The organism is Alteromonas sp. AWJ4_199, from assembly GCF_056159165.1.
Genome location: NZ_JBSWUR010000003.1, coordinates 1 through 57,671, shown reverse-complemented (window position 1 = coordinate 57,671; position 57,671 = coordinate 1). Strand labels below are relative to the sequence as shown.

Below are 57,671 nucleotides of genomic sequence, written 5' to 3'. Positions count from 1 at the left end.
TACAATTTTGCGTTAAGCGACTGGTCAAACTCTGTGTTGGTCGCCTACAACTGGACAGACACGCAAGTTGAGCGTGTATCTCTGTACCCGGTGTTAAGCGATGGGGAAATAACGCTTCTGCCCAACTTAACTGAGGCTCGAATACGTATGTTAGAAGACAATCTCCCTGCTCATCGAGGGAGCATTACCTTAGAACAGTCAAAAGACGAATGGGCCTTCACTTGGCGTTTAAACTACTACGGTAAATTTTATGAAGATCATCTAGATGCTTCGGCAGGCTTGGATATTTACGGCAGTGCGCTAACCACTTTCGATGCTCAACTCGCTTGGAAGATTTTGCCTGATACTCAACTTACTTTTGGAGCGCAGAACTTATTTGACGCGTTACCAAATGAAAATCCGTTTCAAGGTGAGGTTGGGGCGCTTTATCCACCAACATCCCCTGGCGGTATTAATGGCGCATTTTACTATGCAGGTGTTGAATACAGCTTTAAATAGCTAATAGTATTGACGAAGCTAATTTAGGAAAAGTTGAGGGTGTCAAACCGAGCTTTTAAACATGGATAAAGCTTTAACTTCAATAGATAGGGTAAGCGTGTTCGGAAATAAGCCTGTGTTATTTAGCCTGATAGCCTTGGACTTTTATATTAGCCGACGTCTTTGAAGAGAGATTCGTCAATAATGGTTTGATCGATAATTTGTTGTGCCATATTGATGCACTTACCGCATTGTGAGCCAAGCTCTAAATGTTGACGTAACTCACGCATATTACCCACGCCGTTTTCTTCAACCGCCGCGCGAATGCTTTTATCTGTTACCCCATAGCACATGCAAACAAACATTAAACGTACTCCAAATGAATCTGTAAATGATAATAATTGTTATTCTTTGTTTTGGCAAGTAGGTAATGGCAGATTTAATAAACCGCAATTAGGTAACGACTGGGTAATGTCCGGGACAGTTTTGTTCTATGCTGTTCAGTTATTGGTACGAGCAGTAAAAAAACTCATTGTTTAATATTGTTATTTCCGTATTCGTACCTATTTTCTGGATAGGAAATTTCTCATCAAAGTGATTGCGCAATGTAATCACCTTTATTATTACAATCCAAATATAAATGGAGAGACTCATGAGTGTATTAGTTGGCCGTCCGGCACCTGATTTTACTGCAGCTGCGGTACTTGGTAGTGGTGAAATCGTAGATTCTTTCACGCTAAGTGAAGCTATTAAGGGCAAAAAAGCGGTTGTATTCTTCTACCCACTAGATTTTACCTTTGTATGCCCGTCAGAGCTTATCGCTTTCGACAAGCGTTATGACGAGTTTAAAAAGCGCGGTGTTGAAGTAATTGGTGTTTCAATCGACTCTCAGTTTTCACACAATGCGTGGAGAAATACCCCAGTAAATCAAGGTGGTATTGGTCCAGTTAAATATACTCTTGTTGCTGACGTAAAACACGACATCTGCCAAGCATACGATGTTGAGCACCCAGAAGATGGTGTTGCTTTCCGCGGTTCATTCCTAATTGATGCAGAAGGTATGGTACGTCACCAGGTAGTAAACGATCTTCCACTTGGTCGTAACGTTGACGAAATGCTTCGCATGGTTGATGCACTAGCGTTCCACGAAGAGCATGGCGAAGTTTGCCCAGCAGGTTGGACCGAAGGTAAATCAGGTATGGATGCATCACCTGAAGGTGTAGCTAAATATCTATCTGAAGAAGCAGATAAGCTATAAGCAAACCTGTTAAAAGATAATAGAAAAACAGCGCCTTTTGGCGCTGTTTTTGTTTACGGCGTTTATCGAAAAAACTATTCTTGATTTTCTACTGGCCAGCCACCTAAGGCCTTATAGCGATTTACCATATAGCAAAATAGCTCGGTGGTTTTCTGTGCATCGTAAAGGGCGCTATGCGCTTCATTTTGGTCAAACGATATCCCAGCCGCTCGACATGCTTTTACCAGCACAGTTTGACCAAGGGCAAGGCCCGCTAGGCTGGTGGTATCGAAGGAAACAAATGGGTGAAAGGGCGTGCGCTTTATATTGCAGCGCTCAATCGCAGCATTAACGAAGCTTTGATCAAAAGTTGCGTTATGAGCAACGATAACAGAACGCTGACAGTCTGCATTTTTCTGTGCTTTGCGAATACCTTTACATAAATCCTTCATGGCTTCGCTTTCCTCAATAGCACCTCGTAATGCGCAATTCGGATCAATGCCATTAAATTCTAATGCCGCAGGCTCAAGGTTAGCACCCTCGAAAGGATCTATATGATAGTGAAAGGTTTGGTCAGGATGCAGTACTCCTTCTTCATCCATTTTCACCGTAACCGCTGCTAACTCTAATAAGGCGTCAGTGCCTGCATTAAATCCGGCCGTTTCAACGTCGATGACAACGGGAAAATAACCTCGAAAGCGCTGGGAAAGAAGGGGCGGGTTGGCAGACATAAACACTCTTGTAAGACTAGGTTGCAGAAACTGGTTGGTCGCTTTTTATGCAAACCTACCTGCGAAACTTATTAGCACAGAGAATTATCGCAAGGATATCTTCGAGTTGCCAGTTTCAATTTGAAAACCGAGAAGATGAGAAGCGCTAATAGTACGAAACGCTAATGGTATTAAACGCTAAACTTTTCTACACTTTGGACGATAATCTTATTAACCATGAATTTTTCAAAACGTTCTATTTGCGGCTTAAAGCGAATGGGTACAATTTATGGCTCTTAAAGATTGGTGGGCGTATGAAAGGCCTACATTCATGTTAGTCTGACTTTCGTTATGGTGTCGAAATGGTGTCGAAATTAAAATATATCGCTTTATTGGGGATGGTGGGGTCGCTGTCGTCCCATGCTGCCATGCGGCAATATTCTGCAACCATTGAAAGTTCCAACTGGCGTATTGATACGGACACGCGCCTGCAGTGTACACTTAACCATGAATTGCCTGGTTACGGCGAAGCCATGTTCACTAGTTCTGCGTCGAAGCAGCTCAACATGGAATTTGAATTAGATATGTACATGCTGCCAAACAAGTTTGATGTGGCTGCGGTCTACTCTGTTCCGCCAAAGTGGATGCCGGGTGTGGCGCCAAAGACCATCGCGGATATGTCTATTCGAAAGCAATACAATGGCGACCTGCCGCAGGATGCTGCATGGACTATGCTGTCTGAGTTGGAGAAAGGCTTTTGGCCCACGATTTATTACCAAGATTGGTATAACAAATATGACCAAGTGAGTGTGGCATTAAACGCAAGCAACTTCTCAGGCGTGTATCGCGACTTTGTTAAGTGCGTGTCGAACTTGCTTCCCTTTAGTTTTGATGACATTTCTTACACCGTATTGTCTTATCAGAATAACAGCACCGAACTTACTAAGTATTCGCAAAAGCGTTTAACTATGATTGGCGAATATTTAAAAGAAGACAGTGAATTGGAGCTTGTGCTTCTCGATGGTTATACGGACAGTTACGGTGGACGTTACAACAACGAACAATTGTCTATTCGAAGGGCCAATGAAGTAAAAAGCTATCTCACTACGCTAGGTGTACCTGAAGATAGGATCCAGCTGACAGGCCACGGTGAAAAACGTCATATCGCGCCAAACGATACGCGGGAAAGCCGTGCACAAAACAGACGCGTAGTGGTACGACTATCCAAGTCTTAGGCGCTTGCTAAAGCGCCTTAAACCCGTTTAACTTGCGTTAATTTGTTTTGTCTCGCCAGGTTAATACAGGCACTAAATGGTCGGTGAAAACGCCATCAGCTCGCACTACCTTGTGCAATACATCTAAAATTTGTTCTCCAGACATGCCCGCTGGAAGCGCATCCTGACGATAAGTGTAGGGGTGAATTGTAAGTTCATTATTGTGAGCGTACTGAACCCAGCTTGCTGCTTCTACTTTCCCTTTAGCCATCGCCTCATTATCCATTAAATGGCCTAACCAAGGGCCTATGCCGTTTGCATACTTCGCGACTTGCTTCATGCCATCTTGTGTACGCAGCCAATCGTAGTCGGTGTCGCTCTCGCCCCAATCGTTCTCGCCAATCAGCATAACTACTTTGCCCTTATAGCCAAGGGTTTCACGAATACGCTTGACCTCGTTAAAGTCAAAGCATTGCAGGTAACTATTGCCGTTTTCTCCCGCAAACCCGTAGTTTTTTAATGTGTCGATAACCATCTTACTGGCATCAATACCTTCAGCAATGTGAAAAGCAGGGGACTTTACTTCTGGATATACGCCTACAGACGTGCCGAATTGGCGATTAAGCTCGCTGATTAGCTCAAAGTGTTCACTTAACGTGGCCACTTTAAAATTAGCCTGGGAGCCGCGGTACCTACTTTTAAAAACTTGTTTGCCATCACTGTTGGCACGTTCATGTACCCGCAATGCTCGAAGCTCTTCGAGGGTGAAGTCACGGGCGTAATAGCGTCCGTCCTTTCGGTGACGCGCTGGAAAAATTTCTTCTACATTAGTGACTGTCTCTAAGTGAATGTCGTGCAGTACAACGGGGATGTCATCTTTGGTTATAACAACATCCTGCTCTATAAAGTCAGGACGCAGCGAGAACGCTAGCGTGGCTGCTTCAAGGGTGTGTTCCGGCAAATAGCCAGAAGCGCCGCGATGGGCGATAACGGTAAAATGCGGTCTTTCGCTAGTGGTATGTTCTGCTTCAGCTTGCGAGGTTTTACTATTCGTAGCATCAGCTGCAAACGTACTCTCAGAGGCAAGGGCACCTGTAAATAGCACCACCAAAGCAGGTAGTAACGATGCCAACCTGGTCGTATATCTATTGCGAAACCTAGCATTGCCCTTTAATAGCAACTTAAGCTTGTTCGACGAACCCGCTACAGCCTTGCTTACACGGTTTAAAGAAAATAATAAGCGGTTACCTAGCATGTGACTGCCACTCCATGTGTTTACTTTTATCGCCTTCTTACTTATGCCGTACATTTCACAGAAAGCTTATGTTACAAGCGCTTAAAAGATATTGGCGACGTCGCGCTATAGTGAAATAGACTTATTTTGAATAAGTTCTATGGCATACCCATCTGGATCGCGAACAAAAGCGATGACGGTAGAGCCACCTTTTACTGGGCCAGGTTTACGATACACCTCAGCGCCATTTGCTTCTAAGTTTTCACAAAACTGATAGATGTCGTCTACTTCAATAGCGATGTGGCCGTACGCGTTACCCTTATCATAGGTGTTGTCACCCCAGTTATAGGTAAGCTCTAACACAGTGCTATCGGTCTCTTCTCCGTATCCTACAAAAGCGAGGGTGTACTCATACTCTTTGTTTTCTGATTGTCTGAGAAGGCGCATGCCCATCAATGAGGTGTAAAAGTGAAGTGACGCCTCTAAGTTTTCAACTCGAAGCATGGTGTGAAGGATTCGCATAACTATTTCCTATTTGAACCATCAGAATTACCCGATGGTACACTGCATTGTAAGTGTGCGTTTGCAGTTGCTACATGTACGCAGAACTCGAGCCACACAGAGCCCCATTCATACGGCTCCCTGCAGAGCACTTTCGTTGGTCAACGCAAACGACACACCATGATAATGGGGAAATGTTAACGCTTTAAGACAGTTTTACCATTCCACTTAAACGTATTAAAAACCCCACATGCCGATATTATCAATTTTAAGTCTACGTGGCTGGCTTAACAGGTAGACCACCATTTTGCCTAAGTCTTCGTTTTGAATAAGACCCTTATCTACCTTCTCTGATTCTGTTTTCTGTGACTGAATTAGCGCAGGGTTGAGTGAGTGAACGTGAATGCCATAAGGTCGCACCTCCTCTTGAAGAGCTTTCCCAAGCCCCACCAATGCGAATTTTGACGCGCAGTAAACGCCGGCATTGGCATATCCATTTAGTGCCGCCTGAGAGGCAATATTGATAATGTAACCTTCTCGATTTTCAATCATATGGGGCACTACTTGCTTACACATAAGGAAGGAACCTTTTACATTGGTATCCATCACTTCGTCCCAATCGTCTTCACTGGTTTCCCAGATAAGCGTTTCTTTACCAAACCCACTGTTATTGATAAGAACGTGAAGTTCGCCAAATGTATTTTTAACTTCTTTTACAAAACTTGCTACTTCATCACTTTTTGATACATCACATTTTGTCCCAATGACTTTACCGGGGAATAGCGCATCTAATTGTTCAACTGTCTCGTTTATCGTCTGTTCAGTGCGTCCGCAGATAGCTACTTTCATTCCTGCATCTAATAGAAAGTGGGTTATAGTTTTACCCAGCCCCTTACCACCGCCTGTTACAATGGCGGTTTTATCTAATAATGAGTACATGTCTGTCATAATTAAAACCTAGCGAAAAAAAATAAGATTAACTTAGCTGGTATTGGCGTTATACAAACATACGTATTCATTGTGAGCCAGTAATAAGGTTGCATTGGAATGCTTAAAAAATAATCCCAAAATAATTGGACATCGCGATCAATAACCTGTACTGTCTCGCTCGCTCTAGATATGTTTTATGCTTTACCTAATACTGCGCTGTACCTTTCTTTATACCTTCAAATTGAAGTGCTAGATAGATATACAACTGCTTTACTAGCTTAGTTATGTCTATTGCTATTCGGTGGCTTCCACCATTACATCAATTTTTTAAAAGGTTATTATTATGTCTAATTCTGTAAATGGTACAGTTAAGTGGTTTAACGAAGAAAAAGGTTTCGGTTTCATTACTCCTGAAGCTGGTGGCAAAGACGTATTCGTACACTTCCGTTCAATCACTTCTGACGGCTTCAAGACTCTTGCTGAAGGTCAAGCGGTTAGCTTTGAAGTTGAACAAGGCCAAAAAGGCCCACAAGCTGCTAACGTAACAGTTCTTTAAGACCTGTAAGCAAGCTTAGGGTTATTTCTCTTATTTGAAGTAACCCGCAAAGATGGGCTCTTTTTCACGTAAAATGTGAAAAGAGCCTAATTTTCGTTTTTAGATTTCTTAACCCAACCTGCGAGGAATTCAAAACAAACAATATCAATAAAGAAGTATTTAATATGCAATTTCAAAACTCTATCTCTACCATTAACAGCCTTATTCCAGGTGCGTTAATTTCAAATATCTCCATAAATAAAACAGCTGTTGCCTTCAAACATGCGAATACCTATCGACATGTTCAGTTATCATCAAGACAAGAAGCAAAGCGATTTATTGATCAGCTTATTCAAGAGAGCTAATTAAGTTCTAACTACCCATTCTATGCTTTCGTGCTTAATAACAGGCGCTTAAGAGACTTTATCGCTGTATAGTCAATAATGATGCTAAAAAGCTAAAAGGTTATAGGTCTTGCGTGTTCAGTCGTGCAACTGTGTCGTATGTATTAAACGCTGTAAATAATGGTGCTGTTGCAAGAGAAGCATTGGCTAGTACGGGAGTGTACTAACCAATCTCGTTATAGAAATAACCCCTGACTTTTATTTGGCTTTTAAGTCGACGTCTGAATCTGCTAACAGATATATGCTTGCTGCATAAGCTGCAATGTTTTGCGCCAGTTCATCAGGGTTAATTTTATCCAATGTGTCATCAGGCGTGTGATGAAGATCGAAATAATCTCGTCCGTTCTGGTTCAACCGGATAGTCGGTACGCCTTTCGCTGCTAGCGGTATAATGTCGGGGCCGCCACCAGCAACGTCTGAACCACCGCGAATTATACCTAGCGGGGACAGGATTTTTGCGATTTCATCTACCAGTACTGTTGCTTCAGGGTTCACATTCGACACAAGTTGCCAAATTGTTTGCGCACCAAAATCAGACTCAGTAGCCAGAACGTGGTTAGCAAGGTTCTTTTCATGCTGTTTTGCATAAGCAAACGCGCCTAACAAGCCTACTTCTTCAGCGCCAAACATAACTACACGAATGGTGCGTTTAGGGCGTTCAGGCAGTGATGCAATTAATGCGGCTGCCGCTGTGGTAATAGCAACGCCGGCACCGTCATCTACAGCGCCAGTGCCGAGGTCCCAGCTGTCTAAGTGACCACCAATAAGCACAATCTCTTCAGGCTTTTCACTTCCTACTAAATCTAGTATTACGTTGCCGCTATTTACTTCGCCTTTCCACTTTGACTCAGAATGGAGCGATAACGACAGTGGCTTGCCTAAATTGTGTAGGCGTCGAAGATGATCAGCGTCGGGGTTCGAAATAGCAACAACCGGAATATCGGCCCACTCATCGCCGTCTGAACTCATCATGCCGGAGTGAGGGAAGCGATGGGAGTCTGAGCCTACCGAACGTACAACTAGCGCTTCAGCGCCACCACGTTGCGCATGTTGCCAACCAATGCGTCTACGTTGATTTGCTTGTCCGTAGCCCGCACCGGTTTGGCTTTTTACCATGGCGTCGCCATCGACAAACGCAATTTTGCCTTTCAGCGCGCCGTCTTTAACTGCGGTTAGTGCATGAATATCCCTGAAATATACGATGTCAGCGTTGATCTCGCTCTCTGAAGGAGCAGCTCCACCTAACGCGGTACCGTAAAGGGGCTGCATGTATGGTGCAGTAAGTGAAATATGTAAGTGACCCCTGTCCCAGAAGGGCATGCTAAACTCTTCAATGCTCACTTTATCAAACCCAAGGTTCTTTCCTACCTTAACACCCCAATCTCTGGCGCGCTTTTCTGCTTCTGAACCGCCAAGGCGTGGGCCTATCTCTGTAGTGAGTGATTCTACGATGCTATAGCCTAAGTCACTTTTCAGCGCTTTTTGAATTAGCGTTTCCGCAGTTTTCTTTTGCTCGTCAGTAATGGGGGAAGTTTCAGCAAAAACGCCAAAGCTGCATGCACTTACTAATGCACCAAACGCTAGATTCCTAGCGATATTATTCAATCGGGACATGTGTTCTCCGTGGATTATTTTTATATTTTTGTTTACTTGCGTGAGCAAAACTCTACCCCAAACATCATAGCTAATTTGATTGTCCCTTTCGAGGCAAACTACAAGCGTAACTCGTGTGTTAGTCGCAAAATTGTTTGTGTGAGTAAGTGAGTGGAATTAAAAAGAGGAGCCGAATGGCTCCTCTCTAAAAATGTTCTATTTACGCTTCTTCTTAAGCGCCAACTTTTGCTTTTTCTCTTGTTCTTTCAGCACTTCGTTAATAAAGCTCTTTCTGCCGAACTCACGTGTGATAACACACTTGTTTAAGTCGAAGCCGCGGGCAGGGCAGTATTCTCTGCCGTACAAGATAATCTGCAGATGGAGGTCGTTCCACCTTTCTTTTGGAAACAAGCGTTTTGCGTCACGCTCTGTCTGCTCAACACTCTTTCCGTTCGATAAACCCCAGCGGTACATCAAACGATGAATATGAGTATCTACCGGGAAAGCAGGAATACCAAAGCCTTGAGACATAACCACCGCGGCCGTTTTGTGGCCAACAGCAGGCATGGCCTCCAGCGCTTCAAAATTTGCTGGAACTTCACCATTGTGTTGTTTGATGATCATATCGGACAAATGCCAAATGCCTTTCGACTTCATAGGCGATAATCCACAAGGGCGGATAATGTCTTGTATTTCTTCAATACTCATCAACACCATGTCGTAGGGATTATCCGCGCGAGCGAATAACTTTGGCGTAATTTGATTAACGCGCTCGTCGGTACATTGTGCCGATAATAGAACCGCAATGAGTAACGTATATGGGTCTTTGTGATCTAAGAAGATAGGAATTTCTGGATAAAGGTCATCCAAAATTCGCATTATTTCTTTTACTTTTTCCTGCTTAGAAAGCGGCTTTGCTGGCTTAACTATATTATTCATTTTTAAATACTTTTTTAATACGGTCGCTAAACAAGGTGTAAATTTTTTAAGTTAAAACGTTTGCGCCATCTGCTGAATTTTTCACTTACTCCGTCAAGCCACGCTAACAATTACAGTATGATTTAACTCTCTGCAGTAACACGCACGCGCTCTGCTTTCACTGCAGGCGATGTTTGTTTAGCTGCTAATTTAGCATCTATGCTGTTTTTAATAGCAATAAGAAGTCCCATGCCTAAAAACGCACCCGGCGGTAATATCGCAAGCAAAAATGGGTTTTCTGTGTTGAAAAGTGTAATAGTCCAATTCGCAGCAATGGGTCCAAATAGCCTATCTGCACCCGCTAATAACGTACCCGCACCTAGTATTTCTCGCATGCCGCCTAGTACCACCAACACAGCAGTAAAGCCTAAGCCCATCATGAACCCATCGTATGCGGACGCAAGGGGCCCGTTTTTCGATGCGAAGGCCTCGGCGCGACCTATAATGGCGCAGTTAGTTACAATCAGTGGAATGAAAATACCTAACGCTAAGTAAAGGTCGTAGGTATAGGCATTCATTAGAAGCTGAACAATGGTTACAAATGCTGCAATAATCATAACGAAAACAGGGATGCGAATCTCGTTTCTTACCACATTTCGAACGAGTGAAACGGTAATGTTACTGCCAATTAAAACCAACATGGTAGCAAGGCCAAGCCCTAAACCATTAATGAAGGTAGCGGTAACGGCTAGTAGGGGGCACAATCCTAACAGCTGTACTAGCGCAGGGTTGTTCTTCCAAAGCCCTTGCAAGGACAGGTCGCGAAAGTCAGTCACGTTGTAACTCCTCTACACTATAAGGTTGCGTTTCATCCACGTTAACGGCATCTATCGTTTCAACCGAATCTGTTGTTGCACAGGTGTTGGGAGCGGAGAATAGCGCACTTTGGTTAGCCTGAGCGTAAAGTAAAGCTTCACGTACCGCTGAGACTACCGCTCTTGGCGTTATTGTAGCGCCTGTGAATTGGTCAAATTCGCCGCCATCTTTTTTGACTTGCCATGGAGCTAGGTTATCTGGTGAGAAAGACTTGCCGCTGAAGCTTGTGATCCAATTGCTTACTGCAAGCTCTATTTTATCACCAAGCCCAGGGGTTTCTTTATGTTCGATAACGCGTACGCCAAGTACCGTCATACTTATTCTATTAGTATTGGGCGCAGAAATATCGGGCGCATTCTCGTCTTGCTCTGATGATCTCTGAGGTGTTGAATTAAGCTCGGTCATATCCGAGAGCGCTAACGCGGTGGTATTGAGATTTTCGCTCTCACTGTCGAGCGATTCGGTACTCGAGCTGCTTTGTGTGTTTGCACTAACTGGTGCATCCACTTTTACACCAACAACAATATCTATATTACCGCTATAACCATCTGGAGCGGTGGCTTCCAGCACAAGCGCGCTAGGTTGGCCGCTTAGCGTGGCACGGTATATCTTATGGGCTTTTTTTATGCCCAGTTCAGGGGCATTGACTTCTGTGCAGTTGGCGTACAGAGCATTGTCATGGAATTCGCTAGGTACGACTTCATTCAGTACGCTTAGTAATTTTTGCTGCTTCTGTTGCTCAATTTTGTCTTGTGTACCAAAAAAAGTTAATGCTATCAACGCTGTGGTAACAACGGCAAACGCACCTAACATAAGGCCGTTTTTGGCCAAGCTTTCTTTCATCATTATTGCTTACCTCGGCCTTTGCCCACATTTTTACCGTAAACACGAGGGCGGGTGTAATAGTCAATAAGCGGTACCGCCATATTCATAATGATCACCGCAAACGCCACCGCATCGGGGTAACCACCAAATGTACGTATTATAACTACCCAAAAACCAATGGCAGCTCCAAATATAATTCGGCCTTTTGGGGTTGTTGACGCTGAAACCGGGTCGGTGGCGATAAAGAATGCGCCTACCATTACTGCCCCATTAAACAGGTGGAATAGCGGTGAAGCATAGTAGTCGGCGTGAACTAAATGAAGAAGTGATGCACAAACGAATACGCTCAGCAGCATGCCGCCTGGGATGTGCCAGCTAATAACGCGGGTTTTCCATAGGTAGAGACCACCGAGTAAATAAGCAAGACTTACTATGCCCCATCCTGCACCGGCGGCTTCGAATATACCGCCATCGAAGATAGGTTTAGCTAATGACTCTGAGTAGGTTACGCCTTGCGTTAGGTCGGTTTTCAATGTATCTAACGGTGTTGCCATGGTTACACCATCGGCAATGGTTTTGAGTTGAGTGACATCGTATCCACTGGTAGTAAAACCAGTAAAGATGAGTGAAGCCGAATCTAAAAAGCTTGGCGTGATGCCAGCGTGAGTCGCGGGAGGCAGCCATAGGCTCATGGCTGCCGGGAATGAAATAAGCAGCACCACGTAAGCAATCATGGCTGGGTTGAAAATATTAAAGCCAAGTCCACCGTACACCTGTTTAGCTACCGCAATGGCGAAGAAAACGCCTGTCACCGTCATCCACCATGGCAGAGTAGGTGGAATACTAATCGCGATTAACAAGCCGGTTAAAACCGCACTGTAATCAGTAAGAGTGCGTTCGATAGGGCGTTTTCTTAGATATAAAATAACCCCTTCAATAACTAGTGCACTTGCTACCGCAATAACCGCTTGAATAAGCATGCCCCAACCAAAAAAAATAGATTGGGCTATCATGCCTGGGAGCATGGCGTAAATGACCATGCGCATGACCTGTCCGGTATCGCGTTTAACCCGTTGGTGTGGTGAACTCGATAGACTTAACTTCATTCTGATTCTTTCTCTTGTTCAGCCGCCGCTTTTTTCGCTTTTGCTTTTGCAATGGCTGCCGCTATACGTGCTTTCTTTTCATCTTGAGCAGTGTGTTGAGAAGTTGTTTGCGCACTTGTTGTTTGTTCTACATTATTAGGCGTCTCGCTCTGCTCTGTATCTTTGTCGCTTTGTTGTTCAGCAGTATCTTGTGAGAACGCTAAATCTTCATTCCCGCTTTGAGCAAGTTTCTTTGCTTTGGCCTTTGCCACTGCGGCAGCTATACGCGCTTTTTTCCCGTCGGCGTCACCTTTAGATGGAGCGTCGTTAGTATTCTCATTAGGCGTGCTGGTTTCATCTTGCGCTTTTTGCGTTGAAGCAGCCTCCATGCTGAGATCACTATCGCTAGCATCTTCGTGCTCGCCTTCTATATTGTCCTCTAGATTCCCTTCCTGTTTGGCCGCTTTTTTGGCTTTTGCTTTCGCCACGGCGGCAGCAATGCGGGCCTTTTTCTGTTCCGCTTCGCTCAAGTTGCTAGATGAATTTAAAGCCTTGTTATCCTGAGCACCATTATCTTGGCCGTTGACGCTTTGAGGATCCGCTTCTGTTTGCAAGCTAACGTCTTGGCTGTCTGTGTCAGCTTCACTAACAGGGCTAGATGCTTGTGCTTTTTGCGACGCAGCCTTTTTGGCTTTCGCTTTAGCAACGGCAGCAGCTATCCTAGCCTTCTTTTCATCCTTAGCATCCATTCCACCTAGCGCTTCTTCAGACTGATTGTCTTGCTGCTCGTCTAATTGAGTGGGCGTAGCCTGCTCAGATTGGCCACTCGCGTTATTTTTAGCTGCTTTTTGCGCTTTTGCTCTAGCAACGGCCGCAGCAATTCGCGCTTTTTTCTGTTCCTCAACTGATAGGTCTGCGTTAGTTTCAGTATTTGAAGGCTCAGAATTTGATGTCTCAGAATTTGAAAGAACAGCATTTTTTTCGTCTTGAGAACCCGCTTGGTTTTCTGTTGACGCATCTGAATGCTGGCCAGCTTGAGCTGCTTTCTTCGCTTTCGCTCTGGCGATAGCTGCGGCAACTTTGGCCTTTTTGTCATCTTCTGGCGAAGGTGCCTGAGCCGCTGACTCAGTGGCGTTTTCAGCTTGCTCTGAACCTTGAGTTCGGGCTGCTTTCTTCGCCTTTGCTCTGGCAATTGCCGCGGCTACCTGAGCTTTTTTATCGTCTGCCGGTGAGCTAGGCTCGTCAGCGTTTACTGGTGTATTTTCGTCCTTAGCCTTGGCCTGCATTGCCGCTTTTTTCGCTTTCGCCCGTGCAAGCGCCGCCGCTACTTTATCCTTTGCTTCAGTTGCGGCAGCGTCAGCCGAGTTATTTGCATTATCTACAGCTGCAGCATTTTGTTCTTTGGCTTTATTTGCGGCTAACCGCGCCTCTTTTGCTTTTCTATGCTTTGCTTCTCGCTCCAGTTTTTCACGCTCTAAACGCTCTTTACGCGCTTCAAAACGCTGTTTGGCCTTCTCAGCTTTGTTCTTTTCATCGCGCTGAATGCGTATTTCAGATTTAGCTTGGCGATAGTAATGCACCAGTGGGATCTCGCTGGGGCAAACGTAAGCACATGCACCGCACTCTATACAGTCGAAAAGGTCGTATTCTTCGGCTTTATCGTATTCTTTTGCTTTGGCGTGCCAAAACATCTGTTGGGGAAGCAATGACGCAGGGCATGCGTCGGCGCATGCACTACAGCGAATACAGGGGCGCTCTGCATTGTCGTCTACCAGCTCTTTTTTTGCTGGAACCAGCAAACAGTTGGTGGTTTTCACCACGGGGATTGTAGCGTCTGATAAGGTAAAGCCCATCATAGGCCCGCCCATAATCACTTTAGGTGCTTTTTGTTTTTTCGGATTGTAGTTTGCTTCATCCAATAGATGAGAGACGGGCGTACCCAGCAACGCTCTAAAATTGCTTGGTGATTCAACGGCTTCACCAGTTACGGTAACAACACGTTCAATCAGCGGCTTGCCGTGTAGAATAGCATCTGCAATAGCATAGCAGGTAGCCACGTTGAACATCATCACCCCTACGTCAGCAGGCAATCCATTTCTTGGAACTTCTCGGCCAGTTAGAACCTGAATCAGCTGTTTTTCGCCGCCGGCAGGGTATTTAGTTTCAACGCTAACAACGCGGTAATCTTTCTTATCCTGACAGGCAATATTGAGTGCCTCGAAAGCTTCGGGCTTGTTGTCTTCAACCGCAACTACTATGGCTTTCGGCCCAATAAGGTGAGTAAGAATATCTAGACCCTGGCGTATTTGCCACGCGTGCTCACGCATCAATCGATCATCAGACGTGATATAAGGTTCACACTCAATCCCATTTAAAATAAGAAACTCAACAGGTTTAGATGTTGAGGTTTTAATATGGGTCGGAAAGCCTGCGCCACCCATTCCTGAAATTCCTGCCTGGCAGATAGCTTCAATAAGTTTGTTTTTATCAAGCTCGCTGTAATTAGCGATGGGCGACAGGTCGGCCCATGTGTCTTTCCCATCCGGGCGTATCGATATACACATTTCTGTTAAGCCGCTAGGGTGCGCTACAACATGCGGCGCTATTGCAACGACTTCTCCAGAGGTGGGAGCGTGTACAGGTACCGAAAAAGGCGAGGAGCTTTGCGACAGAATTTGGCCTTTTAACACGGTTTCGCCAACTTCTACGCAGCATATTCCGTCTGAACCAATGTGCTGGCGCAATGGTACTACCAATAACTCAGGCAACGATGGCTTTTTAATTACCGAGGTATTAGAAAGTGATTTTTTATCGTCAGGATGCACACCACCTGGAAATGAGTACAGCTTCCCCGCCTCAAGCGCTTCTATAATTGAATCAAAACTTGGATACATCACAATTACGATACCATTTTGATAGGGATATCACCTTTAGGTGATGATTCGAAATCCCACTTCCATGTAGAAGTAGTTTGAACTATTGGCACCATGTCAATGCAGTCCACAGGGCAGGGGTCTACACATAAGTCACATCCTGTACATTCGTCGGTAATAACTGTGTGCATATGTTTGGCGGCACCTAAAATGGCATCGACAGGGCAGGCTTGAATACATTTGGTACAGCCGATGCACTCATCTTCTCGAATGAAAGCAACTTTTTTGACGTCTTCCTCGCCGTGCGCTGCATCAAGGGGCTTGGGTTCAACACCCATTAAGTCTGCAAGTTTTTTGATCGTTGCTTCACCGCCCGGAGGACATTTATTAATGTCATCGCCATCTGCAATGGCTTCAGCATAAGGTTTACAACCTGGATAACCACATTGACCACATTGGGTTTGTGGTAACACAGCATCAATTTGCTCGACAAGTGGGTCGCCCTCTACTTTAAAGCGAATGCTCGCATAGCCCAAGACTAGGCCAAAAATAAGGGCGAGGACGCCAATAGCAATAACGGCAAGTATGATCGCAGTAGACATTGACATTACACCTTCACCAATCCACTAAATCCCATAAATGCAAGGGACATGAGGCCTGCGGTAATCATGGCAATTGATGCCCCTTTGAATGAGACCGGTACGTCAGCAGCAGCCAAACGCTCACGCATGGCCGCAAATAACACCAGTACAAGAGAGAACCCCACAGCAGCGCCGAAACCATAAATAAGACTCTGCATGAAATTATGCTGTTCGGTAAGGTTTAATAGCGCTACACCAAGGACTGCACAGTTGGTTGTGATAAGAGGGAGAAATATACCTAGCAGCCTATATAAGGTAGGGCTGGTTTTGTGCACGACCATTTCTGTGAACTGAACCACCACCGCGATAACAAGAATAAAGGCCAGCGTTCTAAGGTAACCGATGCCCAGTGGAGCAAGTAAATAGGTTTCCACTAGGTAGCTCGATGCAGAGGCAAGCGTGAGAACAAATGTGGTGGCCATAGACATACCCATGGCGGTTTCCAGTTTGCCAGACACACCCATGAACGGGCACAAGCCGAGAAACTTAACCAACACAAAGTTGTTAACCAGTACTGTACCAATCAATAGCAGTAAAAATTCAGTCATGAATAACGCAATTCCTTTGAGGAATCTTGACGGACAATGCCCGCGAATTAAAAAGAAAAACAGATTAGGTCTATTATCCCTTTTTAGAACGGGTTTAACAACTTGATTGAATTAGGGTTATTTAATGTCTAAACGCGTTGTTTTAGGAATTAAAATAGAATGAAGTGGGTGAGGCGATTAAGAGCCAACTAAGTGGCTCCCCCTCCCCGACTCGAACGGGGGACCTGCGGATTAACAGTCCGTCGCTCTAACCAACTGAGCTAAGGGGGAATCGACACCTAAGTTGTTTGCTGAAGTTGGCTCCCCCTCCCCGACTCGAACGGGGGACCTGCGGATTAACAGTCCGTCGCTCTAACCAACTGAGCTAAGGGGGACCTGTGCTTCAACGGAGGCGAATATTAAAGACGTACTTGGGAACTGTCAACAACATAAATGAAATATTTGTGCTGACTGCGCAAAAAATAGCTTTTTAGCGCCTTTGTGTTCAAATTGTCGTCAATGCTGAGAAAGTGATGGTTAATAACTGTCCATTATTACATCTTTGCTTATAAACAAGTGTGCTTTTTGCTTATAGTTAAATGGATTTTTCTTTTTTCTTTTATATCTCATTAAGTGCAATGGATATAACTAAAAAGAATAAAAAATTGCTTCCATACTGTTATTATGTACAGCCTTTAATAAATCTGTAACCTGTACCTGAGGATTAAAAGGTTAGTCACCACTTACGTGATGGGAAATTAATCGAGCACAAAATCCCGCCGAATATGGTCTGGCGGTAGTTATCCACTAAATCTGTGGATAACTATGTTGATAGCTTAGATTCGTCTACGATTTTTAATAGATCAGGTATAACTTGATCTGGGTGAATCGTGCGTTTCAGGCTATAATAAAATATAATATACAAAGACTTAGGTCTATTTTTGTGATCGTTACTCTCGATCTAAATAGATCGGTTGAACAAAAAGTAGCTTGTGTGTTAATTCAACGAATGACTAAATGCTATCCAACTAAATCCGTGCTATTCGTGAGTGCCTTACAAGTTATTAACATTTTTGTTGTTCTTTCAATCGTTAAGCGGTGAAAACTTAATGTGATCGAACTTCAGGAGTGACTATATTAAAAGTGAAATGGAATAGAAACTAAACTGTCACGGAATTACTCACATATTTATTGTGTACAAATTTATATAAAGTAGTGTTTTTAGCGAATAATGAACAAATTCGTACAGCGCATGCATTTTCATTAAAAACACCATATTTCTTCTCTCCCTCTTGATCTTTGCTTTGTTTATCGAAACTGAATGGCTAAATAGCGTTCACCGTTTTACACTAGCGTGCAATTAATTAGGGGAATTTAGTCAGCCGGAGAACTAGTGATAAAAAGTAACGCTAAACAACGTACTTCCGACTTATTGGGAGGAGATATAGGTACTACGTTAAAGCGTATGACTATTCCTATGATATTAGGAATGGTAATGATGATGAGCTTCGGACTTATCGATACCTTTTTCGTCAGCTTGCTGGGCACAGACCCTCTAGCTGCTATAAGTTTTACCTTTCCAGTGACCTTCACAGTAATCAGTCTGAATATTGGTTTAGGTATAGGAACCTCAGCAATAATAGGGAAGTTGCAGGGTAGTAAGGAAATAACCAAGTCCCAGCACTATGCTACAGGCTCGCTTATGCTGTCTGTTCTACTGGTAGGGACATTAGCAATGATTGGCTTTTTTACCATAGAGCCTGTGTTCAAATTGCTTAATGCGACAGACAATTTAATGCCATATATATCTGATTATATGGGGCTCTGGTATTTGTCGAGCATCTTTTTAGCTATGCCTATGGTGGGCAATAGTGTACTACGCGCATGTGGTGATACCCGAACGCCAAGTATTGTAATGGCTGCGGGAGGGGGACTAAATGCGTTGCTAGACCCTATTTTTATATTCGGACTTGGGCCCATCCCTGCGATGGGAATAAAAGGTGCGGCTCTGGCCACCTTTATCGCGTGGATTGTTGGCGCTTTGTGGATACTTTATATTTTGGCTGTTCGCCGAAAGCTTATGTTACCTAGATTGCTCACGCTTTCGGAGTTGCGTGATAGCAGCCGTGAAATTCTCAAGATAGGACTGCCCGCGGCAGGTGCGAACATGCTTACCCCTGTCGCTGGTGGTGTAATGACAGCTGTAGTCGCTGGTTACGGTGCTGAAGCGGTTGCAGCTTGGGGAGTGGGTAATAGAATGGAGTCCATTGCTAGTATTATCGTGCTAGCACTTTCTATGACACTGCCTCCTTTTATAAGTCAAAACGTAGGGGCAGGGCAGGTAGAGCGCGTAAAAAAAGCATATTCGCTTACATTGAAGTTTGTTCTTATTTGGCAGTTTGGCATTTTTCTTGTCATGTGGGCACTGTCTAGCTGGATAGCCGTCGCTTTTGCTAATGAAGTCGAAGTTAGCGTATTAATACAGCTGTTTTTGATGATAGTGCCGTTAGGTTACGGCATGCAGGGAATTATCATTCTGACTAACTCATCGTTAAACGCTATGCACCGCCCCATGACAGCATTGATATTAAGTGTCATCCGCTTATTTGTTTTCTTCGTACCAATTAGCGTTGCGGGTAGCTTTTTCTTCGACCTAAAAGGGCTATTTGCCGGAACCGTCATTGCTAATATTGCAATGGCATGTGTTTCACTTGTTGTTTTCAAGCGCGCGTTAGCTCAGCTTGAGGCAGACACAGTAAATTCTTAATGCGGCGAATGCCAATCCCGGTTAGCACGTCTTTTTTAACAGATGTGTACACAAGCAATATTTAAGCAGTAAGCTAAAGGAAAGGTTAAATAAATGAGTAGAGGGTTTGAGCTTCATTCTAAATACAAACCAGCTGGTGACCAGCCTAAGGCCATCGAAGCTTTAGTGGATGGACTTGAGAGTGGCTTGGCCGGTCAGACATTGCTGGGTGTTACAGGGTCAGGTAAAACCTTTACTATGGCTAACGTCATCAAAGAAGTGCAGCGACCCACCCTTATACTGGCACACAACAAAACATTAGCGGCTCAACTTTACGGTGAAATGAAAGAGTTTTTCCCCAATAACGCCGTAGAGTACTTTGTTTCATATTACGATTATTATCAGCCAGAAGCCTACGTTCCAAGTACCGATACCTTTATTGAGAAAGACGCGTCTATTAATGACCACATTGAGCAAATGCGGTTATCAGCTACCAAGGCACTGATGGAGCGCCGGGACGTAGTCATTGTGGCCAGCGTGTCGGCTATTTATGGCTTGGGTGACCCTGAATCCTATATGAAAATGCTGTTGCACCTTCGACAGGGCGACACCATGGATCAGCGTGATATTTTACGTCGCCTTGCTGAACTGCAGTACAAGCGTAACGATTTGGCCTTTGAACGGGGTACATTCCGCGTGCGTGGCGATGTCATCGATATCTTTCCTGCCGACTCTGAAAAGCAAGCCGTAAGGGTAGAACTGTTTGACGATGAAATAGATAAGATAAGTCTGTTCGACCCGTTAACGGGCGCAGTGGATAAGTCTGTTATTCGCGCGACGGTTTTTCCAAAAACGCACTATGTAACACCGCGAGAGAAAATTCTGAATGCGATTGAGCATATAAAGGACGAATTGGGCGATCGCAAAAAGCAGCTTCAAGAAACGAATAAGCTTATTGAAGAGCAGCGTATCTCACAACGTACCCAGTTTGATATCGAAATGATGATGGAGCTTGGATATTGTTCGGGTATTGAAAACTATTCCCGCTATTTATCGGGACGAGCGCCGGGCGAGCCACCTCCAACTTTATTAGATTACTTCCCAGCAGACGGTCTGATGTTTATCGATGAGTCTCACGTTACCGTTTCTCAAGTAGGGGCCATGTACCGTGGTGATCGCTCTAGGAAAGAAACCCTAGTTGAATTTGGTTTCAGATTGCCGTCTGCGTTAGACAATCGCCCGCTAAAGTTTGAAGAATTTGAGCAAATTTGCCCTCAAACTATTTATGTTTCTGCTACGCCGGGCGACTATGAACTTAAGAAAACCGATGGTGAGATAGTTGAGCAGGTTGTGCGTCCAACGGGTCTGCTAGACCCTGTTATTGAAGTACGTCCTGTAGCCACTCAGGTTGATGATGTCCTGTCTGAAATTCAAAAGCGGGTAGCGCTTGACGAACGTGTGCTTATTACTACCTTAACCAAGCGTATGGCTGAAGATTTAAGCGAGTATTTAAATGAGCACGGCGTTAAAGTTCGTTATCTGCATTCGGATATCGATACCGTAGAGCGAATTGAAATAATCCGAGACTTGCGACTGGGTAAATTCGACGTGTTGGTAGGTATTAACCTTTTACGTGAAGGTTTAGACATGCCGGAAGTGTCGCTGGTGGCTATCTTAGATGCCGATAAAGAAGGCTTCTTGCGCGCTGAACGTTCGTTAATCCAGACTATTGGTAGAGCCGCGCGTCATGTGAATGGTAAAGCTATTTTGTACGCTGACAGTATTACCAAGTCGATGAAAAAAGCGATGGACGAGACTGAGCGCCGTCGTGAGAAGCAAATGGCGCATAATGAGGCAAATGGTATAACGCCAATGCGACTTAACAAGCCTATTACCGATATTATGGACTTAGGCGACAGCGCGCACCCAGCGTCTGGAAAAGTCAGACTGCGCAAAGTTGAAGAGAAGAAGAAGCAACAGAAAACAGCAAGTGCTACTGAATTAATGGACCAAATCACGGAGCTTGAAAAGCAGATGTTTGAATATGCGCGTGAGCTTGAGTTTGAAAAAGCGGCGTCACTTCGTGACGATATTGAATCAATTAGAAAACAGGTAGTTGCGCTTTCTTAAGCATTTTACCCAGTCAACGCCCTCAGTACTTATTGGGGGCGCTTTACTTGCGCAGGCATTTTTTATTCAAATCGTGAGTTAAAAATTGCCATAAAACCTCCTAAACACATGTTTCGTATAAATTTGAATAACACATCTCTACTTGCTCTTCACCTTTGCTTATGTTCTTTTTACTTATGTAAAAATATTCCTGTAGATAACTATTTACGAAACAGAGAAGTTGTTTTTTTATTATTAAATGAGACGAAAAGCAGCAAAATGTCGTTGTAATAGCACGATTAGTTACATATAGTTCTTATTAGAGTATCTATAACTATACCTAAAAACAGGTGCTAACATGCTTAATCGTCTTCAGGAGTCAGATATCAAGCTACTGCGTGTGTTTTATGCTGTAGCGAGCTGCAACGGATTTACTGCAGCTGAACCTGTGTTGCGAATGCAACGTCCAAATATCAGTGCCGCCATTAAAAAGCTCGAAGAGCGTTTGGATTTGGTGCTATGTCATCGTGGTCGTGGTGGCTTTCAAATGACAAAAGAAGGTGAGGTGGTTTTTCAAGAAACCAAGCGCATCTTCAATGCCTTCGACAACTTTGTTTTCAATTTAAAATCGCTACACGATGATTATTCTGGCCATATCACGCTCGTGTTAATGGCAGGCCTTCCGCTATCAATGCACTTGGCCGTTAGTAAAGCGGTTAAAAGTACGATGAAGAAGTTTGACGATATTCATGTGAATATCCAAACTCGCCTATACAACGAAGTAGAACATGTAGCGTTATCGGGAGAGTGCCACCTTGTGGTTTCAACCTATGACATGGTAAAGCCAGAATCCGTCACTTTTCACCCAGTGGGGATCGAAACTGAAGGGCGCTTATATTGCGCGCCAACCCATCCATTGGCCAAGTATCGCGATACTGAATTGCCAGAAAATGTGAAAATTGGTGACTATCCTGCGATTGGTATCGCTGGCCTTTCGTCGGCTAACTATATTGAAGATGAAACCAGGCTATCTATTCAAACCTTTTCTGATTCTTTTGACGCCGCAATGTCCGCAATTATGACGGGCGAATATATCGGTTTATTACCCGATTATATGGCGAAAGAGCAGGGAGCGGCGTTAGGGCTTGTGCCTATTGCTCAAGGGAGTCTTTTTAACTTTAGCCACGAGTTGTTTGTGATGAACGGCAAAAACACGCGGTTAAACCCGGTATTACGCCACTGCATTAAAGAGTTAAGTTATTTTATTTCTGAAAGCCAGAAGTAGTTTCATCAATACAGCTAATATAAAAACACCTCTTGTTCTAAAGCGTTCATAAATACGCAGGGAACAAGAGGTGTTTTTTATTGAGTATGTTTATTTGTATGAGCAGTACTTATTCGTACTCTAGTGGGTCGGTAGCGTTGTTTTCCTTAAAAGCTTCTAAACGCTCTTCACATGCACCGCATTTCCCGCACGCTTTCTCTCTGCCGTTGTAGCATGTCCATGTTTGCCCATAGTCCAAACCCATCGACAAGCCGTCAGTCAAAATGGCTGTTTTGCTGTCGTCGATATAGGGCGTCATTATGGTAACAGGGGTGTAGTTAGCAATACCGCATACGTCATTCATTTTATGCACGAATTCTGGGCGGCAGTCGGGATAAATGGCGTGGTCACCAGAGTGTGCACCATAATAGACTTCATTGGCATCCAAACTCACTGCATAGCCAACCGCCAACGACAGCAATATCATGTTGCGGTTAGGCACTACGGTTTGTTTCATGCTTGGCTCTTCATAATGACCTTCAGGCACATCGATATCTGACGTCAGGGCAGAGCCACCAATAAGTGTATTAATAGCGCTAATATCAACAATCTTGTGAGGCACATTAAGTGATTTACACACGTTCGCTGCATAGTCGAGCTCTTTCTTGTGGCGCTGACCATAGTTAAAGCTTAATGCGTGGACTTTTTTGCCTGCCTTTAGCGCTTTGTGCAGTACAGTGAAAGAGTCCATGCCTCCTGAATAGATAACAACAACGTTTTCTGACATAGTTTTTGAAGATTTAAGAAATTATCCCCGAATTTTATGTGATCCTTGGTAAAATCCCAACATACAATCGTTAAAGGGTGTCAAATTGTCTGTAATGTCCACATTAAACATCAATGAGATGTTTGAAACTATCCAGGGTGAAGGTGCTCACACAGGTATACCTTCTATTTTTGTTCGTCTGCAGGGCTGCCCTGTAGGCTGCCCATGGTGTGATACTAAACATACGTGGGAAATTAAACCTGATTTAAGTGTTTCGCCTCAGGCTGTGATAACCAAAGGCGAAGAGTCAGAAAGTTATTTCATCTCAAGTGAAGACGCCTTGCTGGCCGAATTTAGTAAGCAAGGATACGTGGCAAAACACGTAGTCATCACTGGAGGTGAGCCTTGTATGTACGATTTACGCCCATTGACAACCCTGCTACACAATAGTGGTTACACCACGCAAATTGAAACCAGCGGCACCTTTGAAGTGCTCTGTGATGAGCGCACTTACGTAACTGTTTCACCTAAAATAAATATGAAAGGTGGATACGACGTTTTAGTCAGTGCTTTAGAAAGAGCAAACGAAATTAAGCATCCTATTGCTATGCAAAAGCATATTGATGAACTTGACGCTCTGCTGAGCAGCGTATCATCGCTGGAAGGAAAACAGGTTTGTTTACAACCAATTAGCCAGCAGAAGAGAGCAACTGAACTCGCTGTGCGGACTTGTATTGAGCGCAACTGGCGGCTATCTTTACAAACACACAAATACATTGGCATTGAATAAATGTTTAATACATATCTGCCTTTTAAAAGAATAAAACGCGATCAAGAGTACTCAGCTCACTCTATAACTCACTCTTTAATTCAACGTGGGCATAAAGAAAATGCACAGCTTCAACTTGCTTAAAAAAGCCGTTACTGCAGCTATTGCTCTATGTCTTTGGGCTATTGTACCAATGGCAGATGGCGCTACATGGACGATTACCTATCCCAGGCCGATCGACGACTCCGATGCACGTGCACAATATCCTATTGCTTTATTGAAACTCGCTCTCGATAAAACAGGTGTCAATTACGAGCTTCGCCCTTCGGATCGCATCTTACTGACGAGTAAGGCTATGCGCCAGCTACGTGAGAATAGAGAAGTTAACGTTGTGTGGAGCATGACAGATAACCAGCGCGAAAAAGAGCTGACTCCTATTCGAATACCTATCGCCAAAGGGCTTATTGGCTTTCGCGTCTTTGTTATTAACGAAGACAAAAAGTCGAAGTTTGATGATGTATTGTCGTTGAACGATATGCGTAAACTTGTTCCTATCCAAGGAGAAGAGTGGCCAGATACTAAGATTTTGCAAGCTAACGGGTTCAATGTTTTCACCGTGCCTGAATTTCGTGAAGCGTATGACATGATTAAACAGGGCAAAGGTGACTTTTTCCCCCGCTCGGTGATGGAGGTGAGCGCAGAACTCGAGGAAGAAGGCCGTCGCACTAATCTCTACCTCGAGCCTTCAATGGCCCTTTATTACCCGACAGCAATGTACTACTTCGTTAATGGGAATAATAAAACATTAGAAAACCTCATTCAGACTGGCCTAAATAGAGCTATAGAAGACGGTTCATTTGACGCCTTGTTTGAGTCTACCTATGCGCCTATCTTAGAGTCTCTAGACGTTAGTGAGCGCAAAATATTTACTCTGGAAAACCCATTGCTTCCTATTGAGACGCCTCTCACTAATTCTGCACTCTGGTATAAACCTACGTTATAAAGAGTTAAACAGAAATAAAAAACGCAGCCTAAGCTGCGTTTTATACATATCTTTATTTAGGCGTCTATTAAGACTCGCCAGCGTGAACATCTTTCATTGAGCGACCAGATGGGTCGGCATTGTTCTTAAAGCTCTCGTCCCATTCAAGAGCTTCTGCAGTACTACAGGCGATTGACTTACCGCCAGGTACGCAGCGCGCGGCACTTTCTTGAGGGAAGTAGCTCTCGAAAATAGTACGGTAGTAATAGCCTTCTTTGGTGTCAGGCGTATTCACTGGGAAGCGGAATTCAGCAGTAGCCAGTTGTTGGTCGGTTACTTCGTTTTCCACAAAGTCGCGAATTGAGTCAATCCACGAATAACCTACACCGTCACCAAACTGTTCTTTCTGGCGCCACAATACTTCCGCGGGAAGGGTTTCGCCGTTATCAAATGCTTTACGAAGGATCCACTTCTCCATTTTTCCATCAAGACACATCTTGTCTTGTGGGTTTAGGCGCATGGCTACGTCAATAAAGTTCTTATCTAAGAAAGGAACACGTGCTTCAACACCCCATGCTGACGTCGCTTTGTTGGCGCGAGCACAGTCAAACATGTGAAGACGATCCAGCTTACGTACCGTTTCTTCGTGGAACTCTTTGGCATTTGGCGCCTTATGGAAATACAGATAGCCACCAAAGATTTCATCAGAGCCTTCACCCGAAAGCACCATCTTTATACCCATTGCTTTAATCTTGCGGGTCATAAGGTACATAGGGGTAGCGGCGCGGATAGTGGTTGTATCGTAGGTCTCAAGATGGAAGATAACATCACGGATGGCATCTAAACCTTCTTGAATGGTGAAATGGATTTCATGGTGAACGGTACCAATCATATCCGCCACTTTCTTCGCAGCTTTAAGGTCAGGAGCACCTTCAAGACCTACAGCAAAACTGTGAAGGCGTGGCCACCACGCGTCAGTCTTGTCTTCATCTTCGACACGTTTGGCTACGTACTGTGCAGCCACAGCAGAAACCAGTGATGAGTCTAGACCACCAGACAACAGAACTGCGTAAGGCACGTCAGACATCATGTGTGACTTCACCGCTTTCTCAAACGCTACACGAAGCTCGTCTAAATCGCTTGTGTTGTCTTTTACGTTGTCGTATTCCATCCAGTCGCGTTTGTAGTACTTAGTGATTTTTCCTTCTTTGCTCCACAGGTAGTGACCTGGAGGGAATTCACTAATTGTCTTACATACGCCCGCTAGTGCTTTCATTTCTGACGAAACATAGAAGTTTCCGTGTTCATCGTAACCCGTATAAAGCGGGATAATACCAATGTGGTCACGGGCAATCAGGTAAGCGTCTTGTTCTTCATCGTAAAGAATAAACGCGAACATGCCTTCTAGGTCATCAATAAAGTCGATGCCTTTTTGCTGAAAAAGCGGAAGGATAACTTCACAATCTGAACGGGTTTTAAATGGATACGGCTCATCTAAGTCAGCGGCTAGCTGCTTGTGATTATAAATCTCGCCGTTAACCGCAAGAATTTGCTTATCGTTTTGGCTGATAAGAGGCTGTGCCCCTGTATCTACGTCGACAATCGCCAGTCTTTCGTGACAAAGAATGGTATTGTCATTATTCCAGATACCCGACCAGTCAGGGCCACGGTGGCGCAATAGTTTTGATAAATCGAGGGCTTGGGTTCTGAGTTCAGACACATCGGTTTTGATATCAAGGATACCGAAAATACCACACATATAACGGATTCTCTCTGTTCACTTGTTGAAAAAAATAATAGAAGTTTTTTCTGTCGGTACTCGCGTACGAGTGAGCGAAGGATTGTTTTTATTCTTTTTTCGCGTGCCTTGAATGTGCCAGTCTGACAGGAAATTGCAAGTAGATTATGATGAGAAAATGGAAATACTTATTCCTTTTATCTCAAAACAGCCGTTTATTAACATTTTTATCCTATTTAGAATGCATAATTATTATGTCAACTAAATAGCCCGTGAGTTTTCTGAATAGTAAAAAATAGCAATTCGAAGCCGCTTGAAGCAGTGATATAGTAAAGAGAAGTAAGAAAGGGCCTGTAAAAAGGCCCTTTTAGTTTTACTGCATAACTAAGCATTTTTGACGCTTAGAAGTCAGAGCGGATATTAATTTTTGCGCTGAAACTCACTTGCTTCATTCCATTTAGGCCAAGTGTCAGCATTCGCAACGCCGACACCCACATCAAACAGCATCTGCGTGTCTTGTACAATGCCGCTTAAGTCCCAGTCATCGCGATATTGGTCGCACACTTGATGGTAGCAGCCTGTCACGATAACGTTCATACGTTTTCTGTACTTAGCCGTTTCTTCATCTGCTGGCTCATTGCCGCCCTCTGCATAAAGTGCTGGTACACCTTGTTTAGCAAAGCTGAAGTGGTCAGAACGGTAGTAGTAACCTGCTTCAGGTCGGTCTTCTTGGGTAAGCGTTCGGCCTTGCTTAACTGCAGCGGCTTCAAGGTAGTCTTCCATTTCTGATTTGCCCATGCCTACAACCGCCACGTTCTTGGTTTTACCCAAAACGTTCATTGCATCCATATTGATGTTCGCAACGGTATTTTCAATAGGAATAACGGGGTTGCTGGCATAAAACTTACTGCCCAATAGCCCTTGTTCTTCAGCGGTTACCACTAAAAATGATACCGAGCGTTTTGGTGCAGGCGTAAGTTCTGAATAGGCTTTAGCCATAGCAAGCATTGCTGCAGTACCTGTGGCGTTGTCGTGCGCGCCGTTATAGATTTGGTCGCCTTCTTTGCTCTCATCTTTACCTAGATGATCCCAATGTGCCGTGTAGATAATATGCTCATCAGGAAACTCGGTACCCGGTAATGTGGCGATTACATTGTTGCTTTCTGACTTTTTGAACGTGTTTTTTACGGTAACCGAGGCTTTGATATCCATCGCTTTGCTATATGGACCTTGCATGGCATTAGCTTTTTCGGCATCAAAATCAAGGCCGGCATCAGCAAACACTTTTTTCGCAGCATCTAACGTAAGCCAACCTTCAACAGCAACGCGGCTCGCGCCTTTATCGGCACTAACTAAACCGTACTGCGGACCACTCCAGCTGTTTGCAACAACAGACCAGCCATAAGACGCTGGCGCGGTTTCGTGAACGATAATGGCACCCGCCGCCCCTTGTCGACTCGCCTCTTCGTATTTGTAACTCCAACGGCCATAATAGGTCATGGTAGTACCTTGAAACTTACCGCTTTCTGGGTTTTCAAAACCAGGGTCGTTGATTAGCATAACCACGGTTTTGCCCTTAACATCCAACCCTTCGTAATCGTTCCAGTCGTATTCTGGTGCATTAACGCCGTAACCAACGAACACCAGTTCGGAATCTTCAAGAGATACCGAGCTTTGCTCACGCTTCGAAGAGGCAACCATTTGCTCTTTGTAGGCAAAGATATTGTCGCCTATGCTCATGGTCATATCTGGATCAGCTGTGATTTCCATAAGCGCAACTTTTTGAAGGAAGCTATCGCCATTACCCGGCTTAAGACCTGCTTTAGTAAATTCACTGACCAAGTAATCAATGGTTTTCTTTTCACCTTCAGTCGTTGGTAAACGACCTTCAAACTCATCGGAAGACAAGACTTTTAACGGCTCGCGGATATCAGCATCAGAAATGCTGTTATAAACACTGTCGAAGTTAGAAGCCACAGGCATAGTTTTCTGCGCTTTATCGTTTGTCGTGGTGCTGTCGTTGTTAGGTGTGCAAGCACTTACGCCTAAAAGGGTAGGTACAAGCAATGGCAAAAACATTTTTTTCATTGTTAGTCTCTGTTTGCTCTACAATACGCGACCAGTATAGAGAAAACCCCAAAGCGAACCAATAGTTGATATGCAATCAAACTCAATCCCCTTCTGTAAAGACTACTTACTAAAACACGCCAGTAAACCGGTTACGGCGCTTCTTGAAGAGGTTGGCTTGCTTAGTAACGACGAATTTCCTACGCCTGAACAGCTAAATGAATTAACGACTCGATATTATGATCATTGGCAAGGCCCCTTGTTTAAGGGACAAAGCCAGTTTTCACATGATGACGAGCGGTATTACGAGACCATCATTAGCGAAGACGGTGTAGTTCCTACCCGAGAGCATAGCTGGCACGACTTGTTTAATGCACTTATCTGGCTGCAGTTTCCAAAAACAAAATCTTTGTTAAACGCGCTACATATTAGTGATATCAATGCGCACGGTGTAAACCCCAGAACGGCGCGCCGCAATCGCATTACTCACTTCGATGAGTGTGGTGTAGTCCTTGCGATTGAAGCCTCTGAGAACACTGCTTTAAATAAGCCTAAGCGAACAGCAACACTTGCTAACTCATATAGCAAAGCGACAGGTAAGGCCATGCAAGGTGCGTCATGTGATAGTGACACCCTTGAAACGTTTTTAGCGGAATTAGCATCCCATCAGTGGGAGCGTGTCTTTGTCGAAAAACGGGTGCTGTGGCACACACAGGTTAGCCCTTTTATCTTCGGACACGCGAATTTGGAAATGATGTTAAACCCATTTATAGGTCTTACAGGCAAGTGGTTAGCAGTAGCTGTACCATATGGTTTTAGCCGTCTCAATAAATGGCAGCAGCGCTTGCTGTTAGACGATGCGATGACAGCACGCATCAAAGCGTTAAATTATTTTGAAAAAACACCGCTTTTAAAGCCATTGCCTTTGCTTGGTGTTCCTTTGTGGCACAGTCAACAAGATGAAACGTTTTATCAGAATAAAGACTATTTTAAACCGCTACGCGAGGGAAGTAAGCCGACAATTCAGCTACCTTTGTGGTCTTAAAGGGCTTGGGCCCGTTGACTTGTGCACCGCGTTTTTTAAATTAAGCTTCGAAAATTTAAATTTTAGGTAGGAGCTTGTCGCTGCCTCCGTTTTATCGGGGCAGCGACAACAAATAGCCAAGTGGAAAGCGGGCTATTGAAAGTGATTTTTTTAGAATAGCGCTAAAGCAATCAACCAAATACCGTAGATAACCACATACGGGGCGCTTGCAATGAGTGCCGCTTTCTTAAGAGGAAAAGACGTCCACTGCGAGATGCCTACGGTGGCCAAATAAATTCCCCAAAAAAGCTCTAATCTTAAAGCTTGTCCGAAAGCGTACCAAGGCGAGTCCATCGGGATATTCGCAATATACCCAAGAGACGCTGGCGACAAGATTGATGGCGCTACCTGATGGTCGCCAGCAAACAACAGCAGAGCAACGCCAACCAAACCAGTCAGCACATAAGGCATTGAAAGCCACCACGCAAAACCGTACCAGTCAGTAAAACCGAAAACATGACTGTCATCTGAACGTGTCATCAAGTTTACGTAAACGGCATAAACAGCGTTAACAATGATAGGAACAAAAAAAGCGCCGATAATAGAAGACCAAAGTAGCGCATCTCTTGTGAAAAAAGACTTCATCTGCTCTTCTTCAGCCGGGCTCATATCGCCCTGTGAAGCGATGTTCATTTCTGCAAACCACTCAATGTCGACAAAGTTCACATAAAGATATTGTGATACTAGTGTGATAGTCATAACCAAGACAAACGGCATCCAGCTCCAGTTGTTGTGCTCACCAACTGCTTTAAAGACACCATTCGGTTTAAAAAAGATATCATTACACGCTTGAAAAGGATTCGTCACAGTGTGCATCCCTTGCTCCTCTTTCTTAGTTTTTATTTGCTACTTAGGTTTTGTGTAAAACAATGCTGTAAATTATTGTTCGTTAACACGTAGATAAGTATAAAGATTACTGGCGGGCACACATTATGTACAGCACAAGATTCTGATAAAGAGTCATTTTTTTGTAAGGGAAAATGAATAAAGTTAGTTAATTGTAGCGCGCAGATTCGGTTAAAGAGCAGTAAAAAGGGAAGCTAGGCTTCCCTTTTGTTTTTTATGCTAGTAAGACCGTACACAGCCTATAGATAAGTTATATTCAGCAGCGTTAGCACTATTGTGCTGTACATTACAGATATAGGTAACCCTATCTTTATAAAGTGCGCAAATTTGTAGTTGGCAGCATTGTAAACCAAGAGGTTGGTTTGGTAGCCAAATGGCGATATAAAGCTCGCGCTTGCCGCAAAGGCAACGGCTAAAGCAAATGGCATTAGCGGTGCGCCGATAATTTGCACTAGCCCATAAGCAAACGGGAACATTAATGCCGCAGCTGCATTGTTGGTAACGAACTCAGTTAAAAGTAAGGTTAGCAAGTAGATAACCACGAGCGCCACAAACCAATCAGTGCCCGCCAAAAGAGGCATGAGCGCTTCGGTTGTAGTGGTAATGACCCCAGAGTTTTCGAGCGCAGTGGCTAAACTTAGCGCACCGACTATTACAACAATCAAGTTTAGCGGCAGGTTTCGCTTCATTTCGCCGTTTGACGTAACCCTAACGCCGATAAGCACCGCAGCTAAGAACAATAAACCAATAGCCAATGAAATGACATTAGTCGCGGCTAATAACACAGTCGTAAGGAAACCACCAAGGGTGATCCACTCTTGCTTATTGGTTAATGGGCGGGCAATTTTTTGCTCAGACAAAATGAAAAAGTTTTTGTTTAAGTTTTGACGAGTCGCAAAGTCTGGGCCCGTAGCTAAAAGCAAGAAGTCTCCCGCCTGAAGCTTTATTTCGCCTAACTTCCCTGATAGTTGCTCTCCATCGCGGCGAATAGCGACGACAGCGGCATCGAACAGCGCTCTGAAACCAAGGTTCTTAATGGTTTGCCCAATTATTTGAGCGCGGTTGGCTACTACAACTTCCGTTAAGCTTTCACGCAAAACACCATCAGTTTCTGCGAACATGCTTAATCCTTTTATATGGCTTAAGTTATCTAGCTTTTGGACATTGCCAGAGAAGATCAGTTTGTCGTTTTCCAGAATAACCAGATCAGGCCCAACAGGAGATATCAGGTTGCCATTGCGCACCACTTCAACCAAAAAGAGTTCTGGTAAGTTACGTAAATGGTTTTGTTCTACGGTTTTGCCGATGAGCTCTGAAACTGCTTCGACTTCTGCTTCAACCATATACTCATGATAGTTATTGTTCTTGTTGCCAATATTAGGTAGCAAAGGTAATAACATGAACATGAGAAGGCCACAGCTTAGCCCAGCAATAGAGCCATACAGAGTGAAGTCGAAGAAATTGAAGCCAGGGTGCCCGTGCTCTTGTAGAAAGCTATCTACAATAAGGTTAGTTGAGGTACCAATTAAAGTCACCGTGCCACCGAGTATTGCAGCGTACGAGAGCGGGATCAGTAGTCGGGAAGCGGGGTGATATTGGTTTTGTTTTATAGGGCCAATAAGGCTAGCCACAATAGCGGTGTTATTGAGTAGCGCTGAAGAAACAAAAGTAAGTGAGAACAGTCGCCAGTAAGAATGCGTAAAGTTAGCACTAACAAGTTTTCTACCTAGGCGTTTTATTAGCGCTGTTTTATCAATTGCACTGCTTACCAAAAGCAACAAAACAAGGGTAATAAGCCCCTTGTTTGTTAAATTTAGCAAGATGTCATCAAGAGATAACTGCTGGGTAACCAGTAAAGCTAACACTGCACCAGAAAACACAGTAGAAGGGCGCTGACTGGTAAAAATCAGCGCACATATCGTACTGACAAAAATTGCCAGTACGATGAACTGGGTCACATCCATATTGCTCCAGTCCTGCTTATAGTTTACTGATATCCACAGAGTTCCAATGCGGGAAGTGCTTGCGAACTAATGCATTGAATTCAAGTTCAAACTCAGAGAAGTTAGGCGAAGTATGTTGTGCATCACCCGCTATTTGGTCGATGATCATACCTGCACCTACCGTACCATTGGTTAAACGGTCGATAACAATGAATGAACCTGTAGGACGGTTGCGCTTGTACGGGTCACAGGCGACTGGCTGAGTGAACTTAACGTCTACCACACCAATTTCGTTAAGATTTAGGTGCATGGCATCTGTTTCTTCAAGCGTGTTCACATCAATTTGATTATCGATATGAGCAACAACCCCTGGCGTTGACTTAGTCGCGAACTTAAACAAGTATTGCTTGTTTGGCATTAGCGGCTCTTCAGACATCCACACTAAATGTGTTTTGAACTGGGTGTTAAGCAGTGGCAAGTTGTCTGATTTCACAATCATGTCGCCACGAGAGATATCAATTTCGTCTTCAAGGGTTAGCGTAACCGCTTGAGGTACATAAGCGCGTTCTTGATCGCCTTCAAATGTAACCACTTGCTTAACTTTTGATTTCTTACCTGAAGGAAGTGCCGTCACTTCATCGCCTGGTGCAACCTGGCCTGATACTACCGTACCGGCAAAGCCACGGAAGTCTAGGTTAGGGCGGTTAACATACTGTACAGGGAAGCGGAAATCTTCTTGATTGTCATCTTCACCAATTTCAATATTTTCTAGCATTTCCATTAGTGGCGTGCCGTCAAACCAAGGTGTTTTTTCACTTACACCTACCACGTTATCGCCTTCAAGCGCTGAAATAGGAACAAACTGAATATCAGGAATATCAAGCTGTTCAGCAAACTTCAGGTAATCTTCCTGAATCTGCTTGTACACTTCTTCTGAATAGTCCATTAAGTCCATTTTGTTGATAGCAACAATAACGTGCTTAATACCTAGAAGTGAAACTAGGAATGAGTGACGCTTGGTTTGCACTTTAACGCCACCACGTGCATCAACAAGGATAATAGCAAGGTCGCACGTTGACGCGCCAGTTACCATGTTGCGCGTGTACTGCTCATGCCCTGGGGTATCAGCGATAATAAATTTACGCTTGTCGGTAGAGAAGTAGCGGTATGCTACGTCAATTGTAATACCTTGTTCACGTTCAGACTGAAGGCCGTCTACAAGAAGGGCAAGGTCAACTTTCTCGCCTGTAGTGCCCACTTTTTTGCTGTCTTTAGTGATAGCGGCAAGCTGGTCTTCATAAATCATTTTTGAATCGTGAAGTAAGCGACCAATAAGGGTACTCTTACCGTCGTCTACGCTACCGCAGGTAAGGAAACGTAGCATGTCTTTCTTTTCGTGTTGCTCAAGGTAAGACAGAACGTCCTGTCTTAATAATTCGTTTTCATTGTTCATGTTATGCGCTCACAAGGAAAAAGGGGTTTAACACAGACTCTTTTTGGTTGTACGTAAGAGCGTCAGCGTTGTCATCTAATGGATTTTCAGGGTCAAGTACGGTTACGTTTGCTCCTGCCGCTAATGCGACGGCGTGCGCTGCACCTGTATCCCATTCAGATGTTGGGCCTAATCGAGGGTAAAGATGTGCTTCGCCTTCTGCCACTAAGCAAAGCTTCAGTGAACTGCCCATCGCCACAAGCTCGGTTTCACCTTCAAGCTGCGCCAATAAATTCTGAATTTCAGGGCTTTGGTGAGAACGACTACCTACCACTTTCCACACTTGTGCACCATCGTGCTTGCGCGCAGAAATAGCGGTAAATTCGCCATTTACTTCAGTCCACGCACCTTCACCAACAATACCTACGTAGCTTTTGTTTAGTGCTGGCGCGTAAACCACACCCATGGTCGGTTTACCGTTTTCGATAAGTGCAATATTTACCGTAAACTCACCGTTTTTCTTAATAAACTCTTTAGTGCCGTCTAGCGGGTCTACCAGCCAGTATGACGACCACGTTTTGCGCTCTTCCCATGAAATATCTGCTGACTCTTCAGAAAGAATCGGCAGGTCAGATTCAGCTTCAAGGGCTTTAACGATTACGTTATGGGCGGCAAGGTCAGCTTCTGTTAGCGGGCTGGTATCCTGCTTTTCATAAATGGCGAAGTCTTTCTCGTAAATGGCCATTATCTTATCGCCGGCTTCTTTGGCGATAGCTAGCACTTTTTGTGCAAGGGTATTTAAAGGCTGTGTCATTACACCAATCCCTTTTCTTGTAGCAAAGCATACAATCGCTCAGCGGTTTGCTCTGCTGGTTCATCCTGATAGGTTAAGTGTACTTCTGGCGCTTCAGGTGCTTCATAGGCTGAATCAATACCTGTGAAATCCTTAATTTCACCGCTACGTGCTTTCTTGTATAGCCCTTTCGGGTCGCGTTTTTCACACACTTCAAGGGGTGTATCGACAAACACTTCTACAAATTCATCGTCTTCCATTAGGCTACGGCAGTAATCGCGGTCTGCCTTAAACGGAGAGATGAAAGCGGTAAGCACAAGAGTACCTGCGTCGACGAATAGCTTCGCAACTTCACTGATGCGGCGAATATTTTCAACGCGATCTTTGTCGCTAAAGCCTAAGTCGCCGCATAAGCCGTGACGTACGTTGTCGCCATCAAGCAAGTACGTGTGCTTGTTTTGCTCGTGAAGCTTTTTCTCAAGCAAGTTGGCTAATGTTGATTTACCAGAGCCGCTTAAACCCGTAAGCCAAAATACACGGGGCGTTTGACCTAGCTTCTCAGAGCGAGTGGTTTTGTTGACTTCGTGTTTATGCCAAACAACGTTGTCTGTGGCCATTAGAAGTACCCTTCCATTTTCTTCTTCTCCATAGAGCCTGCGCTGTCGTGGTCGATAACTCGGCCCTGGCGTTCAGACGTTTTGGTCAGCAGCATTTCCTGAATAACTTCAGGTAAGGTCGCAGCTTCTGACTCTACCGCACCGGTCAATGGGTAACAGCCAAGGGTACGGAAACGTACAGAGCGCATTTCTGGAACTTCACCTTCTTCAAGCGGCATACGGTCGTCATCAACCATGATAAGCACGCCATCACGCTCTACCACAGGGCGAGGCTTAGAAAGGTACAGTTGAGGGATATCGATATTTTCTAGGTAAATGTATTGCCAGATATCTAGCTCAGTCCAGTTAGACATTGGGAAAACGCGGATGCTTTCGCCTTTGTTAACTTGTGAGTTGTAGATATTCCAAAGTTCTGGGCGCTGGTTCTTAGGGTCCCAGCGGTGGTTGCTGTCGCGGAATGAATAAACACGTTCTTTGGCACGTGATTTTTCCTCGTCGCGTCGAGCGCCACCAAACGCTGCGTCAAACTTATATTTGTTCAGCGCTTGCTTAAGCGCTTGGGTCTTCATGATGTCAGTATGTTTTGCTGAACCGTGGCTAAATGGGCCAACGCCAGCTTCAACACCTTCTTCATTAATGTGAACAAGTAAATCAAAACCGTGCTTCTTAGCTTGTTCGTCACGGAACTTAATCATTTCGCCAAACTTCCACGTGGTGTCTACGTGTAGAAGTGGAAAAGGAATTTTGCCTGGCGCGAACGCTTTACGGGCAAGGTGAAGCAGCACTGAAGAGTCTTTTCCTACAGAGTAAAGCATTACTGGGTTTTCAAACTCAGCAGCGACCTCACGGAAAATTTGAATACTCTCGGCTTCGAGTTGTTTCAAATGCGTTACAGACGGGATACTAGCAGTCATTTTGAAGTCCGAATTTTATGTTATATACAAAAAAGTTATATGTGGGTTATTTTTCTGCATAGAACGATAACATATTTAAATTTAAAAGTAGTATGCGATTTTGCTATTTAAAATAGCTATCTTATTCCAATAAATAAAACTGTCATGCAATTGAAGCATAAGCTACTTTTTTCAAGGGCTATGAAAAGAAAAAAGCCCTGTTTAGAAAACTAAGCAGGGCCTTACTTTTAGTCTTATTGACGATTTATTTTTTATTACTTTTCATTAAGCTTGGTTTGGAAAGCATCGAACGTATCGACCACGCCTTCTCTTGGTGTACCTGATTTACTCAAAATCATTATGGTTAAGCTCGACAAAATGAACCCGGGTACAATTTCGTACATCCACGCACCAAGCTTTTGGCCTCCGATTTCTATCGGAAGATAAATCCATAGAAGTACAGTCACAGCACCAACTATCATGCCTCCCAATGCCGCGCGGCGGGTCATTTCACGTTTAAATAAGCTAAACAGTACTAGCGGGCCAAATGCTGCACCAAAGCCAGCCCATGCGTTACTCACTAAGGTCAATATCGTGCTGTCTCTATCATAAGCCAGGTAGATAGCCACGAGTGCGACGGCTACAACGCTTACACGACCCGCTATTACTAACTCACCATCAGATGCATCTCTGCGAAGGAAGGCTTGATAAAAGTCGCTGGTAAGTGAACTAGACGTTACTAGTAGCTGAGACGAAATGGTACTCATGATAGCCGCTAGGATCGCAGCGAGTAAGAAGCCTCCAATAAGCGGATGGAATAAAATTTGAGAAAGGTAGATAAATACTGTTTCTGGGTCAATGTCATTGCCGTTACCGGTAATATAAGCCAACCCAAATAAACCCGTCATTAGCGCGCCGATGATAGAAACAATCATCCAACTCATGCCGATGTTTCTAGCGGTAGGAATATCTTTTACCGAACGGATAGCCATGAAACGAACGATAATATGTGGTTGGCCAAAGTAGCCTAAACCCCATGACATTAATGAAACAATACCAATTACGCTTAGTGCTTCATTAGTAGAGGCGTCCATAAATGCATCAAATAAAGCAGGATTAATGGTATCTAGTGCGTCAATTGAAGCCCCAATGCCGCCAAGCTCACTGATGACCACAGCAGGTACCATAATGAGTGATACGAACATTATGCAGCCTTGAACGAAATCGGTCATGCTCACTGCCATAAATCCACCTACGAGGGTGTAGGCAACGACAACACCGGCAGTAACGTATAAGCCGGTCTCATAAGTTAAGCCAAAGGATGTTTCAAAAAGCTTTCCACCAGCGACAACACCAGAAGAGGTATACAGCGTGAAGAAGACAACGATAACCACAGAAGCTATAACGCGCAATAAACGCGAGTTATCGGCAAAACGGTTCTCAAAATAGTCGGGGAGGGTAATGGAGTTGTTAGCCACTTCGGTGTAAACGCGAAGGCGCGGAGCGACCAACATATAATTTGCGAGCGCACCTAGAACCAATCCAACGGCAATCCAGCCTGCAGATAAGCCCGATACGTACATGGCACCAGGTAAACCCATGAGCATCCAGCCACTCATATCTGATGCGCCTGCTGAAAGTGCGGTTACAGCGGGGCCTAATTGGCGGCCGCCAAGCATATAGCCTTCTACGTTGGTGTCTGTTTGCCGATAGGCAAATAGGCCTATTCCCAACATTACAATAAAATACAAACCCAACGAGATTATCGTGCCAGTAGCCATATAAATTCCCTATGTTTTTTATTTCATGCTAACACCTATGACTTAGAGTCTCTACGTCAGTCGGCGACCTTGCTTGTTTTATATACGACTACAGGTAAATAAAGTTTGGCAAATTTTTTAATACGCGAAAGATTCTACTCGCGCGCGCCCGGATCTTTTTGCTTTGTAGAGAAGCTCATCACAGGCTTTAATCATAGTATCCAAATTGGTTTCTCCTCGGACATTCAGCAGCCCCGAAGAAAAGCTAACTGAAAAGTTCTTATTGGTATGCGTCCAGTTTTTTTGGTGAGAAAGCGCCACATTTAACTCATCGAGTATGCGCTTGGCCGATTGTTCATCGGAGTCAGAAAAGTAGATCAAAAATTCTTCTCCACCATATCGGCAAAGCTTATCTGATTTTCTAATTCTATTTTGGATGATTCGGGTGAGCGTAGTTAACACTTCGTCGCCTACTGTGTGACCATATCTATCGTTAATTTTTTTAAAGTTATCAACATCAAGCAGGGCTATGCATGATGTATTGTCGCCTTTAAGTGACTTCTTAAGGCTATTCAACATCGCGCGACGGGTGAGGGCACCGGTGAGTGAGTCTCGCTCTGCGAGTAAATCACTTTGCCGTTTAGAAATCCAAAGCCACAAAGCGAGTATGAGAAGAATAGTGACAATAAGCGCAAAAATGGTGGTTTTCATTGCCTCTTTATCGGTGGATAGCCCTTCCTTTTCGTCTCGCAGGGCGTTAATTTCTTTTTGGCGATAATGAGCTAGCTCGATGTCCTTAGCGATACTGTTTGAAAAATTAGACGAAGAAAACTGAAATTGCTCAGTGTTCTTTTCGAAGAGAAGTTGGTTGTACGCTTTTGAATGCTCGTAGGCTTTTTCGTAATTGCCTGCAGTATCATAGATTCTTGTAAGTTCGAGTTCTTTACGTAAAAGAAACCTGCTCTTAAATTCGGTTGAAGATACGTTTTCAAGTACCGAATTTTCGTAATTCTTAACTGCCAAAGCGAGTTGCTTTTCGTTATTTTCAACAATGGCTTTATAAGACTGATAAAGGGAAACAAGTTCTTTTAAATCAGTTTCAAACCGAAGGGCGCTTATAGCATCTATCTCACTTACAATAGAGCGTATTTGACTATCATGAGTTACCCGAAATCCCATAATGAGTACTCTTAATTTTTGATACAGAATTGCAAACATGTCGGCTTTTGAATTTCTGTTTTCTACAAACTCAATAGCTTTTTCCGAGATGAATAAAGCTTCCTCGTATTTAGCTTGAAGTAGCAAGGCATCAATCGCTGTATAATATGCCCACGCTACAATATCGTCACGTTGAGTGCTCTCTTTTACTATCTTCATAGAGTGAAAATAAGCTCGACTTGGTACGGATAACTCAGTAAAAGCGATGCGAAGCCATTCATGGGCAGTATCGCTATCTAATGCATTTTCCAAAGTAAGCGTAGACGAGCGGGCGGGTAGATGGGGGAGTGCGTACTCTAATTCATTGATTGCCTGAATGGGGTTAGCTAGCGTAAGTTCCATTGACAGCCACACACTAGCTATTGCGGTTGCTGATTTGCTACCTGTTTCCAAAACTTCACGCTTTAAGCGTTTAAGCGAAGGCACTGTAACATTGATTCGCAGTGACGAACGGTCAAAGTCGTTAACTGCTCTGGCATAGATATAATACGCCCTTGCGGCAGCGTACAAATCTGTATTGAGCGACTTTAGCTCGTTCCAATGGTTCTCAAGCAAAGGTGACTTAACGTATATTGGAACTCGAGGGCCTTCCGTTTCGTTAGCTGTCCCCGTAGCCAATAAATGTCTAAAGATGATGCCTTCACTACTATCATCAGATTGAATTTGTAAGTCTTCGATTTTGGCTTCTATCTGGTCATTATCAATATCAGATTGATAATTCCAGTTATAGATAGTTACTGCTGCTAACCGACTATAAGCATCTAGCTTTTTAAGCCTTAACTTTTCAGAATTGTTGTCTAACTGTGCATGAAGCGAGTGACTGAAGAAAATGATGAAAAGTAGACAAAACTTCCCCCTTGTAAAACGACACCAAGCGGCCATTGAATTTGCTACCTCTATACTGCGGATAAGCTGAAATGTTTGCTGAAAATTAAAACGGTTGTTTTAATCCTAAAGTATAAGTTTTATTGAACGTATTTTCACCTTAAATTTAGGTAAAAAAAAATCGGCCACAGTGGGCCGATGAAGGGAAGTGCATAAATTCAGCACTTTTTTGGAACAATGAGCAAGCTTTTTTCTAGGCCGAAAATTGAATCCTTTCAGAGACTGCTTTTTTCATTTCACTTAAGTCAGCGTCTTTGTCGCCCACAATCATGACATTGGCGTGTCTCATTTTGATGCTTTCGCCGTGGTATTGGTCGTCAGAAAATTCGCTAGGTACGGTGATGTCACCGCGTTCAGGCACAACAAATACCGACATTTTCCCTTGTGGCGTATCAAGGATAAGGTGCAGGCTTCTCACTGTACTTAAGTGACAATAGTTCACCACTTCAACACCATCAAGCATCTCACTAAAGCTACCGCCAAAGCTGGCTAGTTTTGCATTTACCATATTCAAATCAGCTGGAAGTAGCGAATGCGCAGTTTCCATTTCGGCATACTGCATATGCGCTAGCGCTTGACCACCAATACTAAGCGGTTGGTGGTACCACATGGTAAGTCCGATACCTATAGTGAAAGCAACAGATGCGGCCATCGCCAAATACCAACGACTTCTGCGTTTGTAGCGATTGAACTCGTCAGTCGACTGTTGCCAAATGAGCTTGCTAGCAAGGTCTTCTGGCACATCGACTTTTAAAGCTTGCTTTAATTGCTTATCTAACTGCTTTTGTTCATTCCAGAAATTGCGTTTGCTTTCATCCGCTTTCGCTGCTTCTACAACATCACTGTCAGTCGTTTCTGGATCGGCGTAGATTCGACGCCTAAATTCTAACTCATCCATTTATACGACCTCTCTGTTCATTTTGTTTCTCTAATGCCTCTTTCAGCTGGTTTCTCGCTCTAAATAAACGCGTCATTACTGTGTTTTTATTAAGCCCTAACTGGTTGGCAATCTCTTCACCACTGAACCCGAAAATCAATTGAAGGATTAACGGTTCGCGGTATTCCACACTAAGCCCACCTAACAGTCGCTGAAGCTCTCTGTCTTTCAGGTCGCCGTCTGCATGTTGGGTGTCATCTTGTATATGACAATCGTCAATATCTACCGTGTCGAATTGCTTGCGCTCGAACCTGCGGGCATTCTCACGACGAAGAATGGTTATTAACCATGACTTTGCCGCCTTTTCATCATTTAGGGCGTCTAACGATCGCCACGCACGTAGAAACGTTTCCTGTACAACATCTTCAGCAATGCTCTGGTCTTTAATAAGCCAGAATGCATAGCGGTAAATGTCGGCGTGGAATGCCTTTACCAGTGCTTCATATCTTTGGTGTTTTGCTTTCATACCCGATAAGACCTGACCACTGTCGGATTTATTTCGCCCAAACATAAAAAAATCCAAAAACTTAAAGAATTTTCACTATGGCACAAAAAACGCGCCATTTCGTTAGCCGAAAGGCGCGTTTTTATTTTAATTCCAGTGATCAGAGCACCTATTAAGGAATGCTAAGCACCTTTTTGAGTGGCTATCCAAGCGTTGATGTTTTCTTCTAGTATAGAAAGTGGTACTGGACCGTATTTTAGCACCTCGTCATGGAAGCCTTTCCAGTCAAACTTGTCACCAAGTTCAGCTTGAGCATGCGCTCTAAGCTCCATGATTTTTAGTTTGCCAATCATATAGGCGGTAGCCTGACCTGGCATAGCTATGTAGCGCTCAATGGCTTTTTGCGCGTCATACTCAGGGTTTGGCGTATTTTCAATGAGGTAATCTACAGCCTCTTCACGGGTCCACTTCTTCGCATGAATACCCGTATCCACAACAAGACGACATGCGCGCCATAGTTCCATGGCTAGACGGCCGAAATCAGAATAAGGGTCTTCATAAAAGCCCATGTCTTTGGCAAGTTCTTCGGTATATAGACCCCAGCCTTCTGTGTACGCAGTAAAGCTCAAGAACTTTTGGAATTGTGGTACACCATCAAGCTCTTGCGCAATGGCACGCTGCATGTGGTGACCTGGAATGCCTTCGTGATATGCCAGCGCCTCTAGCTGATACGTCGGCATCGCTTTCATATCATAAAGGTTTGCATAGTAAATACCTGGGCGGCTGCCGTCTTGCGCTGGACTTTGATAGAACGCTTTGCCTGCAGACTGTTCTCGGAATGCTTCGACGCGTTTAACGATCATTGGCGCTTCTGGAAGAATTCCAAAATATTCAGGGATAGCTTCTCGCATGTCATCTATGGCGGTTTTCGCCATATCAAGGTATTGCTGTCTGCCTTCATCTGTTGAAGGTAAATAGAATTGTTCGTCTTCACGCATGAAAACAAAAAACTCTTGTAGCGTACCCTCAAATTTCACCTGTTTCATAATGTCGCGCATGGCGTTGTGTATGCGCTCTACATTGTCTAGGCCAATTTGATGGACTTCTTCAGCGGTAAGGTCCGTAGTAGTAAACCAGTTAAGGCGATTTTGATACCACTTGTCGCCGTTAGGTAAGCGCCATACACCATCGCCTTCAGGGGTTACTTCACGCTGGTGGGCGAGTTCCTCAATAAACTTTTCGTACGATGGCATGACCGATGTCACCAAAGCGGCCTTTGCTTCACCTAGCAGCGTGGTTTTTTCAGCTTCGGTAATATCAAGGTTGTTTACCTTGTTTTGAAAGTCTTCCCAGATCGTCGACGGTGTTTCGCTTGAATCAAATGGTGCGCCGGTAATCACGTTTTTCGACGCATCAATCATTTGGTCATAAGCCCATGCCGGTGGGAATACGCCGGCTTTTTCACGAACTTTCATCTGTTCGATGACTTGGTCAAAGTAGGTGCGTACATTGTCTAAACGACCAATATATGCCTGGGCATCTTCTTTGCTTTTCACGCTGTGAATATTAATAAGAAAGCTAGGTACCTGTGTATGCGCAGCGCGGAACTGATGCACAATGTAGCGGTGGTGTCTAAATTCGTCGTTAGCCAAGTCACGTTCAATGCCAAGCTTATACAGGCGCAAGCTTAACTTTTCTTGCTCGCTTAACTTGCTGGTGTCGAAACTATTAAGCTTCTCTAAACGGTTTTTGGCGATAGCAACACGGGCATCGGCTTCCTCATCACTGATGTCGTCCCACTTGTCGTAATCCCACTTTTTACCGAGGTAACTCTGGAATAGGGGAGAGCGCTTAAGATCTTCTTCGAAAGTACGCTCAAAAAACGCATTAAGGCGTTCAGACTCAGACTGTCCAGCAGGCTGTTCGGTTTTAATCGGTTCTGGCGCTGTTTGCGCGGTTTCACTTGCGGGCGAGCAAGCCGTTAATGTGGTAACTGCCAACGCAATTGGCGTTAGCTTTAGTAGTGTTTTCTTCATTCTATTCCCCGTCGCGTTTAATTAATTATTTTTATAGGCTACAAGCGGTTCGGATTTTTGAGCCTCTCAAAGGGCATTAAAGACCGAGACTTGTGCTGAATATTAACTACAGATAATGCTTTCAAGACCCTTGCGGCTGTCGTTCAGCTCTATGCAAGGGCTTTAATTACGCAGGTTTCCATGTATTAGCAAATGAAATGCGTTTTATGAAGCAGGATACAAGTTAGATAGCGTGTGGCTATTCTTTGCACCTGTTTGTTTCCATTCGCTGCGAGCGCGCTTTATTTCCTCGGTAAGTTTTTCTAACGTCTTAGATACTTGTTCCGATTGAGCACGTTTATCAGTTTGACTAGCCGAGAAGCGCAGTGCGTAAAGCTCATTCACAGCGGTGTTAACTCCTTCAAACTGTGAAAGTTGCGCTTTCCCGGCAGTTAGTGCGTTTATCCATTGCTTAAGAGCAAGTGTAACTGAGCTGGTATCTTTTGCTTTTATCACTGCCATCAGTTTTTGATATTGGGCTTTCTCATCAAATTCCGCTGTAGGAATTAGGCGCTGTTTAGGGCCATGAGCATTTCCGATGAACTGAGCTTGTTTAAGTTTTCTATAGGTAAATAGCCACCCGGTAAGCGCGACCAGCAAAAGTGCAAGTAGTACACTGCTCACAATCCAATCAAACTGCGTTTTTTCACTAGTACTAGCGTTATCGGCATTGCTATTAGACGGTTTGCTTTCCTTACCCGAATCGACGTCGGGCTTAATTGTTGCTGACGGTAAATCACTTTGTGCGTCGTTTACCGCCGCAGTACTTGTCGATGTGGCACTGGCGTTTTTCTGGTTGTTGCTGCCAGTCGCCGGTACTACCGTAATTGAGCGAGCAGGAATTGTGGCATACTCAGTCTTTTGAGTAAGCGTATTAAACCAAGGAATAGTAATTTCAGGTAAAACAAAGTCGCCTGGCTGTGTTGGAATAATTGCCAAAGACGTTTGGCGCTGTGAAATCAAGCTCTGGTCTTTTTCAACAGTCGTTGTATTTGATTGATCAGGATATAACTTAAAGTTCGGCGGATAAAACTCAGGAATATCAGGAAGCTGTTCTTCTACTACGCCCAATGCGGTTAGCGTAACTATGCGTGTTACCGGTTCGCCCGCGACAAAGTTATCCCCTTGCGGCCACTCTTCGTCAACGCGAACCATTTCAGAAGGCAGCCAAGGATAGTCAATTCCTTGAGGGATAGGCTTAATGTTTACCGTAATGTCAGGACCAACACGATTAATTTGCTGGGTACGATTAAAGAAGCCAAAACGCTGGTTAGTATTAGCCGCCATAACTTCACCGGTAAAGATGGGGCCCCTTAGTGTGAACTCTCCTGAAGCTTGAGGGACAACAGCAAATTGACGCTCAATAATCTGATACCGTCTGCCGTTTACTATATCGGTATACTGTTTATCTTCACCTAGCTGAGTAATTTCCGCATTTTGCATTTCTGGTGCTTGCAAGCTGCCCCGCTCAATATTGCTAGAGAGAAAAAGCTTAACAGTGTACAGCAGTTGTTGGTTTAAATAGGCCTCGTTCACGTCGATATCTGTAGTAACAAAATAGTCGCGGGCCACATTGCTTTGTTCTTGAACAGGAATAACTTCAACTTGAATAGGCTTTGTTGATTTCCCTTCAATAGCTAATGAAGGAATTGTGAACGTACCTTCTTTACGAGGGAATAACGTGGTGGTCCAAACTGTAGTGCGTTTGGTGTCAAAATTGACGATAGACGTTTGGCTACTTACCGATGTCCTGCCCACTACAAAATCTTTCAATAGGGGAGAACTGTCAAATGCATCTCTGTCGGCGCTTCCATCTGCCGTAATGGTTAAACGAATAGCTTCATCTAGCATAACCGGATTGCGGTCAATGGTTGCTTCAACTGAATTTACATCGGCATGAGCAGCCGCGCTAATAAGTAGGGTTAGTAAAAAAATTATTCCTGTAGATTGTAATAAGGCTCTCATCTACCAATCACTCCGGTTTGAAGGCATACGTTGACGCTGACGTTTTTGTGCTTCTAATTGCATTTTTCGTTTTAGTAAGAATGCTGGGTCGTCTGGCACGCGACGCATTAAACCTTCCATTCGCTGTAGTTCTTCTTTTTCTGCATCGGTAAGCTCGGCTTCTTGACCTTGCATTGCCTGCGCTTCCCGCTGTGCTTCTTGTTCGTTTTCTCGCGCTTGCGCACTAGCTTGCTGAGTGTTTTCTTGCTGTGCTTTATTACCTTGCTCAGACTGTTCTTGTTCCGCATTTTGCTGCTGAGAGTCTGATGACTCGTTTTGATTATTCATCTCAGTATCATCAGGCTGCGCCGAGTTATCTCCGCCATTTTGTTGTTCGTCATCAGAGCGCTGCTCTTGGTTTTGGTCAGACTGTTGTCCTTCAGTATTGTTTTGCTGGCCATTCTGATCATTCGAACCCTCCTGATTGTTCTGCTCTCCTGATTGCTGCTGGTCACTATCTTGCGAGTCACTTTGTTCGCCATCGTTACCATTTTCGCCCTGGTTTTGGCCCTGGTCTTGTTGTTGCTGCTGTTTCAGTAAATCCTCAACAACCTTTTTATTGGTTTTCGCATCTTCAAAATCAGGTGATTCGTTTAAAGCCTGCTCGTATTTCTCGATCGCTTCTTCAAGCTTTCCGAGTTTGGCCAATGCATTGCCCTGATTGTAAAGGCTTTCAGCGCCCGGAATATATTTATAAGCATTTAAAGCACCTTCATAGTCACCTGATTTAAAAAGGGATGATGCTTTCCACGCTTCGCTATTGAACTGGCTAACGGCGTCTTTGTATTTACCTCTTTGATATTTATTCAAAGCTTCCTGATCATCATTCATAAATGGTTTTTGCCACCATGCAAGCGGTTCAGGTATATTTTCCGTTGGTGGCGCAGACTCTTTCGCTATTTTCGTGCTTGGAATAGATTGAACGCCTTGAGGTGAGCTAATACTTTGCGCTGCATGGGCGTCTTTTACTATTGAAGGGCTTAGTAGGCCAACTAATACAATGAATACTAAGCCGCGCTTGAATGCAAAGGCGGCAAATGGAAGAAGTATAAGCAGCAAGTAAGGGCCAACTTCTTTCCACTGGTCTCCTTGTAAATTACTCTCTTCTTCGTTCTCTTCGCTGTCGCCTTTATCTAGCAGCGATACCGCAGCGAGAGCATCAATGTCACTGTCGTTAGAAGTAAAGGATTCAAAGCGACCACCACTTGTTTTCACTACACCTTCCACCGCGCTTTCATTTAGCTTGGGTATAACGATGCTGCCGGTGAAGTCTTTTAAGAGCTCGCCACTTTGCTGACGAATAGGCGCGCCTTCAGACGTTCCAACGGTAAGTGCATTTACCGTAAAAGGAATAGAGGCTACATATTCTTGAAGTTCTTGTTGTTGTTCTAACTCTATACCATCAGTAATCCAGTAGATCATGCCTGAGTTATATCCGGCATTCGTGAGAAGCTCTGACGCACTCTCTATACCTAGGAGAGGATCGCTGCCTGGCACGGGCATAATTTCCGGTGACAGGCTAGGGATTAGGGTTGTGATATTTCCTGCGTCTTCGGTTAAAGGGCTAATGACAAACGCATCGCCAGCGTAAGCAACCAAGCCCATTTCACCTTCACCAATAGCGTTGACTAGGTCTATCGCTTTATATTTAGCGCGAGTTAGCCTGTCTGGCGTCATATCGGTAGCACGCATTGAAAGCGACATATCTATGACTATAACGTGTCCCATTTTCAACTGGTAAACCGGCTGCGGCAGGCGCTCCCAGGTTGGGCCAGCAAGTGCTATCACACTTATAATCCACACAAAAGCAAGCATCCACATTGGGGGTTTTGCGCCCATTTCGTTTTTTCCAATCACCATGTATTGATATAGATGAGAAGGGATCACAGATTGCCAGCCAGATTGCTTAGCCGTGTTTTTTCTAATTAAAAACACAAGCAGCATCAAGGGAGCGAGCGCGATAAACCATTCGGGGCGTAAAAAATGAAATTGGTTTAAGAAGTCGAATTCCATTACTTCGTCTCCCTATTTGTTTGTGCTGCTCGTATTGAATCAACTGAATTCGGGTGTTGCTGGGACGAGTTAATTCGTCTTTGTGCGAACCAACGAAATGTTGATAAAAGCACCGTCAAGAATGCCCATAGTGCTGACAGTAATATCGCCGCACCAAGGGGGTAGTAAAACAGTGCGCTCAATGGACGCATCTTGCGCGTTTCACCTTCAATAGGCTCAAGCGCGTCAAGTTGTTGATAAATAGCCTGAAGTTCCTGGGCATTTCGAGCCCTAAAATATTGGCCGCCAGTGCTAGTCGCAATGTCTGTCAACATGCCTTCATCAAGTTCTTGCGACGGGTTTATTTGTCGACTACCAAAAAAGCTTTGGATCAGCATTTTATCTGCGCCCACACCAATAGTGTAAACCTTCACACCCTTACTAATTGCCAACTCTTTCGCCTGCTCGGGTGTAATATTCCCTGCAGTATTTTGCCCATCGGTAAGAAGAATTAATACGTTATTAGACTCTTCCCGTTCGTCAAAGCGCTTCACCGCTAAACCTATCGCATCGCCAATGGCCGTCTGTTCGCCAACCAACCCAATGACAGCTTCACTCAGAAGTGTAGAAACGGTGTCTCTGTCATACGTAAGCGGCGCTTGAACGTACGCTGTATCGGCAAATAAGATAAGGCCAATTCTGTCGCCAACGCGACGCTGAATAAAGTCATAAACCACCGACTTAGTCATGGTTAAACGGTTAACTTGTCGGCCATTTAGCTGCATGTCATCTATCTTCATACTGCCAGACAAATCCACCGCTAACATCATTTCTCGACCTTCGTTCGGGATGCTGACAGGCTCTCCTAACCATTGAGGGCGCGCGGCAGCCATTACTAGCAGCAGCCATATCAAGCTACTTACCACTAGCGGAATTTTGGTTTGTTTCAATTGGGTTTGCTCTGACACATCACCAGGTCGCAAATTAGGAACCCGCAGTGCAGCCATGGGTATGTCTTGTGCCTTCTTAGAAAGCAGGCGAACGATAATAGGTAAAGGGAGTACAAAAAAGACCCACCACCAAGCAAAATTAAGCATGATGCGGCTCCTTGGCTTGTTTATCATGAGGGCTGCCATCGTTTAGACCGCCATCATTCACACCGCCGTAAGCCCCCTTGTTTTTTGGCAGTTTGGCTTTTGAAAGCCAGTGTTTTACTGCCCCCTTGCAGGTTTCAAAATCACTAGGGTTGGGGGGGGCTTGATAAACATTGCTTACTAACAAACCTAAATCACTTTCAAGTTTGCTATCACTAACTTTCAATGCAGAGGTTAAGAACGCTTGCCACTGTTTACCGTATAACCCAGCTACTTGCTGAGTTGGGTAATAACTCATCGCCGTTCGTTTTAGAATTGAGTTTAACGTCACGGGCCAATTGTTTTGTTGTGCCGAAATCGATTCAAGTAAGGCTAAAGCTTGCTTGCGCGCCTTGTTGTGACGTATGTGAGCAGTGATAGCTTTATATAAGCAAAATAGGGCAAGTAAAAGTACTGCGATAGCGACCCACCACCCCCAATCTAATGGCCAAATGTTGACCTCTGTAGGTACATGTATATCGCGCAGTTGAGCTAGTGGGTCTTGCTGCTGAGGGGGCACTGGTATTTGATTTGCCGGCGGCATCGATTGAGCAGCTGATCTTGTGTAACTAGATAAAAAGTTTGATAAAAAATGGGTTGAAAAAATACTGCTTTGCATTAATTAAGCTCCAACCTTTGTTCTTGTTGCATACTTTGAAGCTGTTCGTCTAGGGGAAGACCCGCTGAAACACTGAATCGAGCGATATTGTTTTTGCGCAAGGTGCTATAAATCGCGCTGTTGTGTTCGTTGCGCCATTTTTGATAGTGCTGTTGCTCGGTATTGTCGCCTAACACCCAACGCTGTCGGCTTCGACCATCAGAAACGCTGACGGTTTGTAATGAACTGGTATGTGGCAAAGCGTGTTCTATTGGATCGTTAATTACGATGGCTCTCACTTCACAGTGTCGTGTTAAGTGACTCAAGTGTTGAATAGCTTGGCTACTTAAATGCTGAAAGTCTGATACCAGATAAACCAAGCTCCCAGGTCTTGCTAATCGTCTTGCCCTAGCGCACGCATCAGCAAACGCTTGTTCGTCTTTGACTTTGTCCGGCTTAGATTGCGCGCTCTGTTCGTGCAATGCCATAAGTTCATGGCACACGTGCAACACGGCTTTTTTGCGAGTTAGTGGTTTAATTTCTTTGTGCTGTTGCTGATTAAATACCAGTGCACCAACTTTATCGCCACGAGCGGCAGCAGACCAGCTTATTAATGAAGATACATGCGCGGCTTGCACCGCTTTAGTAAGCAGCTGCGTGCCAAATGCCATTGAAGGTAGGTAGTCACAGAATAGAAAAACCGGGCGCTCTCGCTCTTCCCGATACACTTTAGTGTGAGTTTTACCCGTGCGCGCAGTAACGCGCCAATCGATAGCGCGAATATCATCACCGGGCTGATAATGCCGGGCCTCATCAAACTCCATGCCTCGGCCTTTGTGCTTGGTGAGATAACTCCCAGCAAGTTTAGCTTGTGGCATACGTTTAGGCGCTAAGCTAAACAGCTTAGCCAACTGTTGATAGCGAAGTAGCTCCGCGGTAGACAGAGACACCCCGTTACTTTGCAGCTTGTCTAGCTGCGCTTGTACATTCACCATAGCTTAAGGGACTGCGACAGTTGCAACAATCTTATCAAGTACGTCGTTAATCGTTACGCCTTCAGCCTCGGCTTGATATGACAGAATAATACGGTGGCGAAGCACGTTGTGAACCACAGCTTGAATATCATCAGGACCAACAAAGTCTCTGCCGCTAAGCCATGCGTGAGCGCGTGCACAGCGATCTAGACTGATGGTTGCTCGAGGGCTTGTTCCCATCGCTATCCACTGGCCTAATTCCGCGTCAAAATTTGCAGGCTGACGTGTGGCCATAATCAATTGAACTAAATACTGTTCTAACTCAGGCGCCATATACAAAGACAAGGCTTCTTTACGCGACGTAAAAATATCGTCTTGAGTTAGCGTTGGTGGCGTAACAGGCGGTTCTGAGAGGGCTTCACCTCGCGTTAAACGCAATATCTCTAATTCTGTCTCGGCGCCAGGATAATCGATGTCCACGTGCATTAAGAATCGGTCTAGCTGTGCTTCAGGTAGTGGATAAGTTCCTTCCTGTTCTAGCGGGTTTTGCGTTGCCATTACTAAAAATAGCGGAGGAAGAGGGTAGGTTTTACTGCCTACCGTAATTTGACGTTCGGCCATGGCTTCGAGCAGGGCCGACTGCACTTTTGCAGGTGCACGGTTGATTTCGTCGGCTAACACTAAGTTATGAAAAAGCGGCCCTTTTTGAAAAACAAACTCACCGGTTTCTGGGCGGTATATGTCTGTACCAGTTAAGTCGGCAGGCAAAAGATCAGGGGTAAATTGCACGCGATGGAAGTCTCCGTCAATACCATTAGCAAGTGCATTGATTGCGCGTGTTTTTGCAAGCCCTGGAGGACCTTCTACCAGAAGGTGGCCGTCGGCCAAAAGAGCGATAAGAAGGCTTTTGGTTAACGCATGCTGACCAATAATCTGTTGGTCTAAATAAGCGTGTAACTGTTGAAATTGCGCTGCTGCCATAATGCAAAATTTCCGTTTGAGTTCTCGTTATCAGGAAGTGTCATCGGAACGATAGATTTATAAATCTCTTATAAAGTGATCGCTTAGCTAAAAAGTAAATTACATATTAATTAGATAGCTTTAGCCCGTCACAATGACACAAAACAGACTTTCATTTCCATATAAGGTTCATTCTATCTTTCTTCAAGTCGTCAAACAGTAATAAAAATGCGATATGTGGTTGGATGCAAAGCAAGCTTTATAAATTTCGATAGCATAAAACGGTCAAAATTTATAACCAGGGTAAACTTTAGTTTCATTTATGTTGCCCTTAACCCTGCATTATTTGCTATTTTGTTCATTGTTTGTAAAAATCGGGTTTATTACAGGTCAGACCACTTTGGGGCAATAAGCTCAAACGGAAGTCGGTCATTAATTTAGGTGCATTATGGCAACAAAACAATCAGTTACTACCCGAGAGGGTGATCGCATCGCCATTGTCGCGGGGTTGCGTACTCCGTTTGCGAAAATGGCTACATATTTCCACGGTGTTCCGGCTGTTGATCTAGGTAAAATGGTCGTAAACGAACTTCTCGTTCGCCATGGTGTTCAAAAAGAATGGGTTGACCAGGTTGTCTACGGTCAAGTAGTACAAATGCCTGAAGCGCCAAACATTGCGCGCGAAATCGTGCTTGGCACGGGCATGAATATTCATACCGACGCTTACAGCGTATCTCGTGCATGTGCCACAAGCTTCCAGTCAACGGTTAACATCGCTGAAAGCATGATGGCTGGTACGGTCCAGGTAGGCATTGCTGGTGGTGCTGATTCAACGTCGGTATCACCTATTGGGGTTTCTAAGAATCTTGCGCGTGCGCTGGTTGATTTACAGAAAACCAAGACCCTTGGCCAAAAGCTAAACATCTTCAAGCGTTTAAGCTTAAAAGACCTAGCGCCTGTTCCTCCTGCGGTAGCAGAGTACTCAACAGGTCTGTCGATGGGACAAACGGCAGAGCAAATGGCGAAAACACATCAAATTTCTCGTGAAGAGCAAGACAAGCTTGCACATCGCTCGCACAGCCTAGCCGCTGAGAGCTGGGAAGCAGGTAAACTGTCTAGCGAAGTAATGACTGCTTACGCAGAACCGTACAAAGGCGCTCTTGAGCGCGACAACAACGTGCGTTTCGATTCAAAGCTTGAAGGCTACGCGAAACTACGCCCTGTATTTGATAAAAAGTACGGCTCTGTTACGGCCGCGAACGCAACACCGCTAACAGATGGTGCGTCTGCAGTAATTATGATGACGGAAAGCCGAGCGAAAGAGCTAGGCTACACGCCGTTGGGCTATATCAAGAGCTACGCGTTTTCGGCAATTGATGTTTGGGAAGACATGTTAATGGGACCGTCGTACGCGACACCTATTGCGCTAGACCGCGCAGGCATGACCCTAAACGACTTAACGCTAATTGAAATGCACGAAGCGTTCGCAGCGCAAACCTTGGCAAACGTTAAAATGTTTGCAAGTGACAAGTTCGCCAAAGAGAAACTCGGCCGCGACAAAGCGACCGGCGAAATTGACATGGACAAGTTCAACGTGATGGGTAGTTCAATTGCTTATGGTCACCCGTTTGCCGCAACCGGTACTCGTATGATTACGCAAATGCTTAACGAACTAAATCGCCGTGGAGGTGGTACAGGCCTATTGACCGCATGTGCTGCGGGTGGTCTTGGTGCCGCAATGATCGTGGAGACAGAATAATATGAGTCAGGAACAAGAAATGACAAATGAAGTTCAGCCAACATCAGGCGCATTTACGTTAACCAAGCAAGATAATGGCGTTGCTATTCTTAGCATGGACGTACCTGGCGAGAGCATGAACACGCTTAAAGCTGAGTTTGGCGATGAGATATCTGCCATGCTCGACGATATTGAACGCGACAGCAGCATCAAAGGTGTGGTGTTAACAAGCGGCAAGCCAAGCTCATTCGTAGCAGGTGCCGATATCACCATGCTAGCGGCGTGTAAAACCGCTGAAGACGCCACAACGATTGCGGCTGGCGGCCAAGCTATTTTCGATAGAATCGAGAACATGAAGGCTACCTTTGTAGCGGCTATTCACGGCCCAGCGTTAGGCGGTGGTTTAGAGCTAGCATTAGCGTGTCACTACCGTGTATGTACCGATTCACCTAGCACTCAGGTAGGTCTACCGGAAGTGCAGCTTGGCTTATTACCGGGCAGCGGCGGTACGCAGCGTCTTCCTCGCCTAATTGGTATTCAGCAAGCCATGAAAATGATGCTTACTGGCTCACCTGCACGCGCCAAGCAAGCCAAAAAATACGGCATTGTAGATGAAGTCGTGCCGCATAGCGTGCTTTTGAAAGTGGCAGAGCAGTTTGCCCTTAAACGCAAGCCTGAACGTGAAGCACCGCAAAAAAGCGCGATGGACAAAGTGTTAGAAAAAACAGGCCCAGGCCGTAACATGATGTTTAAAAAAGCGCGTGAAGCGACGTTTGCCAAAACCAAAGGTAATTATCCAGCGCCGGGTTACATTATTGATGTAATTGAAACGGGCATGAACGAAGGAATGAAAGCCGGCCTTAAAGCCGAAGCTGAGGCTTTTGGTAAGCTTGTAATGACGCCTGAATCTTTCCAATTACGTCAGATTTTCTTTGCTACCACAGAAATGAAGAAAGAAAATGGCGTTGAAGGTGTTAAACCTGAAAAGATGAAGAAAGTTGGCGTACTTGGCGGTGGCTTAATGGGTGGTGGTATCGCCTATGTAACGTCGACCAAAGCCGGTGTACCAGTGCGTATTAAAGACGTGCGTGCTGAAGGCATAGCCAATGCAATGAAATATAGCTATGACATCTTAAACAAAAAGGTGAAGAAGCGTTTCATGCGTAACAGCGAAATGCAGAAGCAGTTAGCGCTTCTTACCGGTACGCTTGATTACAGCGGCTACCAAGATGCTGATATCGTGGTTGAAGCGGTTTTCGAAGATCTAGACCTTAAGCAAAAAATGGTGGCGGATATTGAAGAGAACTGTAAAGAAAGCACGATCTTCGCATCTAATACTTCGTCTATTCCAATTACACAAATTGCAGCGAAAGCGGCACGTCCTGAAAACGTGATTGGTCTGCATTACTTCTCTCCAGTAGACAAAATGCCTTTGGCCGAAGTAATTGCTCACGATAGAACGTCTGACCAAGTCATTTCATCTACGGTTGAATTTGCTAAAAAGCAAGGCAAAACACCGGTTGTTGTTAAAGACGGTGCGGGTTTCTACGTAAACCGTATTTTGGCACCTTACATGAATGAAGCGGCAAACCTTATTCTTGACGGTGAGCCTATTGAGCACATCGATAAATCATTAGTTAAGTTCGGTTTCCCTGTAGGTCCTGTGAAACTACTTGATGAAGTGGGCATTGACGTTGGCACCAAGATCATCCCATTTCTTGTAGAGGCATTCGGCGAGCGCTTCACTGCGCCAAGTGCTTTCGATAAAGTACTTGCAGACGGCAGAAAGGGTAAGAAAAACCAAAAAGGGTTTTATTCTTATGAAGGCAAAAAACCAGGTAAAGAAGTGGATGAATCAATCTACGAATTACTTGGGCTATCGCCTTCAGCCAAACTAAGCGAAAAAGAAGTTGCTGAACGCTGTGTATTAATGATGCTTAATGAAGCAGCGCGCTGTTTAGACGAAGGCGTTATCCGTAATGCCCGCGACGGCGACATTGGCGCTATCTTCGGTATTGGTTTCCCTCCATTCTTAGGCGGCCCATTCCGCTATATGGATACATTAGGTATTAAGCACCTAGTTGCTCGTTTAAATCATTACGCTACCGCGGTGGGTGATAAGTTCGCACCTGCCGATGTGTTAGTGAAAATGGCAGAAAACGATCAAAAGTTTTATAGCTAAGTTTATATAATGTTAAAAAACCGGGCTTTGCCCGGTTTTTTTATGTCTAATGGATATTTTTGCTGGTTTATTGTTCTATTTTGGGTAGAATTCCTGCGGTTAAAAAATGAACGTGTCAAATTGTTGGCGTCAATTATCAGTAAGTTAAATTGAATAATTGATGGGGATAAGTAAACCCACGTAACTAGGTCAAATAGGCGGAGGCAGTGTGATTTCACTCGTAGTATTAAGCGTTATCTTTTCTCTATATTTTTATGTAGAAGCGTTTAAATGGGGAATGAGCGCTAAAAAGTGGGCGATAGCGGGTTTTGTGTTAGGCCCAATCTTACTACCCATGTTTTCTATCTCTCGCCATATACATTGGCGAAATGCAGTTGGGTTCAATAACCTTTATATTTCTGCGTAGGGTTAGCGATTACGCTTAATAGACCTATCCTATTATCTCCAGATATAAAAAAAGAGAGTATCCACTCTCTTTTTTTGAAAATCGTTTTAGCTTCAAATTATAAGCCTACGCCACCATTACTACCACCTGTCTTAGGTCTGATGTACTCTGGCTGAGAAGTGGTCTCTTTTTGTGACTCAGGAGCCTGTTGAGCGCCTTCTTGCTTGTCGGCAGCAACTGGGGTAGCGGTAGAAAGTACTAGTGCAACTGCGTACTCTTTTAACATGTTAATTTCCTCTGATTTTTTGAACGAACAAACAAAGCCGATTTTTATATTTGTTATCGGCATCTTAGACTTTGCTAGTTACGTGCCAATATGGAGAAATGGTTATTATATTCAACAAAATCAATACCATATGATTTTTGGGAGGGGTGGCAATAAAGTCTAGAAGCATTGGTGTCATTATAATGACACTAAAGTCTAATATACGAAGGTTGTAGTGGAAGTATATTGCCTTAGTTTGCCGTTAAAGAGGTGTTTTTGGGGAAAGAACATGCCCCCTTAAAGATAGGGCGCAGTTTTAAAATTGCCCGTTACCTATAAGTGTGTGCAACTTTTGATTTTCGGTAAGCAGTTTCTCAAAGCGTTCTGCGTTCAATGGGCGACTGTATAGGAAGCCCTGTAACATCTCGCAGTCGTAACGACGCAGTATGTCTAGTTGAGATTCTTCTTCTACACCTTCGGCTACCACTTTAAGACCTAAATTGTGGGCAATATTAATAATGGCCGCAGCCATATGTCTGTCTACACTGCTCTTAGCAATGTCATCAATAAAGGCCTTGTCTATCTTTAAGGTGTTAAGCGGGAAACGTTTTAAATACGCCAGCGACGAATAGCCGGTGCCAAAATCGTCCAGCGCCAGGTGAATACCGCGCTCGCGTAGTCGAGTCATCATTTGAAGGCCGTTTTCAGGGCTTTCCATTAGCGTGCCTTCGGTAATTTCACACTCAAGATGCAGTGGTGACAGACCAACATCGCTTAATATTTTATTTATCCTGTCGTCTAAATCAGGCAGTTCAAACTGTTTAGCAGAAATATTCACGGCAACACGGCCGCTAAACAAACCTTGCTTCACCCAGCGTTTAGTATCGGCACAGGCCTTGCGAAGCACCTGCTCGCCAATCTCAATAATTTGACCTGTCTGCTCTGCTAACGGAATAAACTGCCCTGGGCTTACTATGCCTTTCTGCGGGTGTTCAAAACGCACCAAGGCTTCCATACTGACTAACTTACCAGAGGCTATATCGACTTTAGGCTGGTAGTATACAGTGAACAGGTCGTCCTTAATGCCTTGACGGATCAAGTTTTCAATTTGCAGCTGCCTAACCGCGTTTTGATTCATCTCACCACTAAAGAACTGATAGCTGTTGCCGCCGTTATTTTTCGCAAAATACATGGCTGTATCCGCGTTTTTAAGCATTTCTTGGGGTGACTCACCGTCATCAGGGTAAAAGGCAATACCAATACTCGCGCCCAGCACAAACTCTTGTTTATTGATAATAAAGGGGCGTGATAAGGTATCTAACAAGCTTTGTGCATAATGGGTCACTGTATGAATATCGGCGTTATCTTCCATTAAAATACTGAACTCATCGCCGCCTAGTCGATAACAAGTGGCACTTTTGCCTGTAATACGCTGTAGCCGTTTAGCAATTTGCTTAATTAGAATATCGCCAGTTTGGTGGCCCAGCGAGT

General features: G+C 44.4%; 49 protein-coding genes and 2 tRNA genes (1 of these 51 running past the window's edge). 14 read left to right on the top strand and 37 right to left on the bottom strand.

Features of this window, described 5'->3' with window-relative positions; genetic code table 11:
- Positions 1–498, top strand: the 3' end of a protein-coding gene (locus ACXAER_RS17335) for a TonB-dependent receptor domain-containing protein (RefSeq protein ID WP_474831323.1). The gene continues 2,574 nt to the left of window position 1, outside the view; 498 of the gene's 3,072 nt are visible here — the last part of the coding sequence; its start codon lies beyond the left edge, outside the window; its stop codon occupies positions 496–498.
- Positions 499–647: 149 nt separating this feature from the next.
- On the opposite strand, the gene ACXAER_RS17330 is transcribed toward ACXAER_RS17335, so the two are convergent.
- The gene (locus ACXAER_RS17330) at positions 648–842 is read right to left on the bottom strand and encodes a bacterioferritin-associated ferredoxin (protein ID WP_025254510.1); all 195 of its coding nucleotides are present in this window, start codon (positions 840–842) and stop codon (positions 648–650) included.
- Between the two features lie 287 nt (positions 843–1,129).
- Here ACXAER_RS17330 and ACXAER_RS17325 point away from each other — a divergent pair, with 287 nt between their 5' ends.
- Positions 1,130–1,735 (top strand): peroxiredoxin, encoded by a 606-nt coding sequence (locus ACXAER_RS17325; protein ID WP_474808007.1) that lies wholly within the window; start codon positions 1,130–1,132, stop codon positions 1,733–1,735.
- Between the two features lie 74 nt (positions 1,736–1,809).
- On the opposite strand, the gene rnt is transcribed toward ACXAER_RS17325, so the two are convergent.
- A complete protein-coding gene (rnt, locus tag ACXAER_RS17320; protein ID WP_474831322.1) occupies positions 1,810–2,445 on the bottom strand; it encodes a ribonuclease T in 636 nt (211 codons plus the stop codon).
- Between the two features lie 341 nt (positions 2,446–2,786).
- Here rnt and ACXAER_RS17315 point away from each other — a divergent pair, with 341 nt between their 5' ends.
- Complete coding sequence (locus ACXAER_RS17315) at positions 2,787–3,659, top strand: flagellar protein MotY (RefSeq protein WP_474831321.1); 873 nt, start codon at positions 2,787–2,789, stop codon at positions 3,657–3,659.
- A 37-nt stretch (positions 3,660–3,696) separates the two neighbouring features.
- Here the strand turns inward: ACXAER_RS17315 and glpQ are convergent, their stop codons facing one another.
- The 3 genes from glpQ to ACXAER_RS17300 form a co-directional block, all read right to left on the bottom strand.
- On the bottom strand, positions 3,697–4,893 hold the full coding sequence (glpQ, locus tag ACXAER_RS17310; protein ID WP_474831320.1) for a glycerophosphodiester phosphodiesterase: 1,197 nt from the start codon (positions 4,891–4,893) through the stop codon (positions 3,697–3,699).
- Between the two features lie 105 nt (positions 4,894–4,998).
- Positions 4,999–5,394: a lactoylglutathione lyase gene (gene gloA / locus ACXAER_RS17305; protein ID WP_474831319.1), complete on the bottom strand. Its 396-nt coding sequence runs from the start codon at positions 5,392–5,394 to the stop codon at positions 4,999–5,001.
- Positions 5,395–5,610: 216 nt separating this feature from the next.
- A complete protein-coding gene (locus ACXAER_RS17300; RefSeq protein ID WP_474831318.1) occupies positions 5,611–6,321 on the bottom strand; it encodes an SDR family oxidoreductase in 711 nt (236 codons plus the stop codon).
- 325 nt (positions 6,322–6,646) lie between these two features.
- Between ACXAER_RS17300 and cspE the strand changes: the two genes are divergently transcribed.
- Together cspE and ACXAER_RS17290 are read left to right on the top strand one after the other, a co-directional pair.
- On the top strand, positions 6,647–6,859 hold the full coding sequence (cspE, locus tag ACXAER_RS17295; protein ID WP_025254517.1) for a transcription antiterminator/RNA stability regulator CspE: 213 nt from the start codon (positions 6,647–6,649) through the stop codon (positions 6,857–6,859).
- A gap of 164 nt (positions 6,860–7,023) precedes the next feature.
- Positions 7,024–7,203 carry a hypothetical protein gene (locus tag ACXAER_RS17290; protein WP_334057716.1) on the top strand — a complete coding sequence of 60 codons (180 nt, stop codon included), beginning with the start codon at positions 7,024–7,026 and terminating at the stop codon, positions 7,201–7,203.
- A 237-nt stretch (positions 7,204–7,440) separates the two neighbouring features.
- Here the strand turns inward: ACXAER_RS17290 and ACXAER_RS17285 are convergent, their stop codons facing one another.
- The 10 genes from ACXAER_RS17285 to ACXAER_RS17240 all read right to left on the bottom strand — a co-directional run bounded on the left by ACXAER_RS17285 (position 7,441) and on the right by ACXAER_RS17240 (position 16,975).
- Positions 7,441–8,856, bottom strand: a complete 1,416-nt coding sequence (locus ACXAER_RS17285) for a M20/M25/M40 family metallo-hydrolase (protein WP_474831317.1) — start codon at positions 8,854–8,856, stop codon at positions 7,441–7,443.
- Between the two features lie 195 nt (positions 8,857–9,051).
- Positions 9,052–9,774 (bottom strand): endonuclease III domain-containing protein, encoded by a 723-nt coding sequence (locus ACXAER_RS17280; RefSeq protein ID WP_474831316.1) that lies wholly within the window; start codon positions 9,772–9,774, stop codon positions 9,052–9,054.
- Between the two features lie 122 nt (positions 9,775–9,896).
- Entirely contained in the window at positions 9,897–10,589 is a 693-nt protein-coding gene (locus ACXAER_RS17275; protein ID WP_179982766.1) for an electron transport complex subunit E, read from the bottom strand.
- Complete coding sequence (locus ACXAER_RS17270) at positions 10,582–11,475, bottom strand: RnfABCDGE type electron transport complex subunit G (RefSeq protein WP_474831315.1); 894 nt, start codon at positions 11,473–11,475, stop codon at positions 10,582–10,584. Before ACXAER_RS17270 ends, ACXAER_RS17275 begins: the two co-directional genes overlap by 8 nt.
- Positions 11,475–12,560, bottom strand: coding sequence for an electron transport complex subunit RsxD (rsxD, locus tag ACXAER_RS17265; protein WP_474831314.1), 1,086 nt, complete (start codon positions 12,558–12,560; stop codon positions 11,475–11,477). Before rsxD ends, ACXAER_RS17270 begins: the two co-directional genes overlap by 1 nt.
- Complete coding sequence (gene rsxC / locus ACXAER_RS17260) at positions 12,557–15,433, bottom strand: electron transport complex subunit RsxC (RefSeq protein ID WP_474831671.1); 2,877 nt, start codon at positions 15,431–15,433, stop codon at positions 12,557–12,559. The genes rsxD and rsxC overlap by 4 nt, the downstream gene beginning before the upstream one ends.
- A 5-nt stretch (positions 15,434–15,438) precedes the next feature.
- Positions 15,439–16,020: an electron transport complex subunit RsxB gene (gene rsxB, locus ACXAER_RS17255; RefSeq protein ID WP_118489864.1), complete on the bottom strand. Its 582-nt coding sequence runs from the start codon at positions 16,018–16,020 to the stop codon at positions 15,439–15,441.
- Entirely contained in the window at positions 16,020–16,601 is a 582-nt protein-coding gene (rsxA, locus tag ACXAER_RS17250; RefSeq protein ID WP_014975993.1) for an electron transport complex subunit RsxA, read from the bottom strand. The genes rsxB and rsxA overlap by 1 nt, the downstream gene beginning before the upstream one ends.
- A gap of 193 nt (positions 16,602–16,794) precedes the next feature.
- Positions 16,795–16,871: transfer RNA gene (locus tag ACXAER_RS17245), tRNA-Asn, on the bottom strand.
- Positions 16,872–16,898: 27 nt separating this feature from the next.
- Positions 16,899–16,975, bottom strand: a tRNA-Asn gene (locus tag ACXAER_RS17240).
- A gap of 998 nt (positions 16,976–17,973) precedes the next feature.
- On the opposite strand from ACXAER_RS17240, the gene ACXAER_RS17235 reads away from it, so the two are divergent.
- The 3 genes from ACXAER_RS17235 to ACXAER_RS17225 all read left to right on the top strand — a co-directional run bounded on the left by ACXAER_RS17235 (position 17,974) and on the right by ACXAER_RS17225 (position 22,720).
- The gene (locus ACXAER_RS17235; RefSeq protein ID WP_474831313.1) at positions 17,974–19,347 is read left to right on the top strand and encodes an MATE family efflux transporter; all 1,374 of its coding nucleotides are present in this window, start codon (positions 17,974–17,976) and stop codon (positions 19,345–19,347) included.
- Positions 19,348–19,440: 93 nt separating this feature from the next.
- The gene (uvrB, locus tag ACXAER_RS17230) at positions 19,441–21,456 is read left to right on the top strand and encodes an excinuclease ABC subunit UvrB (protein WP_474831312.1); all 2,016 of its coding nucleotides are present in this window, start codon (positions 19,441–19,443) and stop codon (positions 21,454–21,456) included.
- A 337-nt stretch (positions 21,457–21,793) separates the two neighbouring features.
- Positions 21,794–22,720, top strand: coding sequence for a LysR family transcriptional regulator (locus tag ACXAER_RS17225; protein WP_474831311.1), 927 nt, complete (start codon positions 21,794–21,796; stop codon positions 22,718–22,720).
- Positions 22,721–22,829: 109 nt separating this feature from the next.
- Here the strand turns inward: ACXAER_RS17225 and queC are convergent, their stop codons facing one another.
- The gene (queC, locus tag ACXAER_RS17220; protein ID WP_334057735.1) at positions 22,830–23,486 is read right to left on the bottom strand and encodes a 7-cyano-7-deazaguanine synthase QueC; all 657 of its coding nucleotides are present in this window, start codon (positions 23,484–23,486) and stop codon (positions 22,830–22,832) included.
- 94 nt (positions 23,487–23,580) lie between these two features.
- Between queC and queE the strand changes: the two genes are divergently transcribed.
- Positions 23,581–24,255, top strand: coding sequence for a 7-carboxy-7-deazaguanine synthase QueE (gene queE / locus ACXAER_RS17215; protein ID WP_474831310.1), 675 nt, complete (start codon positions 23,581–23,583; stop codon positions 24,253–24,255).
- Between the two features lie 100 nt (positions 24,256–24,355).
- Positions 24,356–25,237 (top strand): type 2 periplasmic-binding domain-containing protein, encoded by an 882-nt coding sequence (locus ACXAER_RS17210; RefSeq protein WP_474831309.1) that lies wholly within the window; start codon positions 24,356–24,358, stop codon positions 25,235–25,237.
- A 67-nt stretch (positions 25,238–25,304) separates the two neighbouring features.
- On the opposite strand, the gene asnB is transcribed toward ACXAER_RS17210, so the two are convergent.
- Positions 25,305–26,975: an asparagine synthase B gene (gene asnB / locus ACXAER_RS17205; protein ID WP_118489858.1), complete on the bottom strand. Its 1,671-nt coding sequence runs from the start codon at positions 26,973–26,975 to the stop codon at positions 25,305–25,307.
- A 399-nt stretch (positions 26,976–27,374) separates the two neighbouring features.
- Complete coding sequence (locus tag ACXAER_RS17200; protein WP_474831308.1) at positions 27,375–29,042, bottom strand: M28 family metallopeptidase; 1,668 nt, start codon at positions 29,040–29,042, stop codon at positions 27,375–27,377.
- A gap of 70 nt (positions 29,043–29,112) precedes the next feature.
- On the opposite strand from ACXAER_RS17200, the gene ACXAER_RS17195 reads away from it, so the two are divergent.
- Positions 29,113–30,066 carry a DUF3025 domain-containing protein gene (locus ACXAER_RS17195; protein WP_474831307.1) on the top strand — a complete coding sequence of 318 codons (954 nt, stop codon included), beginning with the start codon at positions 29,113–29,115 and terminating at the stop codon, positions 30,064–30,066.
- 150 nt (positions 30,067–30,216) lie between these two features.
- On the opposite strand, the gene ACXAER_RS17190 is transcribed toward ACXAER_RS17195, so the two are convergent.
- From ACXAER_RS17190 to ACXAER_RS17110, 17 genes are all read right to left on the bottom strand, one after another.
- Positions 30,217–30,921: a YIP1 family protein gene (locus ACXAER_RS17190; RefSeq protein ID WP_474831306.1), complete on the bottom strand. Its 705-nt coding sequence runs from the start codon at positions 30,919–30,921 to the stop codon at positions 30,217–30,219.
- Positions 30,922–31,190: 269 nt separating this feature from the next.
- Positions 31,191–32,915: an SLC13 family permease gene (locus tag ACXAER_RS17185; protein ID WP_474831305.1), complete on the bottom strand. Its 1,725-nt coding sequence runs from the start codon at positions 32,913–32,915 to the stop codon at positions 31,191–31,193.
- A 16-nt stretch (positions 32,916–32,931) separates the two neighbouring features.
- Entirely contained in the window at positions 32,932–34,347 is a 1,416-nt protein-coding gene (gene cysN / locus ACXAER_RS17180; protein WP_474831304.1) for a sulfate adenylyltransferase subunit CysN, read from the bottom strand.
- A 1-nt stretch (position 34,348) separates the two neighbouring features.
- Positions 34,349–35,140: a 3'(2'),5'-bisphosphate nucleotidase CysQ gene (cysQ, locus tag ACXAER_RS17175; RefSeq protein ID WP_474831303.1), complete on the bottom strand. Its 792-nt coding sequence runs from the start codon at positions 35,138–35,140 to the stop codon at positions 34,349–34,351.
- Entirely contained in the window at positions 35,140–35,736 is a 597-nt protein-coding gene (gene cysC, locus ACXAER_RS17170; RefSeq protein ID WP_474831302.1) for an adenylyl-sulfate kinase, read from the bottom strand. The genes cysQ and cysC overlap by 1 nt, the downstream gene beginning before the upstream one ends.
- Positions 35,736–36,650: a sulfate adenylyltransferase subunit CysD gene (gene cysD / locus ACXAER_RS17165; RefSeq protein WP_014948797.1), complete on the bottom strand. Its 915-nt coding sequence runs from the start codon at positions 36,648–36,650 to the stop codon at positions 35,736–35,738. The genes cysC and cysD overlap by 1 nt, the downstream gene beginning before the upstream one ends.
- A gap of 254 nt (positions 36,651–36,904) precedes the next feature.
- Complete coding sequence (putP, locus tag ACXAER_RS17160) at positions 36,905–38,410, bottom strand: sodium/proline symporter PutP (protein ID WP_474831301.1); 1,506 nt, start codon at positions 38,408–38,410, stop codon at positions 36,905–36,907.
- A 117-nt stretch (positions 38,411–38,527) separates the two neighbouring features.
- Positions 38,528–40,489, bottom strand: a complete 1,962-nt coding sequence (locus tag ACXAER_RS17155; protein WP_474831300.1) for a GGDEF domain-containing protein — start codon at positions 40,487–40,489, stop codon at positions 38,528–38,530.
- 196 nt (positions 40,490–40,685) lie between these two features.
- Positions 40,686–41,390, bottom strand: coding sequence for a DUF3379 family protein (locus tag ACXAER_RS17150; protein WP_474831299.1), 705 nt, complete (start codon positions 41,388–41,390; stop codon positions 40,686–40,688).
- On the bottom strand, positions 41,383–41,940 hold the full coding sequence (locus ACXAER_RS17145) for a sigma-70 family RNA polymerase sigma factor (RefSeq protein WP_118489846.1): 558 nt from the start codon (positions 41,938–41,940) through the stop codon (positions 41,383–41,385). Before ACXAER_RS17145 ends, ACXAER_RS17150 begins: the two co-directional genes overlap by 8 nt.
- 116 nt (positions 41,941–42,056) lie before the next feature.
- The gene (locus tag ACXAER_RS17140; protein WP_474831298.1) at positions 42,057–43,910 is read right to left on the bottom strand and encodes a DUF885 domain-containing protein; all 1,854 of its coding nucleotides are present in this window, start codon (positions 43,908–43,910) and stop codon (positions 42,057–42,059) included.
- 204 nt (positions 43,911–44,114) lie between these two features.
- Positions 44,115–45,914, bottom strand: a complete 1,800-nt coding sequence (locus ACXAER_RS17135) for a BatD family protein (protein WP_474831297.1) — start codon at positions 45,912–45,914, stop codon at positions 44,115–44,117.
- Complete coding sequence (locus ACXAER_RS17130; RefSeq protein WP_474831296.1) at positions 45,915–47,966, bottom strand: vWA domain-containing protein; 2,052 nt, start codon at positions 47,964–47,966, stop codon at positions 45,915–45,917.
- Entirely contained in the window at positions 47,966–49,042 is a 1,077-nt protein-coding gene (locus tag ACXAER_RS17125) for a vWA domain-containing protein (RefSeq protein ID WP_474831295.1), read from the bottom strand. Before ACXAER_RS17125 ends, ACXAER_RS17130 begins: the two co-directional genes overlap by 1 nt.
- Complete coding sequence (locus ACXAER_RS17120) at positions 49,035–49,697, bottom strand: DUF4381 domain-containing protein (RefSeq protein ID WP_474831294.1); 663 nt, start codon at positions 49,695–49,697, stop codon at positions 49,035–49,037. Before ACXAER_RS17120 ends, ACXAER_RS17125 begins: the two co-directional genes overlap by 8 nt.
- The gene (locus tag ACXAER_RS17115) at positions 49,697–50,671 is read right to left on the bottom strand and encodes a DUF58 domain-containing protein (RefSeq protein WP_474831293.1); all 975 of its coding nucleotides are present in this window, start codon (positions 50,669–50,671) and stop codon (positions 49,697–49,699) included. Before ACXAER_RS17115 ends, ACXAER_RS17120 begins: the two co-directional genes overlap by 1 nt.
- A 3-nt stretch (positions 50,672–50,674) precedes the next feature.
- Positions 50,675–51,631 (bottom strand): AAA family ATPase, encoded by a 957-nt coding sequence (locus ACXAER_RS17110; protein WP_014948808.1) that lies wholly within the window; start codon positions 51,629–51,631, stop codon positions 50,675–50,677.
- 427 nt (positions 51,632–52,058) lie between these two features.
- On the opposite strand from ACXAER_RS17110, the gene fadI reads away from it, so the two are divergent.
- The 3 genes from fadI (at position 52,059) to ACXAER_RS17095 (ending at position 55,936) form a co-directional block, all read left to right on the top strand.
- A complete protein-coding gene (gene fadI, locus ACXAER_RS17105) occupies positions 52,059–53,369 on the top strand; it encodes an acetyl-CoA C-acyltransferase FadI (RefSeq protein WP_474831292.1) in 1,311 nt (436 codons plus the stop codon).
- 19 nt (positions 53,370–53,388) lie between these two features.
- On the top strand, positions 53,389–55,530 hold the full coding sequence (gene fadJ / locus ACXAER_RS17100; RefSeq protein ID WP_474831291.1) for a fatty acid oxidation complex subunit alpha FadJ: 2,142 nt from the start codon (positions 53,389–53,391) through the stop codon (positions 55,528–55,530).
- Between the two features lie 208 nt (positions 55,531–55,738).
- The gene (locus ACXAER_RS17095; protein WP_014948811.1) at positions 55,739–55,936 is read left to right on the top strand and encodes a hypothetical protein; all 198 of its coding nucleotides are present in this window, start codon (positions 55,739–55,741) and stop codon (positions 55,934–55,936) included.
- A 97-nt stretch (positions 55,937–56,033) separates the two neighbouring features.
- Here the strand turns inward: ACXAER_RS17095 and ACXAER_RS17090 are convergent, their stop codons facing one another.
- Positions 56,034–56,201 (bottom strand): hypothetical protein, encoded by a 168-nt coding sequence (locus tag ACXAER_RS17090; protein WP_474831290.1) that lies wholly within the window; start codon positions 56,199–56,201, stop codon positions 56,034–56,036.
- Between the two features lie 295 nt (positions 56,202–56,496).
- Positions 56,497–57,671 (bottom strand): putative bifunctional diguanylate cyclase/phosphodiesterase (locus ACXAER_RS17085; RefSeq protein WP_474831289.1); only part of this gene is annotated, 1,175 nt, incomplete at its 5' end.

Excerpts from the sequence above, each read along its gene's own strand:
- glpQ (WP_474831320.1), bottom strand. The coding sequence starts at position 4,893 with ATGCTAGGTAACCGCTTATTATTTTCTTTAAACCGTGTAAGCAAGGCT.
- ACXAER_RS17200 (WP_474831308.1), bottom strand. The coding sequence starts at position 29,042 with ATGAAAAAAATGTTTTTGCCATTGCTTGTACCTACCCTTTTAGGCGTA.
- fadI (WP_474831292.1), top strand. The coding sequence starts at position 52,059 with ATGGCAACAAAACAATCAGTTACTACCCGAGAGGGTGATCGCATCGCC.
- ACXAER_RS17110 (WP_014948808.1), bottom strand. The coding sequence starts at position 51,631 with ATGGCAGCAGCGCAATTTCAACAGTTACACGCTTATTTAGACCAACAG.
- rnt (WP_474831322.1), bottom strand. The coding sequence starts at position 2,445 with ATGTCTGCCAACCCGCCCCTTCTTTCCCAGCGCTTTCGAGGTTATTTT.
- ACXAER_RS17130 (WP_474831296.1), bottom strand. The coding sequence starts at position 47,966 with ATGGAATTCGACTTCTTAAACCAATTTCATTTTTTACGCCCCGAATGG.
- ACXAER_RS17270 (WP_474831315.1), bottom strand. The coding sequence starts at position 11,475 with ATGATGAAAGAAAGCTTGGCCAAAAACGGCCTTATGTTAGGTGCGTTT.
- uvrB (WP_474831312.1), top strand. The coding sequence starts at position 19,441 with ATGAGTAGAGGGTTTGAGCTTCATTCTAAATACAAACCAGCTGGTGAC.
- ACXAER_RS17135 (WP_474831297.1), bottom strand. The coding sequence starts at position 45,914 with ATGAGAGCCTTATTACAATCTACAGGAATAATTTTTTTACTAACCCTA.
- gloA (WP_474831319.1), bottom strand. The coding sequence starts at position 5,394 with ATGCGAATCCTTCACACCATGCTTCGAGTTGAAAACTTAGAGGCGTCA.
- rsxC (WP_474831671.1), bottom strand. The coding sequence starts at position 15,433 with ATGTATCCAAGTTTTGATTCAATTATAGAAGCGCTTGAGGCGGGGAAG.
- fadJ (WP_474831291.1), top strand. The coding sequence starts at position 53,389 with ATGACAAATGAAGTTCAGCCAACATCAGGCGCATTTACGTTAACCAAG.
- asnB (WP_118489858.1), bottom strand. The coding sequence starts at position 26,975 with ATGTGTGGTATTTTCGGTATCCTTGATATCAAAACCGATGTGTCTGAA.
- queE (WP_474831310.1), top strand. The coding sequence starts at position 23,581 with ATGTCCACATTAAACATCAATGAGATGTTTGAAACTATCCAGGGTGAA.
- rsxD (WP_474831314.1), bottom strand. The coding sequence starts at position 12,560 with ATGAAGTTAAGTCTATCGAGTTCACCACACCAACGGGTTAAACGCGAT.
- cysC (WP_474831302.1), bottom strand. The coding sequence starts at position 35,736 with ATGGCCACAGACAACGTTGTTTGGCATAAACACGAAGTCAACAAAACC.
- ACXAER_RS17225 (WP_474831311.1), top strand. The coding sequence starts at position 21,794 with ATGCTTAATCGTCTTCAGGAGTCAGATATCAAGCTACTGCGTGTGTTT.
- ACXAER_RS17145 (WP_118489846.1), bottom strand. The coding sequence starts at position 41,940 with ATGTTTGGGCGAAATAAATCCGACAGTGGTCAGGTCTTATCGGGTATG.
- rsxA (WP_014975993.1), bottom strand. The coding sequence starts at position 16,601 with ATGACTGAATTTTTACTGCTATTGATTGGTACAGTACTGGTTAACAAC.
- ACXAER_RS17195 (WP_474831307.1), top strand. The coding sequence starts at position 29,113 with ATGCAATCAAACTCAATCCCCTTCTGTAAAGACTACTTACTAAAACAC.
- ACXAER_RS17155 (WP_474831300.1), bottom strand. The coding sequence starts at position 40,489 with ATGGCCGCTTGGTGTCGTTTTACAAGGGGGAAGTTTTGTCTACTTTTC.
- ACXAER_RS17185 (WP_474831305.1), bottom strand. The coding sequence starts at position 32,915 with ATGGATGTGACCCAGTTCATCGTACTGGCAATTTTTGTCAGTACGATA.
- putP (WP_474831301.1), bottom strand. The coding sequence starts at position 38,410 with ATGGCTACTGGCACGATAATCTCGTTGGGTTTGTATTTTATTGTAATG.
- ACXAER_RS17315 (WP_474831321.1), top strand. The coding sequence starts at position 2,787 with ATGGTGTCGAAATTAAAATATATCGCTTTATTGGGGATGGTGGGGTCG.
- ACXAER_RS17090 (WP_474831290.1), bottom strand. The coding sequence starts at position 56,201 with ATGTTAAAAGAGTACGCAGTTGCACTAGTACTTTCTACCGCTACCCCA.
- ACXAER_RS17120 (WP_474831294.1), bottom strand. The coding sequence starts at position 49,697 with ATGCAAAGCAGTATTTTTTCAACCCATTTTTTATCAAACTTTTTATCT.
- ACXAER_RS17280 (WP_474831316.1), bottom strand. The coding sequence starts at position 9,774 with ATGAATAATATAGTTAAGCCAGCAAAGCCGCTTTCTAAGCAGGAAAAA.
- rsxB (WP_118489864.1), bottom strand. The coding sequence starts at position 16,020 with ATGTCAATGTCTACTGCGATCATACTTGCCGTTATTGCTATTGGCGTC.
- ACXAER_RS17115 (WP_474831293.1), bottom strand. The coding sequence starts at position 50,671 with ATGGTGAATGTACAAGCGCAGCTAGACAAGCTGCAAAGTAACGGGGTG.
- ACXAER_RS17210 (WP_474831309.1), top strand. The coding sequence starts at position 24,356 with ATGCACAGCTTCAACTTGCTTAAAAAAGCCGTTACTGCAGCTATTGCT.
- ACXAER_RS17290 (WP_334057716.1), top strand. The coding sequence starts at position 7,024 with ATGCAATTTCAAAACTCTATCTCTACCATTAACAGCCTTATTCCAGGT.
- ACXAER_RS17125 (WP_474831295.1), bottom strand. The coding sequence starts at position 49,042 with ATGCTTAATTTTGCTTGGTGGTGGGTCTTTTTTGTACTCCCTTTACCT.
- cspE (WP_025254517.1), top strand. The coding sequence starts at position 6,647 with ATGTCTAATTCTGTAAATGGTACAGTTAAGTGGTTTAACGAAGAAAAA.
- ACXAER_RS17190 (WP_474831306.1), bottom strand. The coding sequence starts at position 30,921 with ATGCACACTGTGACGAATCCTTTTCAAGCGTGTAATGATATCTTTTTT.
- cysN (WP_474831304.1), bottom strand. The coding sequence starts at position 34,347 with ATGAACAATGAAAACGAATTATTAAGACAGGACGTTCTGTCTTACCTT.
- ACXAER_RS17330 (WP_025254510.1), bottom strand. The coding sequence starts at position 842 with ATGTTTGTTTGCATGTGCTATGGGGTAACAGATAAAAGCATTCGCGCG.
- ACXAER_RS17140 (WP_474831298.1), bottom strand. The coding sequence starts at position 43,910 with ATGAAGAAAACACTACTAAAGCTAACGCCAATTGCGTTGGCAGTTACC.
- ACXAER_RS17325 (WP_474808007.1), top strand. The coding sequence starts at position 1,130 with ATGAGTGTATTAGTTGGCCGTCCGGCACCTGATTTTACTGCAGCTGCG.
- ACXAER_RS17285 (WP_474831317.1), bottom strand. The coding sequence starts at position 8,856 with ATGTCCCGATTGAATAATATCGCTAGGAATCTAGCGTTTGGTGCATTA.
- queC (WP_334057735.1), bottom strand. The coding sequence starts at position 23,486 with ATGTCAGAAAACGTTGTTGTTATCTATTCAGGAGGCATGGACTCTTTC.
- cysQ (WP_474831303.1), bottom strand. The coding sequence starts at position 35,140 with ATGACACAGCCTTTAAATACCCTTGCACAAAAAGTGCTAGCTATCGCC.
- ACXAER_RS17300 (WP_474831318.1), bottom strand. The coding sequence starts at position 6,321 with ATGACAGACATGTACTCATTATTAGATAAAACCGCCATTGTAACAGGC.
- cysD (WP_014948797.1), bottom strand. The coding sequence starts at position 36,650 with ATGACTGCTAGTATCCCGTCTGTAACGCATTTGAAACAACTCGAAGCC.
- ACXAER_RS17150 (WP_474831299.1), bottom strand. The coding sequence starts at position 41,390 with ATGGATGAGTTAGAATTTAGGCGTCGAATCTACGCCGATCCAGAAACG.